Origin of the sequence: Enterobacter cloacae complex sp. P24RS (genome assembly GCF_014982165.1) — a bacterium.
Classification (GTDB): Bacteria; Pseudomonadota; Gammaproteobacteria; order Enterobacterales; family Enterobacteriaceae; genus Enterobacter; species Enterobacter quasihormaechei.
This window is the reverse complement of sequence record NZ_JADCKU010000011.1, coordinates 113,198-161,470: the sequence shown is the minus strand read 5'-3', so window position 1 is coordinate 161,470 and position 48,273 is coordinate 113,198. Positions and strand designations below refer to the sequence as shown.

The following is a 48,273-nucleotide window of genomic DNA, read 5'->3' as shown; positions in this document are numbered from 1 at the left end:
GTCTCCTCTTCTATGCCAGTTATAACTGTTACCCATGTATCCGGTCTAAAGTGTTACCCATGTTTCCGGTTCATACCCTACGCTTACCGGGCCTAGGGTTTTGTAGGCCGGGTAAGGCGTAGCCGCCACCCCGCACCACAAACCGCAGCAATAAAAAAGGCAGCCATTCGGCTGCCTTAGTCTCCCCAGGTCACAGCTTAGTTGTTGCGGATGTACTCATCCATTTCGGTTTTCAGGTTATCGGATTTTGTTCCGAAGATTGCCTGAACACCAGAACCTGCAACAACGACGCCCGCTGCGCCCAGTTTTTTCAGACCCGGCTGGTCTACTTTCGCCACGTCGGCAACGCTCACACGCAGACGAGTGATACACGCGTCCAGGTTAGTGATGTTTTCTTTACCGCCGAAGGCCGCAACCAGTGCAGGTGCCATTTCGCTGGTCGCACCGGCTTTGCTGTCTTCAGTTGCATCTTCACGACCCGGAGTTTTCAGGTCCAGTGCTTTGATCAGCACGCGGAAGACGGTGTAGTACACCACTGCGTAGCCCGCACCCACGATTGGGAACAGCCACAGCTTGCTGCTGTTACCGGACAGAACGATGAAGTCGATCAGGCCGTGAGAGAAGGACGTACCGTCACGCATACCCAGCAGGATACAGATTGGGAATGCCAGACCTGCCAGTACCGCGTGGATGATGTACAGGATCGGCGCAACGAACATGAAGGAGAACTCGATCGGCTCGGTGATACCGGTCAGGAACGAGGTCAGCGCTGCGGAGATCATGATACCGCCCACTTTTGCACGGTTCTCTGGTTTAGCAGAGTGCCAGATAGCAATCGCAGCGGCTGGCAGACCGTACATTTTGAACAGGAAGCCACCTGACAGTTTACCTGCCGTTGGGTCGCCCGCCATGTAGCGTGGGATGTCACCGTGGAACACCTGACCTGCTGCGTTGGTGTATTCACCAATCTGCATCTGGAAGGGAACGTTCCAGATGTGGTGCAGACCAAATGGTACCAGGCAGCGCTCAATGAAGCCGTAGATACCGAACGCCACAACCGGGTTCTGGTAAGCCGCCCACTGAGAGAAGGTCTGGATAGCCGTACCGATTGGTGGCCAGATGAAGGACAGGACCACACCGGTGAAAATCGCGGCCAGACCCGAAATGATCGGCACAAAACGTTTACCCGCGAAGAAGCCCAGATACTCAGGCAGCTTGATGCGATAGAAGCGGTTAAACATGTACGCTGCAATCGCACCGGAGATGATACCACCGAGAACACCGGTGTCTGCCAGGTGCTTAGCGGCAATCTCTTCAGCAGGTAAATGCAGGACCAGCGGCGCAACCACAGCCATGGTTTTCACCATGATGCCGTAAGCAACAACGGACGCCAGAGCGGATACACCGTCGTTATTGGTGAAGCCCAGCGCAACACCGATAGCGAAGATCAGCGGCATGTTAGCAAAAACAGAACCGCCTGCTTCGGCCATCACGTGGGAAACTACGGCTGGCAGCCAGCTGAAGTTTGCAGAACCGACGCCCAGCAGAATACCTGCGATAGGCAGTACGGATACTGGCAGCATCAGCGATTTACCGACCTTTTGCAGGTTAGCAAATGCATTCTTAAACATAATTGAGAGTGCTCCTGAGTATTTGTGCTTTTTTTACGCTTTCACGCATTGGCCCGGGGGGAGTACCGCGCCGTGGACAGGACATCTAAGCGCCCTTTATTTATTACACAGAGTAAAATAATTCCCTCTGAGTTTGTTTGACGGCTATCACGTTTCAGTTCAAGACGACCAAAAAACTTGCAGATATTTACATAAAGCATGTCTGGATGTGTCTAAAAACGCCATCACCGCCCTGAATGAGGCGGTGAACTTTACTCGTTTTGCTTATTAATTACGAGCCTAAAAAAAACAGGCGTATCAGACAGATTGCAGGCGGGCGGGGTCGATATGGAACAGGCTGGCGAAGTTTTCCGTGGTCACGCGAGCCAGCTCGTCAATACTGACACCTTTCAGAACGGCCATATACTCAGCAACGTCACGGGTCATCGCCGGCTGGTTCTCTTTGCCGCGATGAGGCACCGGCGCCAGGTACGGGGAATCGGTTTCCACCAGAATACGATCCAGCGGAACATAGCGCGCCGCATCACGCAGCTGTTCAGCATTACGGAACGTAACGATCCCCGAAAACGAGATATAAAAGCCTAAATCAAGCAGCTTACCCGCCGTTTCTCTGTCTTCTGTGAAACAGTGTAGTACGCCACCGCAATCCGTCACCTTTTCTTCCCGCAGGATCTCCAGCGTGTCGGCGCGTGCGTCGCGGGTATGAACGATAACCGGCTTATTCAGTTCACGACCAATACGGATATGGTTGCGGAAGGATTCCTGCTGGCGAGGTTTCGTCTCTGGCGTGTAGAAGTAGTCGAGGCCGGTCTCGCCCATCGCCACGACGCCCTCTTCTGCGGCAAGGCGGCGTAAATCCTCAACCTCGTACGCTTCATCCTGATTCAGCGGATGCACGCCGCAGGAGAAGACAACGTTATCACGCTCGCCAACCAGTTCACGCATGGTGCGGTAGCCCGGCAGCGTGGTCGCCACGGCCAGGCAAAATTTCACATCGCGCTCGGCGGCTTTCGCCAGCACGTCGTCCACATTTTTATGCAGGGATTGATAATCCAGGCCATCAAGATGGCAGTGTGAGTCGACTAAAAACATAATGTCTCTCTCAGAGGTGGGAAACCGGCGGTATAACACCCGGTTGCAGGTAGTGTTCGATACGCAGTAACTGGTCGGTCAGTAAAAGCTCGCGATTAAGACCGGTTACCGTCAAAAGTTGTTCACGACTCTGGCAGATATCATGAAGGATAGCGTGCAGCGTCGACCCGGACAGGCGATTCGCCAGCGTGGTGACCAGCGTCCACACGTCAGGGTTAGTCAGAAGCGTCGCCCCTTGCTGGATTTTGAGCGCATCCAGCAGCAGTGCGGCCAGCCAGTGGAGCCGTTCCGGAGCCTGATCGCTGTTCAGCGCTGGCAGGACGCTCAGCCAGTCATGGTTATCAAGGGCTGATTCAACCGCACGACAAAGCGTTTCACGCTGGGACCACACCTCCGGCTGCAATAAGGCCAGCGCAGCCGCAGGCGCACCGCTGCACAGGCGCAACGCCGAGAGCGCCGCATTCTGTGACACCGTCACTTCTCGCTCCAGCCAGGCGAGCGCCCACGACTCCTGAGGGGCTGCAAGGTGGTGAAGACGGCAGCGGCTACGCAGCGTCGCCAGCAGTCGGCCCGGCTCGCGGCAGGAGAGGAAAAACCAGGTATTCTCTGGCGGCTCTTCCAGCGTTTTTAACAGGGCGTTGGCAGCGGCTTCCGTGAGCAGCGCGGCGTCCTTCAGCCACACCACTTTCGCCCCTCCCAGACGCGCATATTCGTACAGTTTCTCACTGACCTCACGCACCGCGTCGATGCCGAGCGTATTCTTGCCCTTCTCGGGTTCGAGGGTGTAATAGTCAGGATGCGTGCCCGCCTGCATGAGCTGGCAGCCACGGCATTTGCCGCAGCTTTTATGCCCTTCCGGCTGTTGGCACATCAGAAAGCGCGTGATGGCGTAGATCAACGCATCATCGCCCATGCCCGGCAGGGTCTGGATCAGTAACGCATGATGCCCCCGACCAACCTGATAGCTGTTGATCAGCTGTTCAAAGTGCGGGCGCAACCATGGATACCATTTCATGCCTGCTGCTCCTGTACCCACTGCGTAACGGTCTGCTGAATATCACGCGTCACGTTATCCAGGGATTGCGTCGCGTCGATGGTACGAATGGTACTGTCCTGTCCGGCCAGTTCCAGATAACGCGCGCGGGTGCGGTTAAAGAAGTCAAAAGACTCCTGTTCAATTCGGTCCAGTTCGCCGCGCGCCCGGGCGCGCTTCAGGCCCACCTCAGGGGTCACGTCGAGATACAGCGTCAGGTCAGGACGGAAATCGCCCAGAACCGCGTCGCGAAGCGTAGCCAGCATGGCCTGATCGATACCTCGGCCACCGCCCTGATACGCCTGGGTTGAGAGATCGTGGCGATCGCCAATCACCCATTTCCCTTCTGCCAGCGCGGGCTTGATCACCGTCTCCACCAGCTGAACGCGCGCTGCATAGAACATCAGCACTTCCGCTTTGTCGGTAATAACTTCATCGCCGACGGATTTGATATCCAGAACCAGACTGCGCAGTTTTTCCGCCAGCTGCGTACCGCCCGGCTCGCGGGTGAAGACCATGTCGGCGACGCCAAGCGATGTCAGCGTATCAACCACCACGTTACGGGCGGTGGTTTTTCCCGCCCCTTCGAGTCCCTCAATGACAATGTATTTACTGCGCATTTTTTTCCTTAAGTGCCTTCAGATAGTCCTGAACAGAGCGATTGTGGCTGGCCAGGTTGGTGTTAAAGGTATGCCCCCCTTTTCCATCAGCCACAAAATAGAGATACGGTGTCCTGGCCGGGTGCGCGGCAGCCTTCAACGAGGCTTCACCTGGTGTTGCGATCGGTCCAGGCGGCAAGCCGCTAATGACGTAGGTATTATACGCCGTTGGCGTCTCCAGATCTTTTCTGGAAATCTTGCCGCTGTAGTTTTCGCCCATGCCGTAGATAACGGTAGGATCGGTTTGCAAACGCATGCCGATACGCAGACGGTTAATAAACACCGAGGCAACCTGATCGCGTTCGGCAGCGACGGCCGTCTCTTTCTCGATGATAGAGGCCATCGTCATGAACTGGTTTTGATCTTTATACGGCAGGCCTTCAGCTCGCCCTTTCCAGGCAGACTCTACCGCCGCGACCATTTTGTTGTGCGCGCGCTTCAGGATTGCCACGTCCGTCGTGCCTGCCGTGTACATCCAGGTGTCGGGCCAGAACCAGCCTTCGATCCACTCGGGATGGTCGAATTTTAAGGCTTCCGCAACCGTCTGGTAGCGATCATCCTTGAGCGTATGCTTGATATACGGCGCGTTGCGCAGCTGCCTGAGGTAATCGCTCAGACGCATACCCTCAACAAAACGCAGCGGGAACTGGGCTTCTTTACCACTCTCCAGCAGTTGCAGCATCTCGCGCACGGTCATGCCAGGAGTAAAGCGATAGGTCCCGGCCTTAAAGTGGGACAGTTCAGGCTCAATACGCAGCAGCCACTGGAAGACACGTGGGCGGTTAATGATTTTGTCGCCATACAGCTGCTGACCAAGCGCCTGCCGCCCGGTACCCGCTTTCAGGGTAAAAATCGTCTCGTCTTTAATCAGGATCTTGCTGTCCGCCAACTGACGGACTTTCCACACTCCCGCTCCGCCGGCAATACCGAACGCAACGATAAGAAGGAGGACAAAGCGTAACATTTTCTTCATGACTACCTGGTTTGCTCACATAACGGGGCCAGAAACTGGAACAGCTCGCGGGATGACCAGCACGTGTGGCCATAAGCGCGAACGGGGACAACGGGCATTAGCGCATTGCAGATAACAACTTCATCCGCGGCCAGCAGCGCCTCTTCCTTAGCGTTAACTTCGACAACGCGAACGTCAGCGCGTGCCAGCTGTTGCAAACAAAACTGTCGCATTATGCCGTTGACACCGGCCTGCTCCAGCGAAGGCGTGAATACGTCACTGCCCTTCCGCCAGAGTAAATTAGCCGCACAGCATTCCGTAATGTACCCTTCGCTGTCAAGAACCAGCGCCTCCCCGGCCTCCGTCTGCTCAAGATGAGTACGAATAAGCACCTGTTCAAGGCGGTTAAGATGTTTTATTCCGGCAAGCATCGGGTTTCGCCCCAGGCGTACCGGGCTCAGCGCCAGGGCTACGCCCTCTTCACGCCAGTGCGCGTAGTGGGAAGGATAATCTGAAACGGAAAGGATCCGCGTAGGATGCAGGCAGGCAGAGCCGCTGTACCCTCGCCCGCCGCTTCCGCGGCTGATGATTACCTTCAAAACGCCGCTTGTTTTCGCTGACGCCAGCCGACGCATCTCGCTTTCGAGAATGCCCCACGCTGAGAAGGGGATCAGTAACGTTTCGCAGGCTTTTTGTAAACGAAGGATATGGGCTTCGAGCAGGCACACGCTACCGTCGAGAATACGCGCGGTCGTGAAACAGCCATCGCCAAACTGGGTCGCCCTGTCGCTTGCCGGCAGCGTTTCTTGCTCAAGGCCATTGATTAAAAACATGGTGGCTCCTTATGCGTGGAGGCACAGTCTGGCAGGATGTTGATAGCCGGACAAGTGGATTTCACCTAATAAAAAAGGCCCGGCAAGCGGACCTTTTTTAACGTCAGTGACTAATCAGACTCAGACCTTTTTGAAGATCAGAGAACCGTTAGTTCCACCGAAACCGAAGGAGTTACACAGGGTGTACTCCATACCGCTCACCTGGCGTGCCTCGTGAGGAACGAAGTCCAGATCGCAACCTTCATCCGGATTGTCCAGGTTGATGGTTGGCGGTACAGCCTGATCGCGCAGCGCCAGGATAGAGTAGATTGACTCTACCGCGCCCGCCGCACCCAGCAGGTGACCGGTCATGGATTTCGTGGAGCTCACCAGTACACGGCTGGCAGATTCGCCGAAGATAGACTTAACAGCCTGCGCTTCTGCTTTATCGCCCGCAGGAGTAGACGTCCCGTGTGCGTTAACGTAGCCAATCTGTGCCGGGGTAATGCCCGCATCACGGATCGCGTTAGCCATAGCCAGCGCGGCGCCCGCACCATTTTCTGGTGGTGACGTCATGTGATACGCATCGCTGCTCATGCCAAAGCCAACGATTTCAGCATAAATTTTCGCGCCACGTTTTTTCGCGTGTTCGTACTCTTCCAGTACGATCATGCCCGCACCGTCACCCAGCACGAAACCGTCACGGTCTTTATCCCACGGACGGCTTGCCGCCTGCGGGTTATCGTTACGGGTTGAGAGCGCACGCGCTGCACCGAAGCCACCGACACCCAGCGGGGTACTGGCTTTTTCAGCACCGCCCGCAACCATAGCATCTGCATCGCCGTACGCGATAATACGCGCGGCCTGGCCGATGTTATGCACGCCAGACGTACAGGCTGTCGCGATTGAGATGCTTGGGCCACGCAGGCCAAACATAATGGTCAGATGACCTGCCACCATGTTTACAATCGTAGACGGAACGAAGAACGGGCTGATTTTACGCGGGCCGCCATTCATCAGAGACGTATGGTTTTCCTCAATCAGGCCAAGGCCGCCAATCCCGGAGCCGATAGCAGCGCCGATACGGGTAGCGTTCTCTTCCGTAATCTCAAGGCCAGAATCCTGCATGGCCTGAACGCCAGCGACAATTCCATATTGAATGAAGGCATCCATCTTGCGCTGTTCTTTGCGCGAGATGATCTCTTCACAGTTAAAATCCTTTACTAAGCCAGCAAATTTCGTTGCATAGGCGCTAGTATCGAAATGGTCGATTAGGCTGATGCCGCTCTGACCGGCAAGGAGAGCTTTCCAGGTGGACTCTACGGTATTGCCGACAGGAGACAACATGCCAAGTCCGGTCACAACTACACGACGCTTAGACACGTTTGTCCTCCAGGGAGGGATAAAAAAAGAGATTCGTGGGACTACAAAAGATAAAACTCAGGCGGTCGAATGACCGCCTGGAGATGTTCACTTACGCCTGGTGACCGTTGATGTAATCAATGGCAGCCTGAACGGTGGTGATTTTCTCAGCTTCTTCGTCCGGAATCTCAGTATCAAACTCTTCTTCCAGAGCCATTACCAGCTCAACGGTGTCAAGAGAATCTGCGCCCAGGTCTTCAACAAAGGAAGCGGAGTTCACAACTTCTTCCTGCTTAACGCCCAGCTGTTCGCCGATAATTTTCTTAACGCGTTCTTCGATAGTGCTCATACTCTTAAATTTCCTATCAAAACTCGCTTTCGCGATGGTTTTCGTAGTGTATAAAATGTTGAAAAATTTGCAACTAAATCCCGGCAGGTCTTACCACGATTTTACGTTATTTTGAGGCCATTTGCCCAAATAACGCAAATATTTTCGATCGTGATTAAACCATGTACATCCCGCCGTTGACGTGGAGGGTTTCACCAGTGATGTAACCCGCTTCGTCAGAGGCTAAAAATGCAACCGCGCTGGCGATTTCTTTAGGGTCGCCAAGACGACCCGCCGGAACTGCCGCCAGCGTACCCGCACGCTGATCATCCGTCAGCGCACGCGTCATGTCCGTTTCAATAAAGCCCGGAGCAACAACGTTTACAGTAATTCCGCGGGACGCGACTTCACGCGCCAGCGACTTACTGAAACCGATCAGACCTGCTTTCGCCGCAGCGTAGTTAGCCTGACCAGCATTTCCCATGGTACCAACCACAGAACCCACAGTGATAATACGACCATGACGCTTTTTCATCATAGCGCGCATTACCGCTTTTGACAGACGGAATACAGATGACAGGTTGGTTTCGATAATATCGTTCCACTCATCATCTTTCATTCGCATCAGCAGGTTGTCGCGAGTGATCCCGGCATTATTGACCAGAATATCCACTTCGCCAAACTCTGCGCGAATATTTTCCAGAACAGATTCGATAGATGCTGGCTCAGTCACATTCAGTACCAGACCTTTACCGTTCGCACCCAGATACTCGCTGATGGCCTCTGCGCCCTTCTCACTGGTCGCAGTCCCGATCACTTTCGCGCCGCGCGCAACCAGTGTTTCAGCAATAGCACGCCCGATACCGCGGCTTGCGCCGGTCACCAGGGCAATTTTTCCTTCAAAACTCATGGTATTCCTCTTTTATTGCGAGAGTGCCGCTTTCATTGCTTCCGGCTCGTTAATCGCCGAGGCCGTCAGGGTGTCAACAATACGCTTCGTCAGGCCGGTGAGAACTTTACCAGGGCCGACTTCGTACAGATGCTCAACGCCCTGAGACGCCATAAACTCAACGGTTTTGGTCCACTGCACCGGGCTGTAAAGCTGGCGAACCAGCGCGTTACGGATAGCGTCGGGTGCGGTTTCGCATTTCACATCGACGTTATTCACAACGGAAATCGTCGGTGCGTTAAAGGTCATTTTTTCCAGCTCAACTGCCAGCTTATCGGCGGCAGGCTTCATCAGAGCACAGTGAGACGGCACGCTCACCGGCAGCGGCAGCGCGCGCTTCGCGCCCGCTGCTTTACAGGCGGCGCCGGCACGTTCAACCGCTTCTTTATGACCGGCAATAACCACCTGGCCAGGCGAGTTGAAGTTTACCGGAGAAACCACCTGACCTTCAGCAGATTCTTCACACGCTTTCGCAATAGAAGCATCATCAAGACCGATGATGGCAGACATGCCGCCCGTGCCTTCTGGCACCGCTTCCTGCATGAATTTACCACGCAATTCAACCAGACGAACCGCATCAGCAAAGGCAATAACGCCCGCACAGACCAGCGCAGAATATTCGCCGAGGCTGTGGCCCGCCATCAACGCTGGCGCTTTGCCGCCCTGCTGCTGCCATACGCGCCACAGCGCAACGGAGGCAGCCAGCAGTGCCGGTTGGGTCTGCCAGGTTTTGTTCAGCTCTTCGGCCGGACCCTGCTGGGTCAGCGCCCACAGATCATAACCCAGCGCGTCAGAAGCTTCACGGAAAGTCTCTTCGATAACCGGGTAGTTTGCCGCCATTTCAGACAACATCCCAACGGTTTGCGAGCCCTGTCCCGGGAACACAAAAGCAAATTGCGTCATTTTTTAATCCTTATCCTAGAAACGAACCAGCGCGGAACCCCAGGTGAACCCACCACCGAAGGCTTCAAGCAAGACCAGTTGGCCCCGTTTAATTCGTCCATCGCGTACCGCTTCGTCAAATGCGCACGGTACCGATGCCGCAGAGGTATTGCCGTGGCGATCGAGCGTCACCACAACGTTATCCATTGACATGCCCAGCTTCTTCGCCGTCGCGCTGATAATACGCAGGTTAGCCTGGTGCGGCACCAGCCAGTCGAGCGCGGCGCGGTCCAGATTATTTGCTTCCAGCGTCTCGTCAACGATGTGGGCCAGTTCAGTGACGGCCACCTTAAACACCTCGTTACCCGCCATCGTCAGGTAGATCGCGCTGTCCGGGTTAACGCGATCGGCGTTAGGCAGCGTTAACAGTTCGCCGTAGCGACCGTCAGCATGCAGATGCGTGGAGATGATGCCCGGCTCGTCGGACTGCCCCAGCAGTACCGCGCCCGCACCGTCGCCAAAAATAATGATCGTGCCGCGATCGGTTGGATCGCAGGTACGCGCCAGCACGTCAGCGCCGATCACCAGCGCATATTTTACCGCGCCCGATTTCACGTACTGATCGGCGATGCTCAGCGCATAGGTGAAGCCCGCACACGCTGCGGCAACGTCAAACGCCGGGCAGCCTTTAATGCCGAGCATGTTCTGCACCTGGCACGCCGCGCTTGGGAAGGCATGCGTGGCAGACGTTGTCGCGACCACAATCAGCCCGATCTGTTCTTTATCAATGCCTGCCATCTCAAGCGCGCGCTGAGCGGCTTCGTAGCCCATGGTGGACACAGTTTCGTCTGGCGCGGCGATACGACGTTCACGGATACCTGTGCGCGTGACAATCCACTCGTCAGACGTATCTACCATTTTTTCAAGATCGGCGTTGGTACGCACTTGTTTTGGCAGGTAGCTGCCGGTACCTAAAATCTTCGTATACATGTACGCTCAGTCACTTTTAGCTAATACAGATCCCAGGCGAGCGGCAATCCTCTGAGGAACTTGTCGCTGCACCGCCTGCACTGCCTGTTCAATCGCGACGGTAAAGGCTCGCTGATTGGCGGCGCCATGACTCTTAATCACGATGCCGCGCAATCCTAACAGACAGGCGCCATTATACTGGTCGGGGTTGAGGTGACTGAATCGCCGCGTCAGGCTTTTTTGTAACCAACGCTTTAATAAAATCAGCCACCAGGACCTTTTTTTACCGTCTCCCTGCGATTTCAGCAGGGAAAGGAACATTCGTACGACCCCTTCCATGGTCTTCAACGTTACGTTTCCGGTGAAGCCATCACACACTAATACGTCCGTTTTGCCCGTCAGCAACTCATTGGCTTCGAGATAACCAATATAGTTGATGGAGGGAACCTGTTTGAGTATTTCCGCAGCGTCGCGGATACTGTCCAGGCCTTTGGTTTCTTCTTCACCAATATTCAATAACGCAACGCGGGGGTTGTTAATCCCGACCACGTCTTCTGCCAGCACCGACCCCATCACGGCAAACTGAGCCAGCATTGTACTATCACAATCTACGTTAGCGCCCAGATCGAGCACCACCGTTTTGCCCTTCTGCTGGTGCGGTAACACCGTCACCAGCGCCGGACGCTCAATGCCCTCAATCGGCTTGAGCAATAATTTCGACAGCCCCATCAGCGCGCCCGTATTTCCCGCGCTGACGCAAGCCTGCGCTCGCCCTTCTTTCACCAGCTCCAGCGCCATGCGCATAGAGCTGCCACGGCTATTACGAATAGCCTGCGATGGCCGGGCATCACTGGCAATAACTGACTGCGCAGGAATAATCTGCAGACGCGAACGTTGTTCAAAGTCAGCTTTTGCAAGTAATGGCGTGATTGTGTCGGGATTACCGACTAATAGAAGTGTGAGTTGCGAATTAGAATTCAGTGCCTGCAATGCTGCAGGCACTGTCACGGTAGGGCCAAAATCGCCCCCCATGACATCTAACGCCAGGGTTAGACGTGTCAAGGTATCGTCGCAGCCTGGTTCGGTAAACTCCCCGTTTGCACGGGGAAGTTCCTCACTAAGCCTAATCACGCTGACGCGTGATTACTTAGTGATAACCTTGCGGCCGCGGTAGAAACCGTCAGCGGTGATGTGGTGACGCAGGTGTTTCTCACCAGAAGTCTTGTCTACAGACAGGCTGGTAACTGCGGTCAGCGCGTCATGGGAACGACGCATGCCACGTTTGGAACGGGTTGGTTTATTCTGTTGTACGGCCATGGACCTTACTCCTCAATTACTTACGCTTTAAGCTGGCTAATACGGCAAATGGGTTTGGTTTTTGCGCTTCATCAGGCAGTTCCCCAAAGACCATGTCCGCCTCGGACACTTCACAGTGTTCAGAATCATGCACCGGAACCACTGGCAAGGAGAGGATGACTTCATCTTCAACCAGAGCCAGAAGATCGATTTCACCGAATTCGTTAACCTCAATCGGCTCATACGCTTCCGGGAGTGCTTCAGCCTGTTCGTCAGAACGAACCGGACTAAAACAATACGTTGTGTGAACATGCTGTACGAACGGTTTCCCGCAACGCTGACATTCGAGCGTTACCGTTACCTTTGCATCACCGGTTAAGACGGCGAGACGCTGGTTATCGATAGCGAACGACATGGAGCATTCTACATCACTGTCCACACTGACTACAGACTCGGCAATACGCTCGGCCTGATCCGAAGAATAAATTCCTTCGTAATCGAGGCGTTTTTGAGCCGTACGAACCGGATCAAGAGTCAGGGGTAATTTTACCTTTTGCATAGGGCGCGCATATTAACTTTGTAACGTCATAGAGTCAAAGAAAAAGGCAACCAGAGCTGCCTTTTGCCAATTATTCGCACACATTGCGGCCTGTAGTTTAAAATGGCTGGCATCGATACGCTATATCTGGTGATAAAAATATGCCAAATCTCGTACTTGCTTCCACTTCACCCTATCGCCGAATGCTGCTGGAAAAGCTCGGGATCCCGTTTGAATGCGCCGCACCCAACGTTGATGAGACGCCGCAGCCGGGAGAGTCACCGCGTCATCTGGTGACCCGTCTCGCAAAGGAGAAAGCGCAATCGCTGGCCGAACGCTACCCCGCTCATCTGATTATAGGCTCCGATCAGGTTTGCGTGCTGGACGGCGAAATCACCGGCAAACCGCATACGGAAGAAAACGCCTGCCAGCAACTTCTGCGTGCGCGAGGCAGTATTGTGACCTTTTATACGGGCCTGGCGCTTTATAATTCGGCCAGCGGTCATCTGCAAAGCGAATGCGAGCCGTTCGACGTGCACTTTCGTCATCTTAGCGAGCAGGAGATTATGGATTACGTGCGCCGGGAACGTCCTCTGAACTGCGCGGGCAGTTTCAAAAGTGAGGGGCTGGGGATTGCGCTGTTCGACAAGCTGGACGGTCGGGATCCCAACACGCTGGTGGGTCTGCCGCTGATAGCGCTGTGCCAGATGTTAAGACGTGAAGAGTGTAATCCGCTGACGATGTGACCGTTGCGGCCTGATGCCCTCAACCCGGCCCTCTCCCACATGGAGAGGGAGAAATACATGTAGGCCGGGTAAGCGCAGCGCCACCCGGCACAAAATCAGCCACGCAGAACTTTCAGACAGCGTTTGAGCTGCTCATCCAGCGGCGCTTCAATACGGATAACTTCCCCGGTATTAGGATGGGTAAACTTCAGCGCTGCCGCATGCAGGAACAGACGCGACAGCCCCGTACCCGCCAGCTGCTTATCAAACTCGCGATCGCCATAGCGGTCGTCAAACGCAATCGGATGGCCCGCAAACTGGGTATGCACGCGAATCTGGTGCGTACGCCCCGTCACCGGGCTACAGCGCACCAGCGTGGCAAATTCGTAGCGCTCTTCTACTTTAAAGCGCGTCTCAGACGGTTTCCCTTCCTGATTAACACGAACAATGCGCTCGCCGCTTTGCAGAATGTTTTTCAGCAGCGGTGCCTGCACCACCTTCACGTGGGACTGCCACTGGCCGCGCACCAGCGCCAGATAATCTTTTTGCATCCCTTTTTCGCGAAGCTGTTCATGCAGGGAACGCAGGGCAGAACGCTTTTTCGCCACCAGCAGCACGCCGGAGGTATCACGGTCAAGACGGTGAACCAGCTCGAGGAAACGCGCTTCCGGGCGCAGCGCGCGTAAACCTTCGATCACGCCGAAGCTCAGACCGCTCCCCCCGTGTACAGCCGTTCCGGACGGTTTATTCAGCACCAGAATGTGGTCGTCCTCATAAAGGATAACCTCGCTCAGGGCCGCGACTTTTTGCAGCTTCGGAGAAACGCCCTCTTCTTCACGCTCTGCTACGCGTACCGGTGGAATGCGGACTTCATCGCCCGCCTCGAGTTTATACTCAGGCTTCACGCGTTTTTTATTCACCCGCACCTCGCCCTTACGCAGGATGCGATAAATCATACTTTTTGGCACGCCCTTCAGCTGGGTGCGCAAAAAATTATCGATACGTTGCCCCGCGTCATCGTCGGCGATGGCAACCATTTTTACGGCTGGAGTCTCTGTTTTCATGGTTGGCGATTCTAAATAGCGTCAGGCAATAGCGCCACTCATTTTTCTATGCTTATATTTACTTTTATCCGGAACACTCCGCTTTCGCGCAATCGATTTGGTGGTTATTAAACCAATCACCCCGTTGAAGTGAAGAAACTGTGAGTAACCGGGTGATAATTGGTAAAAGTCATCTTGCTATAACCCGGCGAGCAGTGGAATAATGAATCCGTTTTCCGCGTTAAATCCGGGTTTTGTAAGGATCTCGACGGAATGACCAATTTTGTCTGACCGATCATCCACGCAGCAATGGCGTAAGACGTATTGATCTTTCAGGCAGTTAGCGGGCTGCGGGTTGCAGTACTTCCCGGTATAAGGATTGTTCTCTGGAGAGTTTTCCCAGGCAATTCCCCTGATAATTGCGCTGTGTTTCCGTATGAAATACAGGCAACCGACACTCTGCGCCTCTTAAGCGAGCGACAACCGTGAGGTTGGCGACGTGAATAGACACGAGGCCATCGGTTCATACCCCGGAAAGCGTCACCTTGCCCGCAGCTTTGTCGTCAATGTAAGAATAACGAGTAAGTTACGATGAAAAGAATGTTAATCAACGCAACTCAGCAAGAAGAGTTGCGTGTCGCCCTTGTGGATGGGCAGCGCCTGTACGATCTGGATATCGAAAGTCCTGGACACGAACAGAAAAAAGCGAACATTTACAAAGGCAAAATCACCCGCATTGAACCAAGCCTTGAAGCTGCATTTGTCGATTACGGTGCTGAGCGTCACGGTTTCCTTCCTCTCAAAGAGATCGCCCGCGAATATTTTCCTGCCAACTACAACTCCCATGGCCGTCCGAACATTAAAGATGTTCTGCGTGAAGGTCAGGAAGTTATCGTTCAGATCGATAAAGAAGAGCGTGGCAACAAAGGTGCCGCACTGACCACCTTTATCAGTCTGGCAGGAAGCTATCTGGTATTGATGCCAAACAACCCGCGTGCCGGGGGTATCTCTCGCCGTATCGAAGGTGATGACCGTACCGAGCTGAAAGAAGCGCTGGCAAGTCTTGAGCTGCCAGACGGCATGGGTCTCATCGTGCGCACCGCGGGCGTCGGCAAATCTGCCGAAGCCTTGCAGTGGGACTTGAGCTTCCGCCTGAAGCACTGGGAAGCCATCAAGAAAGCGGCAGAAAGCCGTCCAGCGCCGTTCCTGATCCACCAGGAAAGCAACGTCATCGTGCGTGCCTTCCGTGACTACCTGCGTCAGGACATCGGTGAAATTCTGATTGATAACCCGAAAGTGCTTGAGCTGGCTCGCCAGCACATCGCCGCACTGGGTCGCCCGGATTTCACTAGCAAAATTAAACTGTACACCGGTGAAATCCCGCTGTTCAGCCACTATCAGATCGAATCCCAGATCGAGTCTGCCTTCCAGCGTGAAGTGCGTCTGCCGTCCGGCGGTTCTATCGTTATCGATACCACCGAAGCGCTGACCGCCATCGACATCAACTCCGCGCGTGCAACCCGCGGCGGCGATATCGAAGAAACAGCCTTCAACACCAACCTTGAAGCCGCTGATGAAATCGCCCGCCAGCTCCGCCTGCGCGACCTGGGCGGTCTGATCGTTATCGACTTCATCGACATGACCCCGGTTCGCCACCAGCGCGCGGTTGAAAACCGCCTGCGTGAAGCGGTGCGTCAGGATCGTGCCCGTATCCAGATCAGCCATATTTCTCGCTTTGGCCTGCTGGAGATGTCCCGTCAGCGCCTCAGCCCGTCACTGGGCGAGTCCAGCCATCACGTGTGCCCGCGCTGTTCCGGTACGGGTACCGTGCGTGACAATGAATCTCTCTCCCTCTCCATTCTGCGCCTGATTGAAGAAGAAGCGCTGAAAGAGAACACCAAAGAGGTTCACGCCATTGTGCCGGTGCCAATTGCCTCCTACCTGCTGAACGAAAAACGTGCAGCGGTCAGCGCAATCGAAGCGCGTCAGGGTGGCGTTCGCTGCATCATCGTGCCAAACGACGAGATGCAAACCCCGCACTATCACGTGCTGCGCGTCCGTAAAGGCGAAGAGACAAGCACCCTCAGCTACCTGCTGCCGAAGCTGCATGAAGAAGAAATGGCGCTGCCATCTGATGAAGAACCTGCTGAGCGTAAACTGCCTGAGCAGCCAGCTTTAGCGACCTTCATCATGCCGGAAGCACCGCCGGAAGCGACGCTGGAAAAACCAGCGGAAAAACCTGCCGTGCAGAAAGCCGCCCCTGCCGCGCCAAAAGCGCAGCCTGAGCAACCGGGTCTCCTGAGCCGCATCATCGGTGCGCTGAAAAAAATGTTTGCCGGCGAAGAAGTTCAGCCTGAGCAGCCAAAAGAAGCGCCAAAAGAAGCGAAACCAGAGCGTCAGCAGGACCGTCGTAAGCGTCAGAACAATCGTCGCGATCGTAACGACCGCAACGAGCGTGGCGATCGTAATGAGCGCCGTGATAATCGTTCCGAGAACAACGAAGGTCGTGAGCAACGCGAGGACAATCGTCGCAACCGTCGCGAGAAGCAACAGCAGAACGTTGAAGATCGTGAAATTCGCCAGCAGGCGGGCGATGAGTCCGAGAAGAGCAAACAGCGTGACGAGCAGCAGCCTCGCCGCGAGCGTAGCCGTCGTCGTAACGACGAGAAGCGCCAGGCTCAGCAGGAAGTCAAAAACCTGAATCGCGAAGCGCCTGTAGAGCAGCAGGACGCTGAGCAGGAAGAGCGCACCCAGGTTATGCCGCGTCGCAAGCAGCGTCAGCTGACCCAGAAAGTACGTGTCGGTGCTGTTCAGGCGGAAGAAAGCGAAGTCATCGCGGTCGAAGCGCCAGAAAGCACAACGGGTACACAGGTTGCGAAAGTTGACCTGCCAGCCGTGGTGGAAAATCAGGTTGAGCAGGACGAAAGCAGCGAAAACCGTGACAACGCAGGCATGCCGCGTCGCTCACGCCGTTCTCCACGTCACCTGCGCGTGAGCGGCCAGCGTCGTCGTCGCTACCGTGACGAGCGTTACCCGACTCAGTCGCCAATGCCGCTGACCGTGGCGTGCGCGTCACCTGAAATGGCCTCCGGTAAAGTCTGGATCCGCTATCCGGTTGCTCGCCCTGAGCAGGGTGTTGAAGAGCAGGCTGTAACCGAAGAGGTGATTGCACCGGTAGCCGCGGCAGAAAACGTCGTGACTGAAGCGGCTACCGTGGCAGAGCCGCAGGTTGTTGAGCCTCAGGCTGTTGAAACGGCGGCACCACAGGCTGTGGAAGTGGAAACGACCCATCCTGAAGTGATTGCTGCACCGGTTGATGCCGCCCCGCAGATTATCGCCGAAGAAGATGCCGTAGTGGCTGAAGAGGTCGTGGAACACGCTGAACCTGCACCAGCAGTGGAAGAAACCGCAGACGTTGCCGTCGAAACGGTTACCGAAGAGGTGGTTCAGGACGTCGAGATTCAGGTTGAACCTGTTGTTGAAGAAGTGAAAGCGCCTGAAGTAAAGCCTGCGCCGGTTGAGGCAGTTGCCGCACCAGCGCCTGCGCACGTTGCTACAGCACCTATGACCCGCGCCCCGGCACCAGAGTATGTGCCTGAAGCGCCGCGCCATAGCGACTGGGTACGTCCGGAATTCAACTTCGAAGGTAAAGGTGCTGCCGGTGGTCACAGTGCAACGCACATGGCTACTGCGCCTGCTACCCGTCCGCAGTCTGTGGAATAACACACCCTAAGACTGAAAGCCGACCTTCGGGTCGGCTTTTTTTATGGCTGCTGCACGGGCTTTCTCATTCCGGTGACCTCCGGCATGATCTGCCGCATCATTTCCAGAAAACGCCGCAAGCGCGCCGGATAGTAGCGGGACCAGGGGTAAACCAGATGCACCGGTAACGCTGCCGGCTGCCACTCCGGCAGCAAGTGCACCAGCCGCCCTTCCTGAATATCATCCTGCACCGTCCAGCTGGAGACCACCGCCACGCCAAGGCCGGTGAGCGCCGTATTGCGGGCCACATACAGGCTGTCGGTACTCAGACGTGGCGTAATGGTCACTCGCGCCGTGGCAGTCGATGCCTCATGAAAAAGCTCCACATGACGTTGGTAAAAAGAGCTGATGGCAATCCAGGGGAGGTGTTGCAGATCGTCTGGCGTGTTAACTGCGGGAAAACGGGCCAGCAGCGCCGGCGACGCCACCACCGAGCGCGGCACTTCAGCCAGCAGTACGGACACGGTCGCCGGATCGACTTCAGCGCCTACCCGGATAGCACAGTCCAGGTTGTCGCCGAGGAAATCAACTGACCTATCGTTGAGCATCCATTCGATTGAGAGCAGCGGATAGCGCTGCAAAAATTCGGTTAACGGCTTCAGAAGCTGATCCTGGCCAAACGCGTGGGGAGCCCTCACCCGCAGGACACCGACCGGCTCCTCCTCTTTCTGCCCCACCTCATCTTCCAGCGCCAGCCAGCTGTCAATCACCCGTCGGGCATGCTGATAGCAGCGTTCGCCGTCATCGGTAAGACGGGCTGTATGGGTTGTACGCAGCATCAGGCGCACGCCCAGCATGGTCTCAAGCGACTGCAACCGTCGGCTTACCGTCGCCTGGGTTGTTGCCAGCTGGCGAGCCGCCGCAGAGAGTGACCCTGCCTCAACGATGCGAACGAACGTGCGCATCAGCTCTACCCTGTCTATACGCTCAGCTCTTTTCATAGGTTTTATTATCATACGTTCAACGTATAAGCGTTTTACCACTGCGCCTGCTACCGTCGCAAGCCGTCCTGATAAAAAATAGCCGCACACGACGAATGAGGAACATCTTATGAACACTACCACAACCACCACCCAGGCCGTGAGCCGCTGGGTAATCGTTATGCTGGCGCTTGGCGCTGGCTTCAGCGTAGCATCCATCTATTATGCCCAGCCTCTGCTGCCGCTGATGGGCTCAGACCTGCACCTGAGTATCGAAGGCATGGGCATGGTCCCGACGCTCACCCAGGCGGGTTACGCCTTAGGCATCCTGTTCCTGCTCCCGCTCGGCGATCGTCATGACCGTAGAACGTTGATCCTGATAAAAAGCGCGGCCCTGGCGCTGTTCTTGCTGGGCTGTAGCCTGACCGGACAACTGCACTCCCTGCTGCTCACCAGCCTGCTGATTGGCATGGCCGCTACCATGGCTCAGGATATCGTCCCGGCGGCAGCGATCCTGGCACCGGAAGGGAAACAGGGTAAAACTGTCGGCACGGTGATGACCGGCCTGCTGCTGGGCATCTTGCTCTCCAGAACCGTAAGCGGCGTGGTGGGTGAAGCCTTCGGCTGGCGGGTGATGTATCAGCTGGCCGCCGCAAGTATTGCGCTTGTCGGCGTAGCGATGTGGGCCGTGCTTCCCCGCTTCGCTGTTCACTCCACGCTCAGCTACCCGGCGCTGATGCGCTCCATGGAACACCTGTGGCGTCGCTACCCGGCGCTGCGTCGGGCCGCGCTGGCTCAGGGTTTTCTGTCGATTGCCTTCAGCGCGTTCTGGTCGACGCTGGCGGTCATGCTGCTGGAACGTTATCACCTTGGCAGCGCCGTGGCGGGTGGGTTTGGTATTGCCGGTGCCGCAGGCGCGCTGGCCGCACCGCTGGCGGGTGGCCTGGCCGATAAGCTGGGCGCCGGTAAAGTGACCCAGCTGGGTGCCGCACTGGTCACCGTGTCGTTTGCCCTGATGTTCCTGATGCCGGCGCTGGGTGTACACGGTCAGCTGATCCTGATAGCGATCTCCGCGGTGGGTTTCGATCTCGGCTTGCAGTCCAGCCTCGTGGCACACCAGAACCTGGTTTACGGCCTTGAGCCGCAGGCACGCGGACGTCTTAACGCCCTGCTGTTTACCGTCATTTTCATCGGAATGGCGCTGGGTTCGGCATTAGGCAGCAATATCTATACGCTGGCGGGCTGGACGGGCGTGGTTGGGCTGGCGACCCTGTGTGGCGCCATTGCGCTGGCTATCAGAGTGATTGAAAGCGCCCGGGTGCTGTCCGCACAGGCAGAAAGCGTGTAAAAAAAATGCCCAACCCGGATGGGTTGGGCAGACAAAACATGCCCAGTTTCAAGACATGTTCTAAAAGGTCTGAGTATTATCTGTTCATCTGGAACAACGACATACCCTGCATATCGCTAAAGGCTTTATACGAGGCCTGCAACGCCGCCTGCTGCATGGTGTAGGACGAAATCACCGAGTTCCAGTCCACGTCCACCAGGTCACTCATCTGCTGGGTCTGGCCCAGCGCGCGATCCTCACCCAGAGAATCCAGCTTGCCCAGCTCGTCCAGCTTGATGCCAAGGTCAGCGCGCACGGTCAATACGTTGTTGAGGGAGTTGCTCAGGCCACGGTTGGCTTTATCAATTGCCGCGGTAAACGCTTCGGCCTTCGTTTCGTCATCGCCAACCGGCGTATTCAGCGCACCGATGGCAGCGTCGAGGATCTTGAACAAATTCGTTTCCTGAGTGCTCCCCGCCGGCTCCGGCTTTGCATTGCTGGTGAAGCTGTCGAAAACTTCAGCGCCCGTATGGCTGATTTGCATCGTCCGCGCGGAGTCAACCTGCTGACTGATTGGCGTACCGCCGCCCTGATACGTACCGGTCGTCTGGTCGAACGCCGCCGCTTCGGTTTTGTATCCTGAAAAGATATAGCGACCGTTACCGTCCGTGCTGTTAGCCAAGTTCATCAGCTGATCGCGAATACCTTGCAGGTTCGTTGCCAGCGAAGCGCGGTCATCGTCGCTTAACGTGCCGTTGCCCGCATTGACAATCTTTTCCTGAGCCGCCTGGATTGCGGTTGTCACCTGCGATAACACGTTCTCTTCCAGCGAGACTTTCGTCGTAGCGAAGGAGCGCGCCAGTGCATACTGGCTGTTTTGCGTTTGAGCCTGAGAGAGCACAACGGCCTGCGAAGCGGCAATCGGATCGTCAGACGGACGGTTGATGCGCTTACCCGTAGACATCTGCTCGCCGTAGCTGAGCCAGAGGCTTTGGGAGTTCGTCACGCCGCGCATGCTCTGCTCATACATCATTTGAGTACTAATACGCATTTTTTATGCCTCAGCCTTAGCGGATATTGATCAATGCATCAAACAGCGCGCTCGCCGTTTGCAGCACCTGCGCATTCGCCAGATAGTACTGCTGATAGCGTTGCAGGTTGCCATACTCTTCATCCAGGTTAACCCCGGAGATTGACTGCTGCTGTTTGGTCAGCTGCGTCACCACGTTCACCTTGGTTTCGCTGCTGGTTTTCAGGGACGCCGTGGTGCTGCCCACCGTACTGACCAGGGCGGCATACGCGTCGTTAAAGGTTTTGTTCCCACCGACCAGCTTGGCGCTCTGCAAATCCAGAAGCTTTTGACCGTTGGTATTGTCGCTTTCGCCGCTTCCCTTCGCGGAAGCCATCGCCAGTTTGGACTCGTCGCTGATCGCCACGTCCATATTCACGATGACGTCATTCACCGGCTTCACGATAAAGCTGTCTTTATTATTGGCTGAACCGCTAATGTTGACGTTGAGACCATCGAACGACAGGTTACCGCCAGTATCCGGCTTGGCCGTGAAGCTGGTGTTGTCTGACAGACGGGTGATGGTCCAGTCGGTACCGTTGTACTCAACTTTGTAGTTTGTCGCCTGCACCTTCGTACTGTCCGTCATCGTTGCCGTAACGGCCGCGTTTCCGGTGTTTTTGCCGTTACTCAGCACCGCCGGGGAGCCAAAATCAAACAGCTTACCGCCTTTGTCCCCGTTCGCATCAAAGCCCGCCTGGTGCTGGGTATTCATGGCATCGGCAAACGCCAGTGCCATCTGGTTAAGCGTATTTCGCGCCTGATCCAGATCCTGAGAACGGAACGTTAACAGCCCGCCAAGCGACCCCGTGGTGATCTGTTTTTCCGAGATCTCCACGTTGCCAGCGGCGGCATCCACATAGGCAATCGTGGTACGCGCGGGATCCGCACTGGATTTCACCGCGGCAAGCTGGCTTGCGTTGCTGCCCTGTACCAGGGTGTAACCGTTGGCGATAGAGATGTTATAGGTGCCGCTGTCCTGCACGGTCACGTCCACGCCGACAATCTTGTTCAACTCACTCACCAGCTGATCGCGCTGATCGAGCAGTTCGTTCGGGGATGCGCCCGCCCCTACGCCAGTCAGTCGGGAAATCTGGTCGTTAAGGTTGGCAATCTGCTTCGCATAGTTATTGATCTGATCGACGCTGGTAGAAATCGCTGTATTAACCTGCGCATCCTGATCGCGGAGATACTGATCGTTGGTTTTAAACTGGTTTACCAGACCATCCGCCTTCCCGAGTACCGTCTGGCGTGCAGCCGGATCTTCTGCGTTACTCACCAGCGTTTGCAGACTTTTAAAGAAATCCTGGAGGTTGGCAGAGAGCGAGTTAGTGGTATCCGAAAGCACGTCGTCAATTTTTGACATCTGCTGGTAGCGCGTGGTCAGCCCGCTGCTCTGGTTCTGCGCCGCGCGCAGCTGGTTGGTGATAAATGAATCATATTCACGCTGAACGCCGGAGACATAAACCCCGTTACCCACCCAGCCGCCGCCGGTCAGGGTGCTGTTTGATGCGCCCAGAATGGTGGTCTGGCGGGTATAACCTGCCACGTTGTAGCTTGAAATATTATTACTGACGGTATTGAGTGCCGACTGCGCAGCACTGAGGCCACTCATGGCGCTGTTAATCAAACTGGACATGGGGGTTCCTTTTATACGTTCAGACACAAGTCCTGATGAAGGTTATCGGCAACCTCCACCGGGACTTGAGAACTTTCAGAACAGATTTTCGAGATCTGTGCTATAGGCTTTACTGACCTTCTCAGACATGGATTTCAGCTGCTGGATCATGCTGGTCAGCTTGCGGGCATAGTTTGGATCGGTGGCGTAGCCGGCATTCTGCAACGCCTGAGCGCCCTGCTCTGGCGTGGCGGCCTGGGTCACGGCGGTGTAGCGCGGGTTCCGGCTCAGCAGCCCGACATAATCCGATAACGCTTCAAGATAGGAGCTGTAAACACGGAATTTGGCTTTCACCTTCACTGCCGCACCGTTTTCATATTCGGTCGTGGTGATTTCCGTGGTCGGCCCCTTCCAGCTGGAGGTGGCCTTCACGCCAAAGATGTTGAAGCTCGGCTCGCCGTTTTCCCTGCGGATCTGACGTTGCCCCCAGCCCGACTCCAGCGCCGCCTGCGCCAGAATCAGATGGTGCGGGACGCCACTCTCTTCACTGGCAAGACGCGCCGGCAGGGAGAGCTGCGCCAGGAAGTCTTTGCTGTCGCCGGAGAGCGGCTCGTCACGCGTTTCTGCCGGCTTCGGCATCGCCTTACGTACCATCTGCGTCAGCGCCTGATTTTGATAACTGGTCACCTTTTCCAGATCAAACTTCATTGGCACCTGCTGCGGGGCCTCTTCAGGCGGCAGCCCCTGAGCGGCTGCGGTCTGTTTCACAATCATGTCCGCCAGGCCGAGCCCCTTTCCGGCGGTCATTTGCTGGGCAATCTGCTGATCGTACATGCTGGTGTAAAGCCGCGTGGAATCGCTGCTGAACATGCCATCTTTTGGCAGCGTTTCACGCATGCTTTTCAACATCATCTGCACGAACATGCCTTCCACCTGGCGGGCAACCGGGCGGATATTCGCCGCCGGATCCTTACCCGCGCTGGTTTTCAGCTCGTTGAGCGACTGGGCATCCCAGGCGGCACTGGTCAACAGCTTGCTATCGGTCAGCATTTAGATGATTTCCAGTTTGGCGCGCAGACAGCCTGCACTTTGCATGGATTGCAGAATGGACATGAGATCCATCGGCGTTGCGCCCAGCGCGTTCAGGGCACGCACCACGCTGTTCAGGTTGGCGCTGGAGCGCACGCTCTGCAACGATCCGCCGCTCTGTCGCAAATCAATCTGCGTTTGCGGCGTCACCACCGTCTGACCGCCACCAAACGGCGTATCCGGCTGGCTGACGTTGGCCGAACGGTTAACCGTCACGGAGAGGTTGCCCTGCGCCACGGCGCAGCTGTCCAGCGTTACTTCGCGGTTCATGACCACCGAGCCGGTACGGGAGTTGATAATGACTTTCGCATCCTGAAGCGGCACGTTCACGTCCATATTCTGGATTTCGGCCAGCATTCGCACCTGGTTACTGCTGCCGGTTGACGTGCGGATCTGTACGGTGCGGGCATCCAGCGCGGTGGCGCTGCCGTAGCCCCGGCTGCGGTTGATGGTGTCAGCAATCTGCTGCGCCATCGTGAAGTCTTCGTTATTCAGTTGCAGGTTAATGGTGTTGCCGGTGCCGAACTGGGTCGGCAGTTCACGTTCAATGATGGCGCCGTTGGTGATACGTCCCCCGTTCAGCTGGTTTACCTGCACGCTGCTGCCGCCTGCCGACGCGCCTGCCCCGCCAACCAGAATGTTGCCCTGCGCCAGCGCATACACCTGGCTGTCGACGCCTTTCAGCGGCGTCATCAGCAGCGTACCGCCGCGCAGGCTTTTAGCGTTACCCATCGACGAGACAACCACGTCAATGGTCTGCCCCTGGCGCGCAAACGCCGGGTACGACGCGGTCACCATCACCGCCGCCACGTTTTTCAGCTGCATATTGGTCCCGGCCGGGACGGTAATACCGAGCTGAGAGAGCATGTTATTCAGGCTCTGGGTGGTGAACGGCGTCTGGGTAGTCTGGTCACCCGTACCGTCCAGCCCCACCACCAGGCCGTAGCCGATCAGGGAGTTTTCACGCACGCCCTGCACGCTGGTGAGATCGCGAATGCGATCGGCCTGCGCAACGGTAGCCACCAGCGACAGCGCCACGGCGAAGAGAAATTTATACATAGGTCACCTCGCTTACATCGGCGATAGGTTAAGGAAGAAGCGTTGCAGCCAGCCCATATTCTGCGCTTCGTTGATATAGCCGTTGCCGACGTACTCAATGCGCGCATCCGCCACCTGGGTGGACGGTACGGTGTTGGTGCCGCTGATGGTGCGAGGGTTAACCACACCGGAGAAGCGAATAAATTCCGTGCCCTGGTTAATGGCGATCTGTTTTTCACCCACCACGTGCAGGTTGCCGTTCACCAGAACCTGGTCAACCGTGACCGTCAGCGTGCCGCTGAAGGTGTTACTGGCGTTCGCGCCGCCTTTGCCGTTAAAGGTGTTGCCGCCAGAGGCTTCCACATCCGCACGGGCGTTGCCGAACAGCCCTTGCAGATAGCGCGGTACGGTGTCGAAGCCAAAATTGGTTTTGCCGTCGCGGCTGGCGTTCGCCGACGAGCTTTTGCTCGCGCTGACGTTTTCCTGCAACACGATGGTCAGCGTATCGCCGACGTTACGCGGACGACGGTCTTCAAACAGCGGCTGATAACCGTAGTTAATCGGCTGCGCGGTCTGGAAAATGGAGCCGTTCACCACCGGCGCGGGGCCGGGAACGGGTTGGGCGGTAGTCGCACCCTGTACCAATGGTTTAGACGGGATCCAGGCACACCCGCTGAGGGTGACGGCCAGAACAGTCAGGATCGGATAACGAAACGCCGCGTTTTTTTGCATTGCCTTCATCTTCGAAAACAGGGAGCCGGTGCGACGTTTACCGCACCGGGCTACACCTTAGAGTTGCGTCAGTTTTTGCAGCATCTGGTCGGTCGTCGACACTGCTTTACTGTTAATTTCATACGCGCGCTGAACCTGGATCATGTTCACCAGCTCTTCCGCCACGTTGACGTTAGAGGTTTCCACATAACCCTGGTACAGCAGCCCCGCACCGTTCAGGCCCGGCGTACTCTCATTTGGCGTACCGGAAGACTGCGTTTCGGTGTAGAGATTCTCGCCGATGCTTTCCAGTCCGGTATCGTTCATGAAGGTCGTCAGGTTGAGCTGGCCAACCTGAACCGGCGCCGCCTGGCCCTGCTGGGTAACGCTGACGATGCCGTCACGGCCAATGGTAATGCTCAGCGCGTTCGCCGGAATGGTGATGGCAGGCTGCACCTGGAAGCCGCCCGCCGTCACCAGCTGGCCGTTCTGATCCACCTGGAAAGAGCCGTCGCGGGTATAGGCAGAGGTTCCGTCCGGCAGCTGCACCTGGAAGAAGCCCTGGCCTTTAATTGCCACGTCTTTACTGTTGTTGGTCTGGGACAGGTTGCCCTGGCTGTGCAGACGCTCGGTGGCGACAGGGCGCACACCGGTACCAATTTGCAGACCGGACGGCAGCGTGGTTTGCTCAGAAGACTGCGCCCCCGGCTGACGAATCGTTTGATAAAGCAAATCTTCAAAAACCGCACGCTGGCGCTTGAAACCGTTGGTGCTGACGTTTGCCAGGTTGTTGGCAATCACATCCATATTGGTTTGCTGTGCGTCCAGACCGGTTTTCGCGATCCATAAGGAACTGATCATAGGGAGTCCTGTTAACTCATAGCCAGAAGTTGGTTAGCCTTGCTCGCGTTTTCATCTACGCTGCTGATGATTTTCATCTGCATTTCGAAGCGGCGAGCGCTGGCGATCATGTCGGTCATGGCTTCGACCGCTTTGACGTTACTGCCTTCCAGCACGCCGGACATCACGCGGATGGTCGGGTCGGCCTGTAAGGTGGCGCCGCGAGTAGCCTGCGCGGCCTGGGTCAGACGGAACATCCCGTCATCGCCACGCTGCACCTCATTGCCTTCCGCTTTCACCAACTTCAGACGACCGACAGGCGCAACGGTGTTGGCCGGGTCGCCCGGATTCAACGCCGAGATGGTCCCGTCTGCCGCAATGGTCAGCTCTGACCCTTCAGGCACCGTCAGCGGACCGGCTTCGCCCATCACCGGATGCCCCTGAATCGTAAGCTGTCCGGTGGCGCTCACCTGAATATTACCGTTGCGGGTATACCCTTCTGCGCCGTCAGCCGTTTGCACCGCCAGCCAGCCGTCCTGCTGAAGGGCCACGTCCAGCGGACGCGCGGTGTAATCCATCTGGCCTGGCGTCATGTCGGCACCCGGCGTGGAGGCGGTGACCAGCGTACGCGTAGGCAATGACAGCCCTTCTACCGGCACCGCGCGCAGCGCGTTGAGCTGCGCGCGAAAACCTGGCGTGGAGGCGTTTGCCAGGTTGCTGGCGGTAACAGCCTGCTGATTGAGCGTCTGGCTTGCTGCGCCCATCGCTGTATATATTGCGTGATCCATTGCGCTTTCCCGTCAGCTGCTTAACGCAGGTTAACCAGCGTGTTGAGGATCTGATCCTGGGTTTTGATGGTCTGCGCGTTCGACTGGTAGTTACGTTGCGCGACGATCATGTTCACCAGCTCTTTACTCAGATCGACGTTGGACGCTTCCAGCGCGCCGTTGGTCAGCGTGCCGAAATTACCGGAGCCCGCGGTGCCCAGCAGGGCAACACCGGAAGACTGGGTGGCAGACCAGACGTTATCCCCTTCGGACTTCAGGCCTTCATTGTTGGCGAAGTTAGCCAGCACGATCTGGCCCAGCACCTGGGTCTGTTCGTTCGAGTAGTTACCGACAACGGTGCCGTCATCGTTGATCTGGTAGCTCACCAGGTCGCCCGGCTTATAGCCGTTCTGGCTCGTCGCCACGATGTTGTTCGCACCGGTGTTCTGTTGCATTGAGTTCGCGAAACTCATTTTGAAGGTTGCCGCCGTTGCACCAGGGATCTCTCCGGTCTCGATATCGACTTCCCCACCGCCGGTCAACACACCGCTCTCGTTAAAGACCAACGTGGTTGCCAGTTTAGCTTTATCTCCCGCTACGCTGCCGTCCTGCGCATACACTTTCCATGAGTTTGCCGGAGTCGCGTCTTTGACATAGAACAGGTTCATGTTGTGCGCATTACCCTGGCTGTCAAACACCGTCACGGTGCCTTTCTTGTTGTAAGAGTCAGGGTTGGTCGAATCGAAGGCGACGGTTGGCGCGGTATCGGTGGAGTTCAGGTTGATCTGCTGAGAGGCCGTGGTGGTGGACTTCGCCGCCATCAGCGTCGTGGGAATGGAGATCGCCTGCGGATTCGCACCGGTTTGCACCGTAGGAGGCGTGCCGGCAACCGGGTAACCGGTTAACTGAAGCCCCTGCATGTTCACAAGATTACGGTTTTCATCCAGCTTGAACTGGCCGTTACGGCTGTAGAACACAGAACCGTTAGCGTCCACCATGCGGAAGAAACCGTTCTGGCTGATGGCGACGTCCAGGCCGCGACCGGTGTTGGTGGTCGTGCCGTCGGTGAAGTCCTGGGTGATACCCGCAACCTTCACGCCCAGGCCCACTTTAGAGCCTGCAAACATATCTGCAAAAGACGCAGAACCGGATTTAAAACCATAGGTCGCGGAGTTGGCGATGTTGTTGCCAATGACGTCCAGGTTGGTGGCCGCAGCATTCAGGCCGCTGACCGCTTGAGAAAAGGCCATGACTTACTCCTGATAAGTATGAAGGCTTAGATAATCTGCCGAACTTCGTCGAGTGTGGTGGTACCGGAGGTACCCAAATCCAGTTTGTTGCCATCGCTACCCTTGATGACGCCCTGAACCAGGGCAAACTGTAGCGGCTGCGCCACCAGTTGAGTGGTGCCGCTGCTGGCGCTAATCGCAACCTGATACGAGCCGTTAGGGGCTTTGGTGCCGTCGGTCAGGCTGCCATCCCAGGTAAAGGTATGAACGCCCGCCTTAAGCTCGCCAATCTCAATCGTGCGCACCACGTTGCCGCTGGCGTCTTTGATTGTGGCGGTGACTTTGTCGGCCGGCTGCTGCAACTCAACGCCAAACGGCGTCGTGGTTGTGGTGGATGTGCCTTCGGTGGTGCTGGTACCCGCCAGGATCGTGGTCCCGGGAATCATCACCCCATGACCGATCAGGTTGGCCGCCTGTAAGGACTGGCTGTTATCGATTTGACCGGAGACAGAGCCCAGCGTGGTGTTCAGTTTCTCAATGCCGCTGACGGTGCTGATCTGCGCAAGCTGCGTGGTCAGTTCGTTGTTCTGCATCGGGTTGGTTGGATCCTGATTTTTCAGCTGCGCCACCAGCAGGGTCAGAAAGCTGCTCTGTAAATCGGAGGCATTGCTCCCGGTAAGGGAACTGGAACCGGTCGCACTGCTGGTGCTGCTGACGCCGGTATTGGTCGGGTCATTCACGTTTACGGCGATGGACATGCGTGTCTCCTTTACTGGCCGAGAGTGAGTGTTTTGAGCATCATGCTCTTCACGGTATTAAGCACTTCGACGTTTGCCTGGTAGCTGCGTGACGCGGACATGGAGTTCACCATCTCCCCAACCACGTCCACGTTTGGCATTTTCACGTAACCGCTGGCATCCGCGAGCGGATTGCCTGGCTCGTAAACCAGCTTGTCAGGTGCCTGGCTCTCAACCACATCCGCCACCTTCACGCCGCCCGTTGCCGCACCCGGTGCAGCATCCACCTGGAAGACAACCTGCTTAGCGCGATACGGTTGTCCGTCCGGGCCGGTCACACTGTCGGCGTTGGCCAGGTTACTGGCCGCCACGTTCAGTCGTTTGGACTGGGCCGTTAATGCCGAACCGGCGATATCAAAAATATTCAGCAAGGCCATTTACTAATTGCCCCCCTGTAGGACGGTCATCATGCCTTTGATTTGCCCGCCGAGAAGCGTCAGGCCGGTCTGGTATTGCAGACTGTTATCGGCAAACTGAGTGCGCTCCCGGTCCATGTCGACGGTGTTACCATCAAGCGAAGGTTGATCGGGAATACGGTAAAGTAAGTCGGTTGCTGGCGCGGTCATCGCCTGAGCGGGAATATGCCGTGAGGATGTCAGGGCAAGTGAGACACCCGTTCCTTCGGCACGCCCACGCTCCATCACTTTTTTAAGTTCACTGGAAAAATCAATATCGCGCGCCTGATACCCGGGAGTATCCGCGTTGGCGATATTGGCGGCTAAAATCTCCTGCCGCTGGGCGCGTAAGTTGAGCGCTTCCTGCTGAAAACGTAACGCGGCGTCGAGTTTATCGAGCATGTCTCCTCCGCTGATGAGAAAATTTCAGTTCACAGCTTAAATCTCACCCCGTCTCCCCTATCGACGGAATAAGCGCAAAATGCGTCGCTATTTATTGCGTTGATGCAAAACCACTGCGGGTAGAATTTGCTTAATTCTGGACATGGTGGAACGTGCGATGCGGACTTTTAAACGTGGCCTGGCGGCGACTCTGTTGCTTTTAAGCCCTCTGGTGCAGGCTGAGGGGTTAGAGGACCAGCTCAATGCTTTCTTTGCGCAGAAGCTGGCCGGCTTCAGCGATGACGTACGCGTGACCGTGCGCACCCCGCCTAACCTTTACCCGTCCTGCGAAGCCCCGTCATTTAGCGTGACCGGCAGCACAAAGTTATGGGGCAACGTGAACGTGCTGGCGCGTTGCGCCAACGAAAAACGGTATTTACAGGTTGCGGTACAGGCGACGGGCAATTATGTTGTCGCCGCCGTTCCGATTCCGCGAGGCAGCCTGCTGCAACCTTATAGCGTAACGCTGAAGCGTGGCCGGCTGGATCAGCTTCCTCCGCGGACTATGCTGGACATTAACCAGGCTCAGGAGGCGGTCAGCCTGCGAGATGTCGCCGCTGGACAGGCGATACAGCTCTCTATGCTGCGCCAGGCATGGCGGGTAAAAGCCGGACAACAGGTGATGGTGGTCGCCAATGGCGACGGCTTTAGCATCAACAGTGAAGGAAAGGCGCTGAATAACGCCGCAGTGGCGCAAAATGCCCGGGTCAGAATGTCCTCAGGCCAGGTGGTCAGCGGCACGGTCGGTCCTGATGGGAATATTCTGATTAACCTGTAATCTTTTTAAAGATTTCGCGGCGACTGCCGATAAATATTCAACAAATGATGATGTCAGGCGCAAACGCCGCGAACCCTCGATGAGGACAACACTATGAGCATTGATCGTACATCAGCCCTGAAGCCGGTTAGCACTGTACAACCTCGCGAAACGAACGAGGCTGCCCCGCAGAAAGCGCGTCTGGAAAAAACGTCGACCGCTAACAGCACCAGCGTCACGCTGAGCGATGCGCAGTCGAAGCTGATGCAGCCAGGCAGCAGCGATATCAACATGGAACGTGTTGAAGCGCTGAAAACGGCTATTCGTAACGGCGAACTGAAAATGGATACCAGCAAAATCGCTGATGCGCTGATTCAGGACGCACAGAGTTTCCTCCAGAGTAACTAACCGTATGAGTCGACTGTCAGAAATACTGGATCAGATGACGGTGGTCCTGAACGACCTGAAAACGGTGATGGACGCAGAACAGCACCACCTCTCTTCTGGTCAAATCAACGGCAGCGCGTTGCAACGCATTACTGAAGACAAAAGCTCGCTGCTGGCGACCCTGGATTATCTGGAAAAACAGCGACGCGCTGAGCAAGACGCGAAACGCAGCGCCAATGATGAGATCAACGAACGCTGGCAGACTATTACAGAAAAAACCCAGCATCTTCGCGATCTCAACCAGCATAACGGCTGGCTGCTGGAAGGTCAGATTATCCGTAATCAGCAGGCGCTTGAGGTGTTGAAGCCCTATAAAGAGCCGGGACTGTACGGTGCGGATGGTCAGACGTCTACTGCACGTATTACGGGCGGGAAAAAGATTTCGATTTGACGCAGTAGCGGCACGTCATGAAACGGGGAGCACCGTCTGGTGACTCCCCTTTTGGCGTTTATACCGTGCGGCGGGTGAACTCTTTCACCTTGAAGCCAAGCACCGCCAGCGTGGCAAAATATGCCACTACGCCCACGGCCACCACGGCCATCAGACGCATCAGGCGATAAGGCATGGTGCCCTGCGCCCAGTCAGGCATCACGTACAGCATGCCAACCAGCGCTGCCGCCATCACCAGCACCGCGATCACCAGGCGCAGCAGGAAGCTTGCCCAGCCCGGCTGCGGGGTGAAGATATCCTGCTTGCGCAGCTGCCAGTACAGCAACCCGGCGTTGAGACAGGCCGCCAGACCAATCGACAGTGACAGACCCGCGTGTTTTAGCGGACCAATAAACGCCAGGTTCATCAGCTGAGTCATGATCAGCGTCACAATGGCAATCTTAACCGGCGTTTTGATGTCCTGACGTGAATAGAAGCCGGGCGCAAGCACCTTCACGACAATCAGCCCCATCAGCCCCACCGAATAGGCCACAAGCGCACGCTGCGTCATGGCGGCATCAAAGGCGGTGAATTTACCATACTGGAACAGCGACACCGTCAGCGGTTTCGCCAGGATCCCCAGCGCCACCGCGCTGGGTAACGCCAGCAGGAAACAGAGGCGCAGGCCCCAGTCCATCAGGCGGCAGTATTCATCATGATTGCCGCTGGCAAAACTTTTCGACAGCGAGGGCAGAAGAATAGTCCCCAGCGCCACGCCCAGCACCCCGGACGGAAACTCCATCAGGCGGTCGGCGTAGTACATCCAGGACACCGAGCCCGACACCAGGAAGGAGGCAAAGATGGTATTGATGATGAGCGAGATCTGGCTGACGGAGACGCCGAGGATCGCCGGTCCCATCTGTTTGATAACGCGCATTGCCCCCGCGTCTTTGAAATTGATGCGCGGCAGAACCAGCATGCCGATCTTTTTCAGGTGCGGAAGCTGGTAGGCAAGCTGTAGCACGCCGCCGACGGTCACGGCCCAGGCCAGCGCCAGCACCGGCGGGTTAAAATGCGGCGCGGCGAACAGCGCAAAGCCAATCATGCTGACGTTGAGGAACGTGGGGGCAAAAGCCGGAACGGAGAAGCGGTTCCAGGTATTCAGGATGGCACCCACCAGCGACGCCAGTGAAATCAGCAGGATATAGGGGAAGGTGATACGCAGCAGCTGCGTCGTCAGGGCAAATTTATCCGCCGTGTCGGCAAAGCCCGGCGCCGTTACCATGATCACCCAGGGCGCTGCCAGCATCCCCAGCACGGTGACGATCGCCAGCGCCAGGGTCAGTAAACCGGAAACGTAGGCCACAAAAACACGGGTGGCATCTTCGCCCTGCTTGCTTTTATATTCCGCGAGGATCGGGACAAATGCCTGTGAAAAAGCCCCTTCGGCAAAAATACGGCGCAGCAGGTTCGGCAGCTTAAACGCGACGAAAAAGGCGTCCGTTGCCATCCCTGCGCCAAAAACCCTTGCTACAATGGCATCGCGCGCAAAGCCAAGCACGCGGGAAAACATGGTCATCGAGCTGACGGCCGCCAGCGATTTTAATAAGTTCATTAACGTGAAGTTCCACAACCCTACGGATTTGTAGGCCGGGTAAGCGTTAGCGCCACCCGGCAAAGCCAACAAGCGGCGCTTAGTCTAACCGGATTTTAAGGAATTACTATCGGCAGATGTTACAGCGGGTTATTCCGACATCGCGTCGCGCCAGAGTCGTTCCACAATGCGTTGCGCCAGAATTGCCTGCTCGCCGGACGTTTCAGGCACCGTCTGATTTTGCACGCAGGTGATGAAGTGACGCGCGCAGCCTACAAAGCCGCGCTGCTCCAGCGTGCTCTGCCAGCCGGGAACGGGTAACGCGACCACGCCGTTGCCCTTCTCTTCCCGCCACTCACGCATATCGGTGACGTCATACAGCGCCCCATCCGTAACGGCCTGCACGGACTCGCGCTGACTGCCCGCCCGGCGGTGCATGCTGGTCGTCACCTGCACATGTTCAACGGCAAAATGATGCTCGGCGTAGACCATCTCGCCCTGCTCGTTAGTCAGCAGCGTGCCGCTTTGCAGGCGTGCATTTCCGTTACTCAGCCACAGCGCCGTATCCACAACGTGGAGATAATCATCCAGCAGCGTGAAGCGCAGATCGTTCGGCCCCACGCTGTCGGTACGGTGCTTATCCATGCGCAGAGAGGCAAACGAGCCGGACTGAGCTTTGAGCTGCTGATAGAGCGGGGCGAAACGGCGGTTGAAACCGACCATCAGCGTCAGCTTTTTACGCGCAGCCAGCTCAATCAGACGTTCAGCATCCTGCACATTTTCCGCCAGCGGCTTATCCACGCAGACGTGAACGCCCGCGTTCAGCAGCTCGCTCACCACCTGGTAGTGTGTTGCCGTAGAGGTATGCACAAATACCGCATCACATTCACGGGCTAAATCCTGTAGCGAACCGGCATAAGGGATGCGCCAGGTTTCGCAGATGCGCTCTGCTTTTTCACGGGTAGGCGACCACGCCCCTTGCAGCGTCCAGTCTGATGCTGCGCCTAAAACGGGCAGCCAGGCTTTTTGCGCAATCCCGCCCAGGCCTACAACGCCAATGCGTAATGTTGTCACGTTTAATCTCCCAGGTGTGCGAGTAAAGCATCCAGACGCTGCTTCAGCCCGGCAACCTCTTCTTCCAGGGCTGCCACGCGCGCGGTCAGGCTGTCGTTTGACGCTGGCGCGTCGGATTCAGCGGCCAGCGCAGAGGTATCCACGTCGCCGCTGAACAGGTGCATATAGCGGCTTTCACGCTTGCCCGGCTCGCGGGGCAAGCGCACCACGTAAGGACCGTCCTCACGTGACGCCAGCCCCTCCAGCGTCTGTTCAACGTCCTGCATATCACGAAATTCATGCATGCGAGAGGCGCGCGTACGCAGTTCCCCCGGCGTCTGCGCCCCGCGCAGCAGCAGCGTGGTGATAACAGCCACTTCCGCAGCGCTGAGTTTTAAATCGCCAAATTCAGAATTACAAAAGCGCTGTTCATATTTAGTGACGCGATTGCCGAAGCCGCTGACGGTACGCAGGTAGTGGCGTTTCACCAGCTCGTCGAGGATATCCTGTACCTCGTGTTCGCCCAGGTTCATCACCGGCTCACGGTTCGTCTTCTGATTGCAGGCCATCGTGACGGCATTGACGGAAAGGGGATACTGTTCCGGCGTCGTGACCTGCTTTTCCAGCAGGCAGCCAATCACGCGCGCCTCGGCGCCATTTAACTGATATTTCATCTTTTCTCCTTAACGACCTGCGGTCCACTCCTGCGTGGTGAGCGCGGTGAGGACATGGTCCCGCCACTCGCCGTCAATCAGCAGGTAATCTTTGGCATAGCCCTCTTTTTCAAACCCCAGACGGGCCAGCAGATCGCCGCTGCGCTTATTGTGCGGCATATAGTTCGCCATAATGCGATGGATATGCTGCGTGCGCTGCATGTAGCGGATCGCCGCCGTCAGCGCCTCAAACATAAGCCCCTGCCCCTGCCATTTCTGGCCGATAGAATACCCGAGGTAACAGGCGTGAAACGACCCGCGCACCACGTTTGAAAAATTGGCAATGCCCACGATCTCTTTCTCTTCCGGATCGAGAAGCGCGAAATAAAACGCGCTTCCCTGCTTGTGAAATTCCGCAATCATACTGAGGCGCGCCTGCCAGCCGGAGGGGTAGCAGTGGCTCTCGTCCCGAACGGGTTCCCAGGGTTTTAAAAACTGGCGATTCTCGGCGTAATAATCCGCCAGACGCCAGGCATCACGCTCATGCACCAGACGAACGACCAGCCTGTCCGTCGTCAGACGCACTTTTGGCACATTACTGCGATAGCCAAACATCGATACCACTCCTTCCCGTCGATTCTGCTCTGCCAGTTAGCTTTACTATACCTGTGCCTGTGCCTTCTGTGAAAACAGTGACATACCATTTTGATCGCTTTTCACATTTTTCGATGAGAACTCTCTATCAAAGCACCTTTTTGATAAAAAAATATTGTCGCCAGCGGGTATGGGAAAAAGCGTGGCGGCACCGCAGAATGTTAGCGTGCTCACCTTCTGTTTTCCCTGGAGGGAAAATGTCCCGCGTATCACAGGCCAGGAGCCTGGGTAAATATTTCCTGCTCGTCGATAACATGCTGGTCGTGCTCGGCTTTTTTGTCGTTTTTCCGCTTATATCGATTCGTTTTGTCGATCAAATGGGCTGGGCGGCGCTGATGGTCGGGATCGCGCTGGGCTTACGCCAGTTTGTCCAACAGGGCCTGGGCGTGTTTGGCGGCGCCATTGCCGACCGCTTCGGCGCAAAACCGATGATTGTCACCGGCATGCTGTTACGTGCGGCGGGCTTCGCCACGATGGCCATCGCGCATGAACCCTGGCTGCTGTGGTTCTCCTGTTTCCTTTCCGGCATTGGCGGCACCCTTTTCGACCCGCCGCGTACCGCGCTGGTGGTTAAGCTGATCCGCCCGCAACACCGGGGTCGCTTCTTCTCAATTTTAATGATGCAGGACAGCGCCGGCGCGGTCGTGGGCGCCCTGCTGGGAAGCTGGCTGCTGCAATACGATTTCCGTCTGGTCTGCGCCACCGGCGCGGTGTTATTTATTCTCTGCGCGCTGTTTAACGGTCTGTTTCTGCCTGCGTGGAAACTGTCGACAGTTAAAGCGCCAGTGCGGGAAGGGCTTGACCGCGTGCTGAGCGATAAACGCTTCGTCACGTATGTGTTAACCCTGACCGGCTACTATATGCTTGCCGTGCAGGTCATGCTGATGCTGCCGATCATGGTTAATGATATTGCCGGTACGCCGGCGGCGGTGAAATGGATGTATGCCATTGAGGCCTGCCTCTCTTTGACGCTGCTTTATCCGATTGCCCGCTGGAGCGAGCGCCGTTTCCGGCTTGAGCACCGTCTGATGGCCGGGCTGTTGCTGATGACGCTGAGCATGATGCCCATCGGCCTGGTGAGCTCACTCCAGCAGCTGTTTATGCTGATCTGCACCTTCTATATTGGCTCCATCATTGCCGAACCAGCCCGTGAAACGCTGAGCGCGTCGCTTGCCGACGCTCGCGCCCGGGGCAGCTACATGGGGTTCAGCCGTCTTGGACTGGCGCTTGGCGGCGCACTGGGTTACACCGGCGGCGGCTGGCTGTTTGATGCCGGAAAAGCGCTCCATCAGCCGGAGCTGCCGTGGGTCATGCTCGGCATGGTCGGCTTTATGACGCTGATTGCCCTCTGGTGGCAGTTCAGCGATAAACGCAGCACGCGCGGGATGCTGGAGCCCGGCGCCTGACCTTCTGGCGGGAGGAAATTTGCCTCCCTCCACTATCAGTTTTTTCTGCTGGTTTCTGTAGGATCACCCTGACATACTGGCGTATCAGGACAGATGCGCCGATTTTATGTTGAGGAACGCCATGAAAAAGATCGTTATTGCCGCTGCGTTAGTTGTCAGTGGTCTGCTGGTGGGATGTAACCAGCTTACGCAGTACACCGTCAGTGAGCAGGAAATTAATCAGGCGCTGGAAAAACATAATAACTTTTCAAAAGATATCGGCGTACCCGGCCTTGCGGATGCGCATATCGTTCTGACGAATCTCGCCAGTCAGATTGGTCGCGAGGAGCCTAACAAAGTCACCCTTTCCGGCGATGCCAGCCTGGACATGACTTCGCTGTTCGGCAATCAGAAAGCGGACATTAAGCTGAAGCTCAAGGCGCTGCCGGTCTTTAATAAAGAGAAAGGGGCAATTTTCCTGCAAGAGATGGAAATTGTGGACGCGGTTGTGACGCCGGACAAAATGAAACCGGTGCTGCAAACGCTGATGCCTTATCTCAACCAGTCGTTGCAGAACTACTTTAACCAGCAGCCCGCCTACGTTCTGAGCGAAGACAAGAGTAAGGGCGAATCTCTGGCGAAAAAATATGCCAAAGGGATAGAGGTGAAGCCGGGTGAAATCATCATTCCTTTCACCGACTAAAGTCTCCGGGCGCTCAGGCGCCCGTTTTTTTTAACGGAAGTGTGTGCAAACGAAAACGTTTCCGCTTATGATTTGTGTCCGGCAAAAACAGCCATCTTATGACTGATCTCTTTCAAGCCGGAGCTTCCATGACTGTACAATCCCAGGTTCTCAAAATCCGCCGCCCAGACGACTGGCATATCCATCTTCGTGATGGCGATATGCTGAAAACCGTCGTGCCATATACCAGCGAAATTTATGGCCGTGCGATTGTAATGCCTAACCTGGTTCCACCAGTCACCACCGTCGAGGCCGCGATCGCCTATCGCCAGCGTATCCTTGACGCCGTTCCGGCCGGGCACGATTTTACCCCGTTGATGACCTGCTACCTGACGGACTCGCTGGATCCCGATGAGGTTGAGCGCGGGTTTAACGAAGGTGTGTTCACCGCCGCGAAGCTCTACCCGGCAAACGCCACCACCAACTCCAGCCATGGGGTGACCAGCGTTGACGCCATCATGCCCGTTCTGGAGCGTATGCAAAAACTGGGGATGCCTCTGCTGGTGCACGGGGAAGTGACCCATGCTGACATTGATATTTTCGATCGTGAAGCGCGGTTTATTGAAACGGTAATGGAGCCGCTGCGCCAGCGTCTTCCGGGGCTGAAGGTGGTGTTTGAACATATCACGACCAAAGATGCCGCAGAGTACGTCCGGGATGGAAACGAACTGATTGCCGCCACCATCACCCCGCAGCACCTGATGTTTAACCGTAACCACATGCTGGTGGGCGGGGTTCGTCCACATCTGTACTGTCTGCCGATCCTTAAGCGCAATACCCACCAGCAGGCGCTGCGTGAGCTGGTGGCCAGCGGCTTCCCTCGCGCGTTTCTGGGCACGGATTCCGCCCCGCATGCCCGTCACCGGAAAGAGGCGAGCTGCGGCTGTGCAGGCTGCTTCAACGCGCCGACCGCACTCGCAAGTTACGCAACCGTGTTTGAAGAGATGAACGCGCTAGAGCATTTCGAAGCCTTCTGCTCCCTCAACGGTCCACGTTTCTACGGTCTGCCGGTCAATGACACCTTCATTGAGCTGGAGCGAAAAGAAAGCCAGGTTGAAGAGTCGATTGCGCTCACCGATGATACGCTGATCCCGTTCCTGGCCGGTGAAACCGTAAGCTGGACGGTAAAACGCTAAAAAACTGTCGCCTCCTGTTGTCAAACCGACAATATAACTGTATAAATAAACAGTATATTACACAGGGGGCATTTATGCGTATTGAAGTCACCATTGCCAAAACCACCGTCCTGCCTGCTGGCGCACTCGACGCGCTGGCGGGTGAGCTATCCCGACGTATTAACAGCACTTTTCCTGAAAACGATGGCGCCGTAACGGTACGTTATGCGACAGCAAACCATCTTTCCGTCATCGGCGGCGCGAAAGAAGACAAAGACCGCATCAGCGAAATTTTGCAGGAAACCTGGGAAAGCGCCGACGACTGGTTCATCACAGATTAAAATTTGCTCCCTCATTGTGTTTTTTTGCCGGGTCGCCCCGGCTTTTTTTCGTTTCGTCTCCTGTAAGTTCAAAATATTTCAGCATCTTCTTAGAAAATCGTGAACAAGATGGTGTTTTATTGCTCGAACAATCCTAAAAAGCATAAAAATGTGTTGCTACCCGTTTATTTTTTCCTTCTGAACCCTTATTAATTGATATACTGAAATTGCTTTCAGAAAAACATGCATTGAACCTCAAAGTCGTTGTCTTCTAACACGCATTAAGGGGGTTATAATGGAAAAGAATAGTGAAGTGATCCAGACCCATCCGCTTGTTGGCTGGGATATCAGCACCGTAGACAGCTACGATGCGCTGATGCTGCGTTTGCACTACCAGACCCCAAATCAGCAAAACCGTGATGAAGCGGAAGTTGGACAGACGCTGTGGCTTACAACAGACGTCGCCCGTCAGTTTATCTCTATTTTGGAAGCAGGCATCGCAAAAATAGAATCTGGCGACTATCAGGAAAATGAGTATAAACGGCATTAATCTTATGCCCCTTCACTCAACAGGCACCCTCGCGGTGCCTTATTTATTTCGTTCTTGTATAAGCCCACATAGTTAATTACTCTGCTAACAAAGCGTTAGTAAAGAGAAGCCTATGAAATACGATTTGATCATTATCGGAAGCGGCTCCGTAGGATCTGCCGCCGGTTATTACGCCACGCAGGCGGGTCTGAATGTGCTGATGATTGACGCCCACCTTCCCCCCCATTCTGAAGGAAGCCATCACGGCGATACCCGTTTGATCCGTCACGCTTACGGTGAAGGTGAACGCTATGTACCGCTGGTGCTTCGGGCTCAGACGCTGTGGGACGAGCTGGCGGCACGCACCGAGGAGCGCATTTTTGAGCGCACCGGGGTCATTAACCTCGGGCCTTCCAGCTCCACGTTTCTGGCGAACGTCGAGGAGAGCGCGAAAGCCTACAGCCTGGACGTAGAGCGTCTTGATGCGAACGGCATTATGACGCGCTGGCCGGAAATTTCTGTCCCTGAAGATTACATTGGATTGTTTGAAGCCAACTCCGGCGTGCTGCACAGCGAAACGGCCATTAAGACCTGGATCGATCTCGCTGCCAAAGCGGGCTGCGCGCAGTTGTTCAACTGTCCGGTCACGGGCATCACCCACCAAGCCGATGGTTCAACCGTCACCACGTCTGAGGGTGAATATACCGCCGCACGCCTGCTGGTCAGTGCGGGAACGTGGGTGACAAAACTGCTGCCGGACCTGCCCATCCAGCCGGTGCGCAAAGTCTTCTCATGGTTCCAGTCTGACGGGCGTTACAGCAGCCAGAACAAATTCCCGGCGTTTACGGGCGAATTACCCAATGGCGATCAGTTCTACGGTTTCCCTTCGGAAAAAGACGCGCTCAAGATAGGCAAACACAACGGCGGGCAGGTTATTTCCTCTGCGGAAGAGCGCAAGCCGTACGGAGCCTATCCGCAGGATGGTTCCGAAGCCTTCACGTTCCTGCGTAATATTCTGCCGGGCGTAGGCGGATTGCTTTACGGCGCAGCGTGCACCTACGACAACACGCCGGATGAAGACTTCATTATCGACACGCTGCCCGGACACGACAATACCCTGATCGTAACCGGGCTCAGCGGTCACGGGTTTAAATTTGCGTCGGTGCTAGGCGAAATCGCCGCCCAGTTTGCGCAGGGGATCGCGCCTTCGTTTGATCTCACCCCCTTCGCGCTCTCGCGCTTTGACAGATAATACCTCCACAGGCTCCGAATAACCGGAGCCTGTTTAGCGAGAGGGGCATGATGCGCAGACTGGTGAATTATCTGATCAATAACATTCGCGAGCATTTCATGCTCTACATTGTGCTCTGGTCGCTGCTGGCGATCGTTGACGTCATCTATATCGTATTCTTTTGAGAATACTCGCTGACATTTACTGACACTCCTTTAAGCTTATTTAACTTCTGTTTTTTATAAAAATCATCTCAAATTTATTGAACGAAGCGATTGAATTACATCGCGCAAACACATTCAAATTCGCTGAAATAAATTAAATAAAAATCATTATTCTTTTTTTTCAGTTGCATTATTTATTTAACCCGTTCATTTTTAGTGCTCAGACATTTGAGAACGGAAATTCATATGCAATGGCGTAACTCCTCCAGCCGCTACGGAATAATATCCATGTGTTTACACTGGCTATTTGCGCTTGCCGTCTATGCCATGTTTGGTCTCGGCCTCTGGATGGTGACATTAAGCTATTATGACGGTTGGTATCATCAGGCTCCCGAATTGCACAAAAGCATTGGGGTTCTGCTGATGATGGGTCTGGTTATTCGCGTGATCTGGCGACATGTCTCTCCGCCCCCACCTGCCCCCAGGAGCCATGGTCGTTTTACCCGCATCAGCGCTGTAGGCGCACATATCGCACTCTATGCCCTGCTGTTCGCCATTCTGATCAGCGGCTATCTCATTTCGACCGCAGACGGCAAGCCGATCAGCGTGTTTGGACTTTTCGACGTCCCTGCCACGCTGGCTGACGCCGGTTCACAGGCTGACACCGCAGGTGCGGTTCATCTGTGGCTGGCATGGAGCGTGGTGATCTTATCGGTTCTGCACGGCCTTGCGGCCCTGAAACACCACTTTATTGATAAAGACGATACGCTGAAGCGCATGCTTGGCCGTTCGTCAGTTGACTCTGGAGCATAAAATGAAAAAACGCCTGTTGGGTATCGCATTAGGTTCGCTGTTATTCACCACCGGTTCGGCTGTCGCTGCTGACTATAAAATTGATAAAGAGGGTCAGCATGCCTTCGTCAATTTCCGTATTCAACATCTGGGTTACAGCTGGTTATATGGCACGTTCAATGATTTCGATGGCACATTTACTTTCGACGAGAAAAACCCTGCTGCCGATAAAGTGAATGTCACCATTAACACCAACAGCGTCGATACTAACCACGCCGAGCGTGATAAACATCTGCGCAGCGCTGAATTCCTGAACGTGGCGAAATTCCCGCAAGCCACCTTCGCGTCGACAGAGGTGAAGAAAGACGGTGATGAGCTGAATATTACCGGTAATCTGACGCTGAACGGCGTAACAAAACCGGTAACGCTGGAAGCGAAATTAATCGGCCAGGGCGACGACCCGTGGGGCGGCAAACGCGCTGGTTTTGAAGCCGCAGGCAAAATTCATCTGAAAGATTTTAATATCACCACGGATTTAGGCCCGGCATCGCAGGATGTGGAGCTGATTATTTCGGTGGAAGGCGTTCAGCAGAAGTCTTAAAAAAGGCCCGGCAGGCTTTTGCGCTGCCGGGCATCGTTTTACTCCGGGTCCGGAATACCCAGTTTGGTATTCAGTCGACCCCGGGATTTATTAAAAATCTTATTCCCGTTCTCGCGGCCGGCACGGCGGCGGCGTTGCTCTTCTTCAGGCAGCAGACTCTCTTCACTGCACAGCTCGCTACAGCAGCCATTGTACTTCTCGGCACAGGCAGGACACTGAATAAACAGCAGATGACAACCGTCGTTTTTGCAGTTGGTATGCGTATCGCACGGCGTACCGCACTGGTGGCAGTGCGCGATCACATCCTCTGAAATTCGCTCGCCCATACGCTCGTCAAACACAAAGTTCTTACCGATAAAACGCACCGGTAAACCCTGCTCGCGGGCGCGGCGGGCATACTCAATGATCCCGCCCTCAATGTGCCAGACTTTATTAAAACCGTTGTGCTTCATCCAGGCACTGGCTTTTTCGCAGCGGATCCCCCCGGTGCAGTACATCACGATCTTTTTGTCTTTATGCTCCTGCATCATCTCTACGGCTTTCGGCAGCTGCTCGCGGAAGGTGTCGGCAGGGATCTCCATCGCGTTTTCAAAGTGGCCCACTTCATATTCATAGTGGTTACGCATATCGATGAATACCGCGTCCGGATCGTCGAGCATCGCATTCACTTCAGCGGCCTTAAGGTACTCACCCACATTGCCGGCATTGAAGCTCGGATCGTCAATACCATCCGCCACAATACGCTCACGCACCTTCATGCGCAGCACCCAGAATGATTTACCGTCATCATCCAGCGCAATGTTCAGGCGCACCCCATCAAGCGCGGGATCAAACCCGTAGAGGAGATCGCGGAAGGCGCTGACCTTGCTTTCCGGCACGCTGATCTGCGCGTTAATCCCCTCTCGCGCCAGATAGACGCGGCCAAACACGTTCAGGGCGGTGAAAGCCTGGTAAAGCGCATCGCGGGTCGCCTGTGGATCGTTGATGGTGAAATATTTATAGAAAGAGATCGTTGTGCGCGGTTCGGTTTCGGCCAACATGCGCGCTTTCAACATCTCATTCGAAACACGGTTGTGTAACACTGGCATGGTGTACAAGTCCTGCAATCGCTGAGAAATAAAAATCGGTCGGCATGATATAGCAAACAAAGACAATTTACATCCACACAATTTACGCTACATTTCAGTCAATCTGATTTATCAGACTTAACACTTGCAGACTCTTTCATGTTTCGATGACAGATATTTTGGCTATCAATTAAAAAATGAGACAATAGCCCTTCAGGACGTAAGAACACAGGACAGACATGACCCAGTTACCGAAATTTACTGCCGCGCTTTTGCACCCCCGCTATTGGTTAACCTGGTCAGGCATTGGCTTGTTGTGGCTCATTGTGCAGCTGCCTTATCCGCTTATTTTCCGCATGGGTAAAGGACTGGGCCGCATTGCTCTACCGTTTATGAAGCGTCGCGCCAGGATCGCGTATCGCAACCTTGAGCTTTGCTTTCCTCAGATGAGTGAATCTGAGCGCCACGACAGGGTGGTGAAAAACTTCGAATCGGTCGGTATGGGGCTGATGGAGACCGGCATGGCCTGGTTCTGGTCAGATAAGCGCATGGCGCGCTGGACGGAAGTGGCCGGCACCGGCATGGATCCCGTGCATCATCTCCAGGCCAACCAGACTGGCGTCCTGCTGATTGGCGTTCATTTCCTGACCCTCGAAATTGGCGCACGCATGTTCGGTATGCAGGCGCCAGGTATTGGCGTTTATCGTCCTAACGACAATCCGGTGATCGATTTGATCCAGACCAACGGACGCATGCGCTCCAACAAAAGCATGATCGACCGCAAAGATCTGAAGGGAATGATCCGCGCCCTGAAATCAGGTGAGGTGGTCTGGTATGCCCCTGATCATGACTACGGCCCGCAATCCAGCGTGTTTGTCCCGTTCTTTGCGGTTGAAGAGGCCGCGACCACCACCGGGACCTGGATGCTGGCGCGGATGTCCAAAGCCGCTATCGTGCCGTTTGTGCCACGCCGTAAGCCGGACGGTTCAGGCTATCAGCTCATCATGCTGGAGCCGGAACTCGCTCCGCCGCTCGACGACGCGGAAACCACCGCGCGCTGGATGAACGGCATTGTCGAGAAATGCATTATGCTCGCCCCGGAGCAGTACATGTGGCTGCATCGCCGCTTCAAAACCCGGCCTCAGGGCGTCCCTTCTCGTTATTAATCGACATGCGGCCTTCCGGGTCGCATGTTGTTTTAGCTTTAAAAGCTCCCGTCATTGCGGCAATCATAACCCTGGCGCATAATTAGCAGGCTTATTACCTCACTGGTCACGGTGCCCTGCACCCCATAATGCGGATAGTTATGTCCCCCTCAGATGCTCCCATAAACTGGAAACGTAACCTGACGGTTGCGTGGCTGGGCTGTTTTCTCACCGGCTCCGCCTTCAGCCTGGTTATGCCCTTCCTGCCCCTTTACGTTGAACAGCTCGGCGTGACCGGCCACAGCGCGCTGAATATGTGGTCCGGGCTGGTGTTCAGCATTACGTTCCTGTTCTCCGCCATTGCGTCGCCGTTCTGGGGTGGCCTGGCCGACCGTAAAGGCCGCAAAATCATGCTGCTGCGCTCCGCGCTCGGGATGGCAATCATTATGCTGCTGATGGGCGTGGCGCAAAACGTCTGGCAGTTCCTGATCTTACGCGCGCTCCTGGGTCTGCTCGGAGGGTTTATCCCGAATGCTAACGCCCTGATTGCCACCCAAATCCCGCGCCAGAAAAGCGGCTGGGCGTTGGGTACGCTTTCCACTGGCGGCGTAAGCGGCGCGCTGCTCGGTCCGCTGGCAGGCGGGCTGTTGGCCGACCACTACGGACTGCGGCCGGTCTTCTTCATTACCGCCAGCGTGTTGTTCCTCTGCTTCCTCGTGACGCTTATCTGCATCCGCGAGAATTTCACCCCCGTGGCCAAAAAAGAGATGCTGCACGCCCGTGACGTGCTGGCCTCGCTGAAAAACCCAAAGCTGGTGCTGAGCCTGTTTGTGACCACCATGATTATCCAGGTGGCTACTGGTTCCATTGCGCCTATTTTGACGCTTTATGTGCGTGATCTGGCCGGAAACGTCGGAAACATTGCCTTTATCAGCGGACTGATCGCCTCCGTGCCCGGCGTGGCCGCGCTGCTGAGCGCGCCGCGGCTCGGCAAGCTGGGAGACCGCATCGGCCCGGAGAAGATCCTCATCTGCGCCCTGATTGTCTCCGTTCTGCTGCTTATTCCCATGTCGATGGTGCAATCGCCGTGGCAGCTCGGGGTGCTGCGCTTCCTGCTGGGGGCTGCGGACGGCGCGTTGCTTCCGGCGGTGCAGACGCTGCTGGTTTATAACTCCACCAACCAGATTGCCGGGCGTATTTTCAGCTACAACCAGTCGTTTCGCGATCTGGGTAACGTCACCGGGCCACTGGTCGGGGCGGGGGTTTCGGCCAGTTTTGGTTTCCGGGCCGTTTTTATCGTGACGGCAGGCGTCGTGCTGTTCAACGCCGTCTATTCCTGGCTCAGCTTGTCCCGGGCGCTACGCCCGGCGCGCATAACACAACATCGTGACGGCTAATTTTCTTATTCATACTTGCAAAATCATATAATCAGCTATTCTTTCCCTGAATACCTTCACGAAAAACAGGGAGACACTAATGACCATGTACGCCACGCTGGAAGAAGCAATTGATGCCGCTCGCGAAGAATTCCTCGCCGATAATCCCGGCATTGAGGAAGAAGATGCTGACGTGCAACAACTCAATATCCAAAAATATGTCCTACAGGACGGCGATATTATGTGGCAGGCCGAGTTCTTTGCTGATGAAGGTGAAGACGGAGAATGTCTGCCGATGCTGAGTGGTGAAGGTGCGCAGGCCGTATTCGACGGCGACTATGACGAAATTGAGTTACGTCAGGAGTGGCTCGAAGAAAATACGCTGCACGAATGGGACGAAGGTGAGTTTCAGCTCGAACCGCCGCTGGATACGGAAGAAGGTCAGGCCGCAGCGGATGAATGGGACGAGCGTTAAGCTCCCGCTACTCGTACGGGCCGTGGCTGGCATCGATGGGCAGCAATAGCGTATCGAAAATCAGCGAAAACGGCAGATCGAGCACGGTGAGATAGCGCCACGCGGAATCGCGCACATCCCACTGTACGCCGGGATAGTACTGATTTCCGTGGCCCTGTCCGGGGATGGTGCGGCTGATAATGCTGCCGCAGCCGCTGAGCAGGCATGCCATCATCACGACAATGAATATTCTCATGAGTAACCTCTAAAAAAATACCGGCGATTAAGCCGGTATTTTATTTGGCGGGAGGCACTTCGCTTACCGCCCTACTTAACAACTTATTTCGCCTTCAGCGCCAGCGGGTTCAGCTTCACGTCTTTATAGTAGTTCACCCACGAAGAATATCTCTCCGGCGCGGACCACACGCGGTAGTGAAGCCTTGCCATCGTCACCGGATCGCTCAGCAGCACCAGACGACGATCGCGGTTAAGCTTTTCTGGCGTCTCGTTCAGCGCCTGCTCAACGTGGCGATCGCGGGCGATCTCCAGCACCTGGCTGGCGCGGTGACGCGCGGTCGCCATTGCGGTTGCCAGGGCGTTGAATGACGGGTTGAACACGGCGTGCATAAAGCCATCATCCAGCGTGCGTTTGCGGTTCTGCTCCAGGTAGGTATCGGTATCCACCAGCACCTGCGGCGGAGAATACTCTTCCGGGATCAGGAACAGCTTCCAGCGTTTGGTACGCAGGCCCACCGTCGAACGGCTGGAGATCACCGACACAAACGGCGACAGGATCAGCGAGAAGACGATTGGCGCAAGCCAGAACAGGAAACGCAGATCCAGCCATGCCATCCCGACGGCCCACACCAGCCCCAGCAGCAGCTGAGAGCCGTGGCGCATAAAGGCTTCACTCCACGGCGTGGAGTCATCGTCACGCTGCGGTGAATTCCACACCACTTCCCATCCCAGGAACGCGCTCACCACGAATACCGTGTGAAACAGCATACGCACCGGTGCCAGCAGGACCGAGAACAGCACTTCCAGCAGCAGTGAAAGGGTTACGCGGCAGAAACCACCGTACTCCTTCGAACCTTTACACCAGATCAGAACGATACTGAGCAGCTTCGGCAGGAACAGCAGCACCATGGTCGACGCGAACAGCGCAATCGCCAGCTCCGGACGCCACTGCGGCCACACCGGGAACAGCTGGCGCGGTTGCAGGAAGTACTGCGGCTCCGTCAGGGCATGCACGACCTGCAACGCGGTCGAGAGCGCGAGGAACATAAACCACAGCGGTGCAGAGAGATAGGACATCACGCCCGTCAGGAACACCGCCCGGTGAACAGGGTGCATCCCCTTCACCAGGAACAGGCGGAAGTTCATCAGGTTACCGTGACACCAGCGGCGGTCACGCTTGAGCTCATCCAGCAGGTTCGGCGGCAGCTCTTCATACGAGCCCGGCAGATCGTAGGCAATCCAGACGCCCCACCCTGCACGGCGCATCAGCGCGGCTTCCACAAAGTCATGCGACAGAATGGACCCGGCAAATG

General features: G+C 55.9%; 52 protein-coding genes (1 of these 52 running past the window's edge). 18 read left to right on the top strand and 34 right to left on the bottom strand.

The window, feature by feature from the left end; translation table 11 throughout:
• Positions 1 to 197: 197 nt before the first annotated feature.
• The 14 genes from ptsG to yceD all read right to left on the bottom strand — a co-directional run bounded on the left by ptsG (position 198) and on the right by yceD (position 12,524).
• Positions 198 to 1,631 (bottom strand): PTS glucose transporter subunit IIBC, encoded by a 1,434-nt coding sequence (gene ptsG, locus INF58_RS13675; RefSeq protein WP_003857942.1) that lies wholly within the window; start codon positions 1,629 to 1,631, stop codon positions 198 to 200.
• A 297-nt stretch (positions 1,632 to 1,928) separates the two neighbouring features.
• Positions 1,929 to 2,723: a metal-dependent hydrolase gene (locus tag INF58_RS13670; RefSeq protein ID WP_193527880.1), complete on the bottom strand. Its 795-nt coding sequence runs from the start codon at positions 2,721 to 2,723 to the stop codon at positions 1,929 to 1,931.
• Positions 2,724 to 2,733: 10 nt separating this feature from the next.
• Positions 2,734 to 3,738 (bottom strand): DNA polymerase III subunit delta', encoded by a 1,005-nt coding sequence (gene holB, locus INF58_RS13665; protein WP_193527879.1) that lies wholly within the window; start codon positions 3,736 to 3,738, stop codon positions 2,734 to 2,736.
• Positions 3,735 to 4,376: a dTMP kinase gene (gene tmk / locus INF58_RS13660; RefSeq protein ID WP_193032926.1), complete on the bottom strand. Its 642-nt coding sequence runs from the start codon at positions 4,374 to 4,376 to the stop codon at positions 3,735 to 3,737. Before tmk ends, holB begins: the two co-directional genes overlap by 4 nt.
• Positions 4,366 to 5,388: a cell division protein YceG gene (gene yceG, locus INF58_RS13655; protein WP_193527878.1), complete on the bottom strand. Its 1,023-nt coding sequence runs from the start codon at positions 5,386 to 5,388 to the stop codon at positions 4,366 to 4,368. The genes tmk and yceG overlap by 11 nt, the downstream gene beginning before the upstream one ends.
• Before the next feature lie 2 nt (positions 5,389 to 5,390).
• Positions 5,391 to 6,200, bottom strand: a complete 810-nt coding sequence (gene pabC / locus INF58_RS13650; protein WP_193527877.1) for an aminodeoxychorismate lyase — start codon at positions 6,198 to 6,200, stop codon at positions 5,391 to 5,393.
• A gap of 120 nt (positions 6,201 to 6,320) precedes the next feature.
• Positions 6,321 to 7,562, bottom strand: a complete 1,242-nt coding sequence (gene fabF, locus INF58_RS13645; protein WP_063866366.1) for a beta-ketoacyl-ACP synthase II — start codon at positions 7,560 to 7,562, stop codon at positions 6,321 to 6,323.
• A 91-nt stretch (positions 7,563 to 7,653) separates the two neighbouring features.
• On the bottom strand, positions 7,654 to 7,890 hold the full coding sequence (gene acpP, locus INF58_RS13640) for an acyl carrier protein (protein ID WP_003857954.1): 237 nt from the start codon (positions 7,888 to 7,890) through the stop codon (positions 7,654 to 7,656).
• Between the two features lie 154 nt (positions 7,891 to 8,044).
• A complete protein-coding gene (gene fabG / locus INF58_RS13635) occupies positions 8,045 to 8,779 on the bottom strand; it encodes a 3-oxoacyl-ACP reductase FabG (protein ID WP_023335278.1) in 735 nt (244 codons plus the stop codon).
• Positions 8,780 to 8,791: 12 nt separating this feature from the next.
• Positions 8,792 to 9,721 carry an ACP S-malonyltransferase gene (gene fabD, locus INF58_RS13630; protein ID WP_023335277.1) on the bottom strand — a complete coding sequence of 310 codons (930 nt, stop codon included), beginning with the start codon at positions 9,719 to 9,721 and terminating at the stop codon, positions 8,792 to 8,794.
• Positions 9,722 to 9,736: 15 nt separating this feature from the next.
• On the bottom strand, positions 9,737 to 10,690 hold the full coding sequence (locus tag INF58_RS13625) for a beta-ketoacyl-ACP synthase III (protein WP_063866364.1): 954 nt from the start codon (positions 10,688 to 10,690) through the stop codon (positions 9,737 to 9,739).
• A 6-nt stretch (positions 10,691 to 10,696) separates the two neighbouring features.
• On the bottom strand, positions 10,697 to 11,731 hold the full coding sequence (gene plsX, locus INF58_RS13620) for a phosphate acyltransferase PlsX (RefSeq protein ID WP_203464446.1): 1,035 nt from the start codon (positions 11,729 to 11,731) through the stop codon (positions 10,697 to 10,699).
• A gap of 81 nt (positions 11,732 to 11,812) precedes the next feature.
• Positions 11,813 to 11,986 carry a 50S ribosomal protein L32 gene (gene rpmF, locus INF58_RS13615; RefSeq protein ID WP_003857964.1) on the bottom strand — a complete coding sequence of 58 codons (174 nt, stop codon included), beginning with the start codon at positions 11,984 to 11,986 and terminating at the stop codon, positions 11,813 to 11,815.
• A gap of 16 nt (positions 11,987 to 12,002) precedes the next feature.
• Positions 12,003 to 12,524 carry a 23S rRNA accumulation protein YceD gene (gene yceD, locus INF58_RS13610; protein WP_003857966.1) on the bottom strand — a complete coding sequence of 174 codons (522 nt, stop codon included), beginning with the start codon at positions 12,522 to 12,524 and terminating at the stop codon, positions 12,003 to 12,005.
• 140 nt (positions 12,525 to 12,664) lie between these two features.
• On the opposite strand from yceD, the gene INF58_RS13605 reads away from it, so the two are divergent.
• Entirely contained in the window at positions 12,665 to 13,249 is a 585-nt protein-coding gene (locus tag INF58_RS13605) for a nucleoside triphosphate pyrophosphatase (protein ID WP_107535120.1), read from the top strand.
• 95 nt (positions 13,250 to 13,344) lie between these two features.
• On the opposite strand, the gene rluC is transcribed toward INF58_RS13605, so the two are convergent.
• Complete coding sequence (rluC, locus tag INF58_RS13600; protein WP_193032929.1) at positions 13,345 to 14,292, bottom strand: 23S rRNA pseudouridine(955/2504/2580) synthase RluC; 948 nt, start codon at positions 14,290 to 14,292, stop codon at positions 13,345 to 13,347.
• A 570-nt stretch (positions 14,293 to 14,862) separates the two neighbouring features.
• On the opposite strand from rluC, the gene rne reads away from it, so the two are divergent.
• Positions 14,863 to 17,994, top strand: a complete 3,132-nt coding sequence (rne, locus tag INF58_RS13595; RefSeq protein WP_193527876.1) for a ribonuclease E — start codon at positions 14,863 to 14,865, stop codon at positions 17,992 to 17,994.
• Positions 17,995 to 18,035: 41 nt separating this feature from the next.
• Here rne and INF58_RS13590 read toward each other — a convergent pair whose 3' ends face one another.
• Positions 18,036 to 18,974 (bottom strand): LysR family transcriptional regulator, encoded by a 939-nt coding sequence (locus tag INF58_RS13590; protein WP_193527875.1) that lies wholly within the window; start codon positions 18,972 to 18,974, stop codon positions 18,036 to 18,038.
• Between the two features lie 109 nt (positions 18,975 to 19,083).
• Between INF58_RS13590 and INF58_RS13585 the strand changes: the two genes are divergently transcribed.
• Positions 19,084 to 20,301 (top strand): MFS transporter, encoded by a 1,218-nt coding sequence (locus INF58_RS13585; protein ID WP_193032932.1) that lies wholly within the window; start codon positions 19,084 to 19,086, stop codon positions 20,299 to 20,301.
• Positions 20,302 to 20,377: 76 nt separating this feature from the next.
• Here INF58_RS13585 and flgL read toward each other — a convergent pair whose 3' ends face one another.
• From flgL to flgB, 11 genes are all read right to left on the bottom strand, one after another.
• Positions 20,378 to 21,331 (bottom strand): flagellar hook-associated protein FlgL, encoded by a 954-nt coding sequence (gene flgL / locus INF58_RS13580; RefSeq protein WP_193527874.1) that lies wholly within the window; start codon positions 21,329 to 21,331, stop codon positions 20,378 to 20,380.
• Between the two features lie 16 nt (positions 21,332 to 21,347).
• A complete protein-coding gene (flgK, locus tag INF58_RS13575; protein WP_193032933.1) occupies positions 21,348 to 22,988 on the bottom strand; it encodes a flagellar hook-associated protein FlgK in 1,641 nt (546 codons plus the stop codon).
• A 75-nt stretch (positions 22,989 to 23,063) separates the two neighbouring features.
• Positions 23,064 to 24,017, bottom strand: a complete 954-nt coding sequence (gene flgJ, locus INF58_RS13570) for a flagellar assembly peptidoglycan hydrolase FlgJ (protein ID WP_112791712.1) — start codon at positions 24,015 to 24,017, stop codon at positions 23,064 to 23,066.
• Positions 24,018 to 25,115, bottom strand: coding sequence for a flagellar basal body P-ring protein FlgI (locus INF58_RS13565; protein ID WP_063449072.1), 1,098 nt, complete (start codon positions 25,113 to 25,115; stop codon positions 24,018 to 24,020).
• 12 nt (positions 25,116 to 25,127) lie between these two features.
• A complete protein-coding gene (gene flgH / locus INF58_RS13560; protein ID WP_003857987.1) occupies positions 25,128 to 25,826 on the bottom strand; it encodes a flagellar basal body L-ring protein FlgH in 699 nt (232 codons plus the stop codon).
• Positions 25,827 to 25,883: 57 nt separating this feature from the next.
• Positions 25,884 to 26,666 carry a flagellar basal-body rod protein FlgG gene (gene flgG, locus INF58_RS13555; protein WP_000625853.1) on the bottom strand — a complete coding sequence of 261 codons (783 nt, stop codon included), beginning with the start codon at positions 26,664 to 26,666 and terminating at the stop codon, positions 25,884 to 25,886.
• An 11-nt stretch (positions 26,667 to 26,677) separates the two neighbouring features.
• A complete protein-coding gene (locus INF58_RS13550; RefSeq protein WP_193527873.1) occupies positions 26,678 to 27,433 on the bottom strand; it encodes a flagellar basal body rod protein FlgF in 756 nt (251 codons plus the stop codon).
• A gap of 20 nt (positions 27,434 to 27,453) precedes the next feature.
• Entirely contained in the window at positions 27,454 to 28,662 is a 1,209-nt protein-coding gene (gene flgE, locus INF58_RS13545) for a flagellar hook protein FlgE (RefSeq protein WP_193527872.1), read from the bottom strand.
• A 26-nt stretch (positions 28,663 to 28,688) separates the two neighbouring features.
• Entirely contained in the window at positions 28,689 to 29,399 is a 711-nt protein-coding gene (gene flgD / locus INF58_RS13540; protein WP_102749679.1) for a flagellar hook assembly protein FlgD, read from the bottom strand.
• Positions 29,400 to 29,410: 11 nt separating this feature from the next.
• Positions 29,411 to 29,815, bottom strand: a complete 405-nt coding sequence (flgC, locus tag INF58_RS13535) for a flagellar basal body rod protein FlgC (protein ID WP_003857997.1) — start codon at positions 29,813 to 29,815, stop codon at positions 29,411 to 29,413.
• A gap of 3 nt (positions 29,816 to 29,818) precedes the next feature.
• Complete coding sequence (flgB, locus tag INF58_RS13530) at positions 29,819 to 30,235, bottom strand: flagellar basal body rod protein FlgB (RefSeq protein ID WP_006809266.1); 417 nt, start codon at positions 30,233 to 30,235, stop codon at positions 29,819 to 29,821.
• A gap of 157 nt (positions 30,236 to 30,392) precedes the next feature.
• Here flgB and flgA point away from each other — a divergent pair, with 157 nt between their 5' ends.
• From flgA to flgN, 3 genes are all read left to right on the top strand, one after another.
• On the top strand, positions 30,393 to 31,052 hold the full coding sequence (flgA, locus tag INF58_RS13525) for a flagellar basal body P-ring formation chaperone FlgA (protein WP_193527871.1): 660 nt from the start codon (positions 30,393 to 30,395) through the stop codon (positions 31,050 to 31,052).
• 93 nt (positions 31,053 to 31,145) lie between these two features.
• On the top strand, positions 31,146 to 31,439 hold the full coding sequence (gene flgM / locus INF58_RS13520; protein ID WP_063449077.1) for a flagellar biosynthesis anti-sigma factor FlgM: 294 nt from the start codon (positions 31,146 to 31,148) through the stop codon (positions 31,437 to 31,439).
• Positions 31,440 to 31,443: 4 nt separating this feature from the next.
• Complete coding sequence (gene flgN / locus INF58_RS13515) at positions 31,444 to 31,869, top strand: flagella biosynthesis chaperone FlgN (protein WP_112791708.1); 426 nt, start codon at positions 31,444 to 31,446, stop codon at positions 31,867 to 31,869.
• 58 nt (positions 31,870 to 31,927) lie between these two features.
• Here flgN and murJ read toward each other — a convergent pair whose 3' ends face one another.
• From murJ to rimJ, 4 genes are all read right to left on the bottom strand, one after another.
• Positions 31,928 to 33,463 (bottom strand): murein biosynthesis integral membrane protein MurJ, encoded by a 1,536-nt coding sequence (gene murJ / locus INF58_RS13510; protein ID WP_063449079.1) that lies wholly within the window; start codon positions 33,461 to 33,463, stop codon positions 31,928 to 31,930.
• Positions 33,464 to 33,592: 129 nt separating this feature from the next.
• Complete coding sequence (locus INF58_RS13505; protein WP_112791707.1) at positions 33,593 to 34,516, bottom strand: Gfo/Idh/MocA family protein; 924 nt, start codon at positions 34,514 to 34,516, stop codon at positions 33,593 to 33,595.
• 2 nt (positions 34,517 to 34,518) lie between these two features.
• Complete coding sequence (locus INF58_RS13500; RefSeq protein ID WP_193527870.1) at positions 34,519 to 35,169, bottom strand: YceH family protein; 651 nt, start codon at positions 35,167 to 35,169, stop codon at positions 34,519 to 34,521.
• Positions 35,170 to 35,178: 9 nt separating this feature from the next.
• On the bottom strand, positions 35,179 to 35,763 hold the full coding sequence (rimJ, locus tag INF58_RS13495; protein WP_003858007.1) for a ribosomal protein S5-alanine N-acetyltransferase: 585 nt from the start codon (positions 35,761 to 35,763) through the stop codon (positions 35,179 to 35,181).
• Positions 35,764 to 35,999: 236 nt separating this feature from the next.
• On the opposite strand from rimJ, the gene mdtH reads away from it, so the two are divergent.
• The 9 genes from mdtH (at position 36,000) to INF58_RS13450 (ending at position 42,681) form a co-directional block, all read left to right on the top strand.
• The gene (mdtH, locus tag INF58_RS13490) at positions 36,000 to 37,208 is read left to right on the top strand and encodes a multidrug efflux MFS transporter MdtH (RefSeq protein WP_003858008.1); all 1,209 of its coding nucleotides are present in this window, start codon (positions 36,000 to 36,002) and stop codon (positions 37,206 to 37,208) included.
• Positions 37,209 to 37,329: 121 nt separating this feature from the next.
• On the top strand, positions 37,330 to 37,890 hold the full coding sequence (locus tag INF58_RS13485; RefSeq protein ID WP_063866351.1) for a lipoprotein: 561 nt from the start codon (positions 37,330 to 37,332) through the stop codon (positions 37,888 to 37,890).
• A 128-nt stretch (positions 37,891 to 38,018) separates the two neighbouring features.
• A complete protein-coding gene (pyrC, locus tag INF58_RS13480) occupies positions 38,019 to 39,065 on the top strand; it encodes a dihydroorotase (RefSeq protein ID WP_193527869.1) in 1,047 nt (348 codons plus the stop codon).
• A 74-nt stretch (positions 39,066 to 39,139) separates the two neighbouring features.
• Positions 39,140 to 39,385, top strand: coding sequence for a DNA damage-inducible protein I (dinI, locus tag INF58_RS13475; protein WP_063866349.1), 246 nt, complete (start codon positions 39,140 to 39,142; stop codon positions 39,383 to 39,385).
• Positions 39,386 to 39,659: 274 nt separating this feature from the next.
• Complete coding sequence (bssS, locus tag INF58_RS13470) at positions 39,660 to 39,914, top strand: biofilm formation regulator BssS (RefSeq protein ID WP_015570838.1); 255 nt, start codon at positions 39,660 to 39,662, stop codon at positions 39,912 to 39,914.
• Between the two features lie 112 nt (positions 39,915 to 40,026).
• Positions 40,027 to 41,145 (top strand): N-methyl-L-tryptophan oxidase, encoded by a 1,119-nt coding sequence (gene solA / locus INF58_RS13465; protein ID WP_193527868.1) that lies wholly within the window; start codon positions 40,027 to 40,029, stop codon positions 41,143 to 41,145.
• Between the two features lie 50 nt (positions 41,146 to 41,195).
• Positions 41,196 to 41,309, top strand: coding sequence for a YceO family protein (locus INF58_RS13460; RefSeq protein WP_063449457.1), 114 nt, complete (start codon positions 41,196 to 41,198; stop codon positions 41,307 to 41,309).
• 225 nt (positions 41,310 to 41,534) lie between these two features.
• Positions 41,535 to 42,101: a cytochrome b gene (locus INF58_RS13455; RefSeq protein ID WP_193527867.1), complete on the top strand. Its 567-nt coding sequence runs from the start codon at positions 41,535 to 41,537 to the stop codon at positions 42,099 to 42,101.
• Position 42,102: 1 nt separating this feature from the next.
• Positions 42,103 to 42,681 (top strand): YceI family protein, encoded by a 579-nt coding sequence (locus INF58_RS13450; protein ID WP_193527866.1) that lies wholly within the window; start codon positions 42,103 to 42,105, stop codon positions 42,679 to 42,681.
• A gap of 38 nt (positions 42,682 to 42,719) precedes the next feature.
• Here the strand turns inward: INF58_RS13450 and INF58_RS13445 are convergent, their stop codons facing one another.
• On the bottom strand, positions 42,720 to 43,769 hold the full coding sequence (locus tag INF58_RS13445) for a rhodanese-related sulfurtransferase (RefSeq protein WP_063866346.1): 1,050 nt from the start codon (positions 43,767 to 43,769) through the stop codon (positions 42,720 to 42,722).
• A 218-nt stretch (positions 43,770 to 43,987) separates the two neighbouring features.
• Between INF58_RS13445 and INF58_RS13440 the strand changes: the two genes are divergently transcribed.
• The 3 genes from INF58_RS13440 to INF58_RS13430 all read left to right on the top strand — a co-directional run bounded on the left by INF58_RS13440 (position 43,988) and on the right by INF58_RS13430 (position 46,744).
• Complete coding sequence (locus tag INF58_RS13440; RefSeq protein WP_193527865.1) at positions 43,988 to 44,914, top strand: Kdo(2)-lipid IV(A) acyltransferase; 927 nt, start codon at positions 43,988 to 43,990, stop codon at positions 44,912 to 44,914.
• 140 nt (positions 44,915 to 45,054) lie between these two features.
• On the top strand, positions 45,055 to 46,290 hold the full coding sequence (mdtG, locus tag INF58_RS13435; protein WP_193527864.1) for a multidrug efflux MFS transporter MdtG: 1,236 nt from the start codon (positions 45,055 to 45,057) through the stop codon (positions 46,288 to 46,290).
• 79 nt (positions 46,291 to 46,369) lie between these two features.
• On the top strand, positions 46,370 to 46,744 hold the full coding sequence (locus INF58_RS13430; RefSeq protein WP_107535100.1) for a MysB family protein: 375 nt from the start codon (positions 46,370 to 46,372) through the stop codon (positions 46,742 to 46,744).
• 7 nt (positions 46,745 to 46,751) lie between these two features.
• Here the strand turns inward: INF58_RS13430 and INF58_RS13425 are convergent, their stop codons facing one another.
• Together INF58_RS13425 and mdoH are read right to left on the bottom strand one after the other, a co-directional pair.
• Positions 46,752 to 46,979, bottom strand: a complete 228-nt coding sequence (locus tag INF58_RS13425; protein WP_063866343.1) for a YceK/YidQ family lipoprotein — start codon at positions 46,977 to 46,979, stop codon at positions 46,752 to 46,754.
• 83 nt (positions 46,980 to 47,062) lie between these two features.
• On the bottom strand, positions 47,063 to 48,273 hold the 3' end of the coding sequence (gene mdoH / locus INF58_RS13420) for a glucans biosynthesis glucosyltransferase MdoH (RefSeq protein WP_063449092.1). It continues 1,318 nt past the right edge of the window; only the last 1,211 of its 2,529 coding nucleotides appear in the window; its start codon lies beyond the right edge, outside the window; its stop codon occupies positions 47,063 to 47,065.

Excerpts from the sequence above, each read along its gene's own strand:
- murJ (WP_063449079.1), bottom strand. The coding sequence starts at position 33,463 with ATGAACTTATTAAAATCGCTGGCGGCCGTCAGCTCGATGACCATGTTT.
- flgK (WP_193032933.1), bottom strand. The coding sequence starts at position 22,988 with ATGTCCAGTTTGATTAACAGCGCCATGAGTGGCCTCAGTGCTGCGCAG.
- INF58_RS13590 (WP_193527875.1), bottom strand. The coding sequence starts at position 18,974 with ATGAAAAGAGCTGAGCGTATAGACAGGGTAGAGCTGATGCGCACGTTC.
- rpmF (WP_003857964.1), bottom strand. The coding sequence starts at position 11,986 with ATGGCCGTACAACAGAATAAACCAACCCGTTCCAAACGTGGCATGCGT.
- INF58_RS13670 (WP_193527880.1), bottom strand. The coding sequence starts at position 2,723 with ATGTTTTTAGTCGACTCACACTGCCATCTTGATGGCCTGGATTATCAA.
- INF58_RS13500 (WP_193527870.1), bottom strand. The coding sequence starts at position 35,169 with ATGAAATATCAGTTAAATGGCGCCGAGGCGCGCGTGATTGGCTGCCTG.
- acpP (WP_003857954.1), bottom strand. The coding sequence starts at position 7,890 with ATGAGCACTATCGAAGAACGCGTTAAGAAAATTATCGGCGAACAGCTG.
- mdtG (WP_193527864.1), top strand. The coding sequence starts at position 45,055 with ATGTCCCCCTCAGATGCTCCCATAAACTGGAAACGTAACCTGACGGTT.
- INF58_RS13445 (WP_063866346.1), bottom strand. The coding sequence starts at position 43,769 with ATGCCAGTGTTACACAACCGTGTTTCGAATGAGATGTTGAAAGCGCGC.
- rimJ (WP_003858007.1), bottom strand. The coding sequence starts at position 35,763 with ATGTTTGGCTATCGCAGTAATGTGCCAAAAGTGCGTCTGACGACGGAC.
- INF58_RS13460 (WP_063449457.1), top strand. The coding sequence starts at position 41,196 with ATGCGCAGACTGGTGAATTATCTGATCAATAACATTCGCGAGCATTTC.
- flgH (WP_003857987.1), bottom strand. The coding sequence starts at position 25,826 with ATGCAAAAAAACGCGGCGTTTCGTTATCCGATCCTGACTGTTCTGGCC.
- INF58_RS13425 (WP_063866343.1), bottom strand. The coding sequence starts at position 46,979 with ATGAGAATATTCATTGTCGTGATGATGGCATGCCTGCTCAGCGGCTGC.
- solA (WP_193527868.1), top strand. The coding sequence starts at position 40,027 with ATGAAATACGATTTGATCATTATCGGAAGCGGCTCCGTAGGATCTGCC.
- pabC (WP_193527877.1), bottom strand. The coding sequence starts at position 6,200 with ATGTTTTTAATCAATGGCCTTGAGCAAGAAACGCTGCCGGCAAGCGAC.
- ptsG (WP_003857942.1), bottom strand. The coding sequence starts at position 1,631 with ATGTTTAAGAATGCATTTGCTAACCTGCAAAAGGTCGGTAAATCGCTG.
- flgD (WP_102749679.1), bottom strand. The coding sequence starts at position 29,399 with ATGTCCATCGCCGTAAACGTGAATGACCCGACCAATACCGGCGTCAGC.
- flgN (WP_112791708.1), top strand. The coding sequence starts at position 31,444 with ATGAGTCGACTGTCAGAAATACTGGATCAGATGACGGTGGTCCTGAAC.
- holB (WP_193527879.1), bottom strand. The coding sequence starts at position 3,738 with ATGAAATGGTATCCATGGTTGCGCCCGCACTTTGAACAGCTGATCAAC.
- fabG (WP_023335278.1), bottom strand. The coding sequence starts at position 8,779 with ATGAGTTTTGAAGGAAAAATTGCCCTGGTGACCGGCGCAAGCCGCGGT.
- INF58_RS13430 (WP_107535100.1), top strand. The coding sequence starts at position 46,370 with ATGACCATGTACGCCACGCTGGAAGAAGCAATTGATGCCGCTCGCGAA.
- dinI (WP_063866349.1), top strand. The coding sequence starts at position 39,140 with ATGCGTATTGAAGTCACCATTGCCAAAACCACCGTCCTGCCTGCTGGC.
- yceG (WP_193527878.1), bottom strand. The coding sequence starts at position 5,388 with ATGAAGAAAATGTTACGCTTTGTCCTCCTTCTTATCGTTGCGTTCGGT.
- rne (WP_193527876.1), top strand. The coding sequence starts at position 14,863 with ATGAAAAGAATGTTAATCAACGCAACTCAGCAAGAAGAGTTGCGTGTC.
- flgL (WP_193527874.1), bottom strand. The coding sequence starts at position 21,331 with ATGCGTATTAGTACTCAAATGATGTATGAGCAGAGCATGCGCGGCGTG.
- pyrC (WP_193527869.1), top strand. The coding sequence starts at position 38,019 with ATGACTGTACAATCCCAGGTTCTCAAAATCCGCCGCCCAGACGACTGG.
- INF58_RS13440 (WP_193527865.1), top strand. The coding sequence starts at position 43,988 with ATGACCCAGTTACCGAAATTTACTGCCGCGCTTTTGCACCCCCGCTAT.
- flgM (WP_063449077.1), top strand. The coding sequence starts at position 31,146 with ATGAGCATTGATCGTACATCAGCCCTGAAGCCGGTTAGCACTGTACAA.
- flgC (WP_003857997.1), bottom strand. The coding sequence starts at position 29,815 with ATGGCCTTGCTGAATATTTTTGATATCGCCGGTTCGGCATTAACGGCC.
- mdtH (WP_003858008.1), top strand. The coding sequence starts at position 36,000 with ATGTCCCGCGTATCACAGGCCAGGAGCCTGGGTAAATATTTCCTGCTC.
- INF58_RS13485 (WP_063866351.1), top strand. The coding sequence starts at position 37,330 with ATGAAAAAGATCGTTATTGCCGCTGCGTTAGTTGTCAGTGGTCTGCTG.
- INF58_RS13605 (WP_107535120.1), top strand. The coding sequence starts at position 12,665 with ATGCCAAATCTCGTACTTGCTTCCACTTCACCCTATCGCCGAATGCTG.
- tmk (WP_193032926.1), bottom strand. The coding sequence starts at position 4,376 with ATGCGCAGTAAATACATTGTCATTGAGGGACTCGAAGGGGCGGGAAAA.
- INF58_RS13625 (WP_063866364.1), bottom strand. The coding sequence starts at position 10,690 with ATGTATACGAAGATTTTAGGTACCGGCAGCTACCTGCCAAAACAAGTG.
- INF58_RS13450 (WP_193527866.1), top strand. The coding sequence starts at position 42,103 with ATGAAAAAACGCCTGTTGGGTATCGCATTAGGTTCGCTGTTATTCACC.
- flgA (WP_193527871.1), top strand. The coding sequence starts at position 30,393 with ATGCGGACTTTTAAACGTGGCCTGGCGGCGACTCTGTTGCTTTTAAGC.
- yceD (WP_003857966.1), bottom strand. The coding sequence starts at position 12,524 with ATGCAAAAGGTAAAATTACCCCTGACTCTTGATCCGGTTCGTACGGCT.
- fabD (WP_023335277.1), bottom strand. The coding sequence starts at position 9,721 with ATGACGCAATTTGCTTTTGTGTTCCCGGGACAGGGCTCGCAAACCGTT.
- INF58_RS13550 (WP_193527873.1), bottom strand. The coding sequence starts at position 27,433 with ATGGATCACGCAATATATACAGCGATGGGCGCAGCAAGCCAGACGCTC.
- flgJ (WP_112791712.1), bottom strand. The coding sequence starts at position 24,017 with ATGCTGACCGATAGCAAGCTGTTGACCAGTGCCGCCTGGGATGCCCAG.
- INF58_RS13565 (WP_063449072.1), bottom strand. The coding sequence starts at position 25,115 with ATGTATAAATTTCTCTTCGCCGTGGCGCTGTCGCTGGTGGCTACCGTT.
- INF58_RS13585 (WP_193032932.1), top strand. The coding sequence starts at position 19,084 with ATGAACACTACCACAACCACCACCCAGGCCGTGAGCCGCTGGGTAATC.
- flgE (WP_193527872.1), bottom strand. The coding sequence starts at position 28,662 with ATGGCCTTTTCTCAAGCGGTCAGCGGCCTGAATGCTGCGGCCACCAAC.
- INF58_RS13455 (WP_193527867.1), top strand. The coding sequence starts at position 41,535 with ATGCAATGGCGTAACTCCTCCAGCCGCTACGGAATAATATCCATGTGT.
- flgB (WP_006809266.1), bottom strand. The coding sequence starts at position 30,235 with ATGCTCGATAAACTCGACGCCGCGTTACGTTTTCAGCAGGAAGCGCTC.
- flgG (WP_000625853.1), bottom strand. The coding sequence starts at position 26,666 with ATGATCAGTTCCTTATGGATCGCGAAAACCGGTCTGGACGCACAGCAA.
- rluC (WP_193032929.1), bottom strand. The coding sequence starts at position 14,292 with ATGAAAACAGAGACTCCAGCCGTAAAAATGGTTGCCATCGCCGACGAT.
- bssS (WP_015570838.1), top strand. The coding sequence starts at position 39,660 with ATGGAAAAGAATAGTGAAGTGATCCAGACCCATCCGCTTGTTGGCTGG.